At 69.9% G+C, this 55,897-nt stretch carries 55 protein-coding genes (2 of these 55 cut by a window edge); 27 read left to right on the top strand and 28 right to left on the bottom strand.

What is annotated here, in order from left to right; genetic code table 11:
• Nucleotides 1-531 carry the 3' portion of an MBL fold metallo-hydrolase gene (locus tag AB0F17_RS50140; protein ID WP_358039007.1) on the top strand. It extends 228 nt beyond the left edge of the window, so 531 of the gene's 759 nt are visible here — the last part of the coding sequence; its start codon lies beyond the left edge, outside the window; its stop codon occupies nucleotides 529-531.
• A gap of 8 nt (nucleotides 532-539) precedes the next feature.
• Here the strand turns inward: AB0F17_RS50140 and AB0F17_RS50135 are convergent, their stop codons facing one another.
• Nucleotides 540-1,283 (bottom strand): N-acetyltransferase, encoded by a 744-nt coding sequence (locus tag AB0F17_RS50135; RefSeq protein ID WP_358039004.1) that lies wholly within the window; start codon nucleotides 1,281-1,283, stop codon nucleotides 540-542.
• A gap of 36 nt (nucleotides 1,284-1,319) precedes the next feature.
• Nucleotides 1,320-1,793, bottom strand: coding sequence for an Lrp/AsnC family transcriptional regulator (locus AB0F17_RS50130; RefSeq protein WP_358039001.1), 474 nt, complete (start codon nucleotides 1,791-1,793; stop codon nucleotides 1,320-1,322).
• 63 nt (nucleotides 1,794-1,856) lie between these two features.
• On the opposite strand from AB0F17_RS50130, the gene AB0F17_RS50125 reads away from it, so the two are divergent.
• The 3 genes from AB0F17_RS50125 to guaA are packed head-to-tail and all read left to right on the top strand — an operon-like array spanning nucleotide 1,857 to nucleotide 6,376.
• The gene (locus tag AB0F17_RS50125) at nucleotides 1,857-3,224 is read left to right on the top strand and encodes a pyridoxal-dependent decarboxylase (RefSeq protein ID WP_358038998.1); all 1,368 of its coding nucleotides are present in this window, start codon (nucleotides 1,857-1,859) and stop codon (nucleotides 3,222-3,224) included.
• A 56-nt stretch (nucleotides 3,225-3,280) separates the two neighbouring features.
• The gene (locus tag AB0F17_RS50120) at nucleotides 3,281-4,774 is read left to right on the top strand and encodes a DUF885 family protein (RefSeq protein ID WP_358038996.1); all 1,494 of its coding nucleotides are present in this window, start codon (nucleotides 3,281-3,283) and stop codon (nucleotides 4,772-4,774) included.
• Between the two features lie 54 nt (nucleotides 4,775-4,828).
• A complete protein-coding gene (gene guaA / locus AB0F17_RS50115; RefSeq protein ID WP_358038993.1) occupies nucleotides 4,829-6,376 on the top strand; it encodes a glutamine-hydrolyzing GMP synthase in 1,548 nt (515 codons plus the stop codon).
• Nucleotides 6,377-6,502: 126 nt separating this feature from the next.
• On the opposite strand, the gene AB0F17_RS50110 is transcribed toward guaA, so the two are convergent.
• From AB0F17_RS50110 to AB0F17_RS50090, 5 genes are all read right to left on the bottom strand, one after another.
• Nucleotides 6,503-7,081 (bottom strand): hypothetical protein, encoded by a 579-nt coding sequence (locus AB0F17_RS50110; RefSeq protein ID WP_358038990.1) that lies wholly within the window; start codon nucleotides 7,079-7,081, stop codon nucleotides 6,503-6,505.
• A gap of 202 nt (nucleotides 7,082-7,283) precedes the next feature.
• Entirely contained in the window at nucleotides 7,284-8,150 is an 867-nt protein-coding gene (locus AB0F17_RS50105; protein ID WP_358038988.1) for a HAMP domain-containing sensor histidine kinase, read from the bottom strand.
• Nucleotides 8,151-8,406: 256 nt separating this feature from the next.
• Nucleotides 8,407-8,853 (bottom strand): GNAT family N-acetyltransferase, encoded by a 447-nt coding sequence (locus AB0F17_RS50100; RefSeq protein ID WP_358038985.1) that lies wholly within the window; start codon nucleotides 8,851-8,853, stop codon nucleotides 8,407-8,409.
• Nucleotides 8,850-9,572 (bottom strand): alpha/beta fold hydrolase, encoded by a 723-nt coding sequence (locus tag AB0F17_RS50095; protein WP_358038983.1) that lies wholly within the window; start codon nucleotides 9,570-9,572, stop codon nucleotides 8,850-8,852. Before AB0F17_RS50095 ends, AB0F17_RS50100 begins: the two co-directional genes overlap by 4 nt.
• A 169-nt stretch (nucleotides 9,573-9,741) precedes the next feature.
• Nucleotides 9,742-10,476, bottom strand: a complete 735-nt coding sequence (locus tag AB0F17_RS50090) for an IclR family transcriptional regulator (RefSeq protein WP_358038980.1) — start codon at nucleotides 10,474-10,476, stop codon at nucleotides 9,742-9,744.
• 130 nt (nucleotides 10,477-10,606) lie between these two features.
• On the opposite strand from AB0F17_RS50090, the gene AB0F17_RS50085 reads away from it, so the two are divergent.
• The 4 genes from AB0F17_RS50085 to AB0F17_RS50070 all read left to right on the top strand — a co-directional run bounded on the left by AB0F17_RS50085 (nucleotide 10,607) and on the right by AB0F17_RS50070 (nucleotide 14,793).
• Entirely contained in the window at nucleotides 10,607-11,755 is a 1,149-nt protein-coding gene (locus AB0F17_RS50085) for an FAD-dependent oxidoreductase (RefSeq protein ID WP_358038979.1), read from the top strand.
• Nucleotides 11,756-11,800: 45 nt separating this feature from the next.
• Nucleotides 11,801-13,159 (top strand): MFS transporter, encoded by a 1,359-nt coding sequence (locus tag AB0F17_RS50080; protein ID WP_358038976.1) that lies wholly within the window; start codon nucleotides 11,801-11,803, stop codon nucleotides 13,157-13,159.
• 85 nt (nucleotides 13,160-13,244) lie between these two features.
• Complete coding sequence (locus AB0F17_RS50075) at nucleotides 13,245-13,721, top strand: pyridoxamine 5'-phosphate oxidase family protein (protein ID WP_358038973.1); 477 nt, start codon at nucleotides 13,245-13,247, stop codon at nucleotides 13,719-13,721.
• A gap of 70 nt (nucleotides 13,722-13,791) precedes the next feature.
• Entirely contained in the window at nucleotides 13,792-14,793 is a 1,002-nt protein-coding gene (locus tag AB0F17_RS50070) for an NADPH:quinone reductase (RefSeq protein WP_358038970.1), read from the top strand.
• A gap of 218 nt (nucleotides 14,794-15,011) precedes the next feature.
• On the opposite strand, the gene AB0F17_RS50065 is transcribed toward AB0F17_RS50070, so the two are convergent.
• Nucleotides 15,012-15,197: a hypothetical protein gene (locus tag AB0F17_RS50065; RefSeq protein WP_358038967.1), complete on the bottom strand. Its 186-nt coding sequence runs from the start codon at nucleotides 15,195-15,197 to the stop codon at nucleotides 15,012-15,014.
• Nucleotides 15,198-15,237: 40 nt separating this feature from the next.
• Nucleotides 15,238-15,849: a TetR family transcriptional regulator gene (locus tag AB0F17_RS50060; protein WP_358038964.1), complete on the bottom strand. Its 612-nt coding sequence runs from the start codon at nucleotides 15,847-15,849 to the stop codon at nucleotides 15,238-15,240.
• A 209-nt stretch (nucleotides 15,850-16,058) separates the two neighbouring features.
• On the opposite strand from AB0F17_RS50060, the gene AB0F17_RS50055 reads away from it, so the two are divergent.
• Nucleotides 16,059-16,466, top strand: a complete 408-nt coding sequence (locus AB0F17_RS50055; RefSeq protein ID WP_358038961.1) for an ASCH domain-containing protein — start codon at nucleotides 16,059-16,061, stop codon at nucleotides 16,464-16,466.
• A 249-nt stretch (nucleotides 16,467-16,715) separates the two neighbouring features.
• Here the strand turns inward: AB0F17_RS50055 and AB0F17_RS50050 are convergent, their stop codons facing one another.
• Both AB0F17_RS50050 and AB0F17_RS50045 read right to left on the bottom strand, forming a co-directional pair.
• On the bottom strand, nucleotides 16,716-17,363 hold the full coding sequence (locus tag AB0F17_RS50050; protein WP_358038958.1) for a response regulator transcription factor: 648 nt from the start codon (nucleotides 17,361-17,363) through the stop codon (nucleotides 16,716-16,718).
• Entirely contained in the window at nucleotides 17,348-18,604 is a 1,257-nt protein-coding gene (locus AB0F17_RS50045; RefSeq protein ID WP_358038955.1) for a histidine kinase, read from the bottom strand. The genes AB0F17_RS50050 and AB0F17_RS50045 overlap by 16 nt, the downstream gene beginning before the upstream one ends.
• A gap of 167 nt (nucleotides 18,605-18,771) precedes the next feature.
• Here AB0F17_RS50045 and AB0F17_RS50040 point away from each other — a divergent pair, with 167 nt between their 5' ends.
• The gene (locus tag AB0F17_RS50040; RefSeq protein ID WP_358038952.1) at nucleotides 18,772-18,981 is read left to right on the top strand and encodes a hypothetical protein; all 210 of its coding nucleotides are present in this window, start codon (nucleotides 18,772-18,774) and stop codon (nucleotides 18,979-18,981) included.
• Between the two features lie 22 nt (nucleotides 18,982-19,003).
• On the top strand, nucleotides 19,004-19,444 hold the full coding sequence (locus AB0F17_RS50035) for a hypothetical protein (RefSeq protein WP_358038950.1): 441 nt from the start codon (nucleotides 19,004-19,006) through the stop codon (nucleotides 19,442-19,444).
• Between the two features lie 39 nt (nucleotides 19,445-19,483).
• On the opposite strand, the gene AB0F17_RS50030 is transcribed toward AB0F17_RS50035, so the two are convergent.
• Nucleotides 19,484-20,245 (bottom strand): hypothetical protein, encoded by a 762-nt coding sequence (locus AB0F17_RS50030; protein WP_358038947.1) that lies wholly within the window; start codon nucleotides 20,243-20,245, stop codon nucleotides 19,484-19,486.
• 153 nt (nucleotides 20,246-20,398) lie between these two features.
• The gene (locus AB0F17_RS50025) at nucleotides 20,399-21,712 is read right to left on the bottom strand and encodes a cytochrome P450 (RefSeq protein ID WP_358038944.1); all 1,314 of its coding nucleotides are present in this window, start codon (nucleotides 21,710-21,712) and stop codon (nucleotides 20,399-20,401) included.
• Nucleotides 21,713-22,588: 876 nt separating this feature from the next.
• Between AB0F17_RS50025 and AB0F17_RS50020 the strand changes: the two genes are divergently transcribed.
• Nucleotides 22,589-23,032, top strand: coding sequence for a hypothetical protein (locus tag AB0F17_RS50020; protein WP_358038941.1), 444 nt, complete (start codon nucleotides 22,589-22,591; stop codon nucleotides 23,030-23,032).
• Here the strand turns inward: AB0F17_RS50020 and AB0F17_RS50015 are convergent.
• Nucleotides 22,984-24,183 carry a tyrosine-type recombinase/integrase gene (locus AB0F17_RS50015; RefSeq protein ID WP_358038938.1) on the bottom strand — a complete coding sequence of 400 codons (1,200 nt, stop codon included), beginning with the start codon at nucleotides 24,181-24,183 and terminating at the stop codon, nucleotides 22,984-22,986. The genes AB0F17_RS50020 and AB0F17_RS50015 overlap by 49 nt on opposite strands.
• On the opposite strand from AB0F17_RS50015, the gene AB0F17_RS50010 reads away from it, so the two are divergent.
• Complete coding sequence (locus tag AB0F17_RS50010) at nucleotides 24,105-24,542, top strand: FCD domain-containing protein (RefSeq protein WP_358039130.1); 438 nt, start codon at nucleotides 24,105-24,107, stop codon at nucleotides 24,540-24,542. The two genes, AB0F17_RS50015 and AB0F17_RS50010, sit on opposite strands and share 79 nt — an antisense overlap.
• A gap of 148 nt (nucleotides 24,543-24,690) precedes the next feature.
• Complete coding sequence (locus tag AB0F17_RS50005) at nucleotides 24,691-26,235, top strand: amino acid permease (RefSeq protein ID WP_358038935.1); 1,545 nt, start codon at nucleotides 24,691-24,693, stop codon at nucleotides 26,233-26,235.
• Here the strand turns inward: AB0F17_RS50005 and AB0F17_RS50000 are convergent.
• Nucleotides 26,158-26,817 (bottom strand): helix-turn-helix domain-containing protein, encoded by a 660-nt coding sequence (locus AB0F17_RS50000; RefSeq protein ID WP_358038932.1) that lies wholly within the window; start codon nucleotides 26,815-26,817, stop codon nucleotides 26,158-26,160. The two genes, AB0F17_RS50005 and AB0F17_RS50000, sit on opposite strands and share 78 nt — an antisense overlap.
• 122 nt (nucleotides 26,818-26,939) lie before the next feature.
• Between AB0F17_RS50000 and AB0F17_RS49995 the strand changes: the two genes are divergently transcribed.
• The 8 genes from AB0F17_RS49995 to AB0F17_RS49960 all read left to right on the top strand — a co-directional run bounded on the left by AB0F17_RS49995 (nucleotide 26,940) and on the right by AB0F17_RS49960 (nucleotide 36,091).
• A complete protein-coding gene (locus AB0F17_RS49995) occupies nucleotides 26,940-27,734 on the top strand; it encodes an urea amidolyase associated protein UAAP1 (protein WP_358038929.1) in 795 nt (264 codons plus the stop codon).
• Nucleotides 27,734-28,324 (top strand): urea amidolyase associated protein UAAP2, encoded by a 591-nt coding sequence (locus AB0F17_RS49990; RefSeq protein WP_358038926.1) that lies wholly within the window; start codon nucleotides 27,734-27,736, stop codon nucleotides 28,322-28,324. The genes AB0F17_RS49995 and AB0F17_RS49990 overlap by 1 nt, the downstream gene beginning before the upstream one ends.
• 2 nt (nucleotides 28,325-28,326) lie before the next feature.
• Entirely contained in the window at nucleotides 28,327-31,785 is a 3,459-nt protein-coding gene (locus tag AB0F17_RS49985) for a 5-oxoprolinase/urea amidolyase family protein (protein ID WP_358039127.1), read from the top strand.
• Entirely contained in the window at nucleotides 31,782-33,509 is a 1,728-nt protein-coding gene (locus AB0F17_RS49980; protein WP_358038923.1) for an allophanate hydrolase, read from the top strand. The genes AB0F17_RS49985 and AB0F17_RS49980 overlap by 4 nt, the downstream gene beginning before the upstream one ends.
• A gap of 61 nt (nucleotides 33,510-33,570) precedes the next feature.
• Nucleotides 33,571-33,945 carry a calmodulin gene (locus tag AB0F17_RS49975; protein WP_358038920.1) on the top strand — a complete coding sequence of 125 codons (375 nt, stop codon included), beginning with the start codon at nucleotides 33,571-33,573 and terminating at the stop codon, nucleotides 33,943-33,945.
• A gap of 355 nt (nucleotides 33,946-34,300) precedes the next feature.
• On the top strand, nucleotides 34,301-34,549 hold the full coding sequence (locus AB0F17_RS49970) for a hypothetical protein (protein WP_358038917.1): 249 nt from the start codon (nucleotides 34,301-34,303) through the stop codon (nucleotides 34,547-34,549).
• A complete protein-coding gene (locus AB0F17_RS49965; protein WP_358038914.1) occupies nucleotides 34,546-35,643 on the top strand; it encodes an ABC transporter permease in 1,098 nt (365 codons plus the stop codon). Before AB0F17_RS49970 ends, AB0F17_RS49965 begins: the two co-directional genes overlap by 4 nt.
• A gap of 97 nt (nucleotides 35,644-35,740) precedes the next feature.
• On the top strand, nucleotides 35,741-36,091 hold the full coding sequence (locus AB0F17_RS49960) for a helix-turn-helix domain-containing protein (RefSeq protein WP_358038911.1): 351 nt from the start codon (nucleotides 35,741-35,743) through the stop codon (nucleotides 36,089-36,091).
• Here AB0F17_RS49960 and AB0F17_RS49955 read toward each other — a convergent pair.
• From AB0F17_RS49955 to AB0F17_RS49905, 11 genes are all read right to left on the bottom strand, one after another.
• Nucleotides 36,088-37,536 carry a hypothetical protein gene (locus tag AB0F17_RS49955; protein ID WP_358038908.1) on the bottom strand — a complete coding sequence of 483 codons (1,449 nt, stop codon included), beginning with the start codon at nucleotides 37,534-37,536 and terminating at the stop codon, nucleotides 36,088-36,090. The two genes, AB0F17_RS49960 and AB0F17_RS49955, sit on opposite strands and share 4 nt — an antisense overlap.
• A gap of 19 nt (nucleotides 37,537-37,555) precedes the next feature.
• Nucleotides 37,556-38,239, bottom strand: a complete 684-nt coding sequence (locus AB0F17_RS49950) for a polysaccharide deacetylase family protein (RefSeq protein WP_358038905.1) — start codon at nucleotides 38,237-38,239, stop codon at nucleotides 37,556-37,558.
• 10 nt (nucleotides 38,240-38,249) lie between these two features.
• Entirely contained in the window at nucleotides 38,250-38,912 is a 663-nt protein-coding gene (locus AB0F17_RS49945; protein ID WP_358038902.1) for a class I SAM-dependent methyltransferase, read from the bottom strand.
• A gap of 9 nt (nucleotides 38,913-38,921) precedes the next feature.
• Complete coding sequence (locus tag AB0F17_RS49940; protein WP_358038899.1) at nucleotides 38,922-39,617, bottom strand: class I SAM-dependent methyltransferase; 696 nt, start codon at nucleotides 39,615-39,617, stop codon at nucleotides 38,922-38,924.
• Between the two features lie 5 nt (nucleotides 39,618-39,622).
• On the bottom strand, nucleotides 39,623-40,825 hold the full coding sequence (locus AB0F17_RS49935) for a glycosyltransferase (protein WP_358038896.1): 1,203 nt from the start codon (nucleotides 40,823-40,825) through the stop codon (nucleotides 39,623-39,625).
• A gap of 74 nt (nucleotides 40,826-40,899) precedes the next feature.
• Nucleotides 40,900-43,176, bottom strand: a complete 2,277-nt coding sequence (locus AB0F17_RS49930; protein ID WP_358038894.1) for a hypothetical protein — start codon at nucleotides 43,174-43,176, stop codon at nucleotides 40,900-40,902.
• 55 nt (nucleotides 43,177-43,231) lie between these two features.
• Nucleotides 43,232-44,527 (bottom strand): acyl-CoA reductase, encoded by a 1,296-nt coding sequence (locus AB0F17_RS49925; RefSeq protein ID WP_358038891.1) that lies wholly within the window; start codon nucleotides 44,525-44,527, stop codon nucleotides 43,232-43,234.
• Entirely contained in the window at nucleotides 44,527-45,558 is a 1,032-nt protein-coding gene (locus tag AB0F17_RS49920; RefSeq protein WP_358038888.1) for an acyl-protein synthetase, read from the bottom strand. Before AB0F17_RS49920 ends, AB0F17_RS49925 begins: the two co-directional genes overlap by 1 nt.
• Nucleotides 45,555-47,081, bottom strand: a complete 1,527-nt coding sequence (locus AB0F17_RS49915; protein WP_358038885.1) for an AMP-binding protein — start codon at nucleotides 47,079-47,081, stop codon at nucleotides 45,555-45,557. Before AB0F17_RS49915 ends, AB0F17_RS49920 begins: the two co-directional genes overlap by 4 nt.
• Before the next feature lie 30 nt (nucleotides 47,082-47,111).
• Complete coding sequence (locus AB0F17_RS49910) at nucleotides 47,112-47,864, bottom strand: SDR family oxidoreductase (RefSeq protein ID WP_358038882.1); 753 nt, start codon at nucleotides 47,862-47,864, stop codon at nucleotides 47,112-47,114.
• Nucleotides 47,845-48,090 (bottom strand): acyl carrier protein, encoded by a 246-nt coding sequence (locus tag AB0F17_RS49905; RefSeq protein ID WP_214633290.1) that lies wholly within the window; start codon nucleotides 48,088-48,090, stop codon nucleotides 47,845-47,847. The genes AB0F17_RS49910 and AB0F17_RS49905 overlap by 20 nt, the downstream gene beginning before the upstream one ends.
• A 576-nt stretch (nucleotides 48,091-48,666) precedes the next feature.
• On the opposite strand from AB0F17_RS49905, the gene AB0F17_RS49900 reads away from it, so the two are divergent.
• The 3 genes from AB0F17_RS49900 to AB0F17_RS49890 are packed head-to-tail and all read left to right on the top strand — an operon-like array spanning nucleotide 48,667 to nucleotide 52,718.
• On the top strand, nucleotides 48,667-49,086 hold the full coding sequence (locus AB0F17_RS49900) for a hypothetical protein (protein ID WP_358038878.1): 420 nt from the start codon (nucleotides 48,667-48,669) through the stop codon (nucleotides 49,084-49,086).
• The gene (locus tag AB0F17_RS49895; RefSeq protein ID WP_358038875.1) at nucleotides 49,083-50,816 is read left to right on the top strand and encodes a hypothetical protein; all 1,734 of its coding nucleotides are present in this window, start codon (nucleotides 49,083-49,085) and stop codon (nucleotides 50,814-50,816) included. The genes AB0F17_RS49900 and AB0F17_RS49895 overlap by 4 nt, the downstream gene beginning before the upstream one ends.
• 15 nt (nucleotides 50,817-50,831) lie before the next feature.
• A complete protein-coding gene (locus tag AB0F17_RS49890) occupies nucleotides 50,832-52,718 on the top strand; it encodes a glycosyltransferase family 2 protein (protein ID WP_358038872.1) in 1,887 nt (628 codons plus the stop codon).
• A gap of 64 nt (nucleotides 52,719-52,782) precedes the next feature.
• Here AB0F17_RS49890 and AB0F17_RS49885 read toward each other — a convergent pair whose 3' ends face one another.
• Together AB0F17_RS49885 and pseB are read right to left on the bottom strand one after the other, a co-directional pair.
• Nucleotides 52,783-53,907: a DegT/DnrJ/EryC1/StrS family aminotransferase gene (locus tag AB0F17_RS49885; RefSeq protein WP_358038869.1), complete on the bottom strand. Its 1,125-nt coding sequence runs from the start codon at nucleotides 53,905-53,907 to the stop codon at nucleotides 52,783-52,785.
• Nucleotides 53,907-54,890 carry a UDP-N-acetylglucosamine 4,6-dehydratase (inverting) gene (gene pseB, locus AB0F17_RS49880; RefSeq protein ID WP_358038866.1) on the bottom strand — a complete coding sequence of 328 codons (984 nt, stop codon included), beginning with the start codon at nucleotides 54,888-54,890 and terminating at the stop codon, nucleotides 53,907-53,909. Before pseB ends, AB0F17_RS49885 begins: the two co-directional genes overlap by 1 nt.
• 89 nt (nucleotides 54,891-54,979) lie before the next feature.
• Here pseB and AB0F17_RS49875 point away from each other — a divergent pair, with 89 nt between their 5' ends.
• Together AB0F17_RS49875 and AB0F17_RS49870 are read left to right on the top strand one after the other, a co-directional pair.
• Nucleotides 54,980-55,708, top strand: coding sequence for a glycosyltransferase family protein (locus AB0F17_RS49875; protein ID WP_358038863.1), 729 nt, complete (start codon nucleotides 54,980-54,982; stop codon nucleotides 55,706-55,708).
• A protein-coding gene (locus tag AB0F17_RS49870; RefSeq protein WP_358038860.1) for a hypothetical protein crosses the window boundary here: on the top strand, nucleotides 55,705-55,897 show its beginning. The gene runs 854 nt beyond the window's last position; only the first 193 of its 1,047 coding nucleotides appear in the window; it begins with the start codon at nucleotides 55,705-55,707; its stop codon lies off the right edge, out of view. Before AB0F17_RS49875 ends, AB0F17_RS49870 begins: the two co-directional genes overlap by 4 nt.

Genomic DNA, 55,897 nt, shown 5'->3' with positions numbered 1-55,897 from the left:
CTGTCCTCGGCGCCGGTGGTGCTGTCGACGGGCTCGGCGGCCGAGCGGATCGGCGAGCCGGTCCGAGCGCTGCCGAACTGGACGCACACCGATCTCGTACGCCCCGGCGGCGGTGCGCTGCGGGTGACCGGCGTGCCCGCGCAGCACGGGCCCGACGGGAGCGAGCACCTGGTGGGCGAGGTGACCGGGTTCGTGCTGAGCGGCGAGGGGCTGCCGACCGTGTACGTGAGCGGGGACAACGCCTCGCTGGACGTGGTCAGGGACATCGCGGGGCGCGTCGGAGCGGTGGACGTGGCGGTGCTGTTCGCCGGAGGGGCGCGGACGCCGCTGGTGGGTGATGCTTACCTGACGCTGACCAGCGACGACGTGGCAGAGGCGGCCGAGATCCTGGGCGCCCGTCACGTGGTGCCGCTGCACTTCGAGCACTGGGGGCATTTCACGCAGGGCCGGGACACGCTGGTGAAGTCCCTCGCCGGGCTCGGCGACCGCGTGCACCTGCTGGAGCCGGGCGAAGGGGTGACGCTCTCTTAAGGAGTACGTCAGTTCAGTGGGTGGCTGACCCAGACGTTCGGCTCGACGTAGACGGCGTGGTCGTGGGCCACGTCGCAGTGCACAGGGTTGAGCGCGCCGGGGACCTCGACCGGACCGGGCCGGTCGAACGGCAGGCCGGTCCACTCGCGCCACTCGTCGAGCGTGCCCGGGATCACCATCGAGCGCGGCGCGACCTTGACGATCTTCGCGCCCGCCCGCACGTGCACACGCAGCCAGGCGTCGTGCGGCAGGCCGTCGTCCCGGGACCTGAAGGCGTACTCCGTCATGGGCGTGTGCGGTTCGAGGTGCTTCTGGTTCGGCCGGACCGGCGCCACCAGCTCGCCGAACCCCAGCCGCGCGGCCTGGTCCCGCATCGCGGCCAGCATCAGCGGTGACAGCCCCGAGCCCAGCAGGTCGCTCCTGACGGTGATCTCCAGCGCGGAGACGGCGTCCAGGGGGCGATCCCGCTTGACGGCCAGCCATCCCTGGCGGATCACCCCGTCCCAGCCGTCGTCGGGCAGCTCGGCGCCCCTGGTCGCGAAGGGGATCATGCACGCTCTGGCCACCATCCGGCCGGGCTCGGCGTCGTCATCGGCCACCAGCACGTATTCGGCGTAGTCCGTCGCGGCGACCGGGTAGAACAGGTCGGCGATCGGGTCGTTGAACATGAAGACGCGCCACGAGTGGTCCATCTCCCATAACGTGGGCGCGAACTCGGGACGCTCGGCGAGCGTGGTGATCCGGAGTGACATGCGGGTTATTGTCACATTTCCCGCGATCGGCTCTCATCACATTTCTGACGGTCGCTGGATGGGCTGGTGCTCGGTCTTGAAGATCAAGGTCGTGTGCAGGTGCACGATCTCCGTACGGATCAGGAACTTCTCCAGCGCCAGCCGGTGCAGGTGGTCGGCGTCGGCCACGGCCACGTGCACCAGGTAGTCCTCGGTGCCCGCGACGTGGAACAGCGTGATCGTCTCCGGCAGCCCCAGCACGAACGTGCGCAACGGGTCCACGATCCGGCTGGTGTGCGGCCGTATGCGCAGGGCGAGCAGCGCCTGGAGCGGGCGGCCGAGCCGGGCCGTGTCCACCGAGGCGCGGAACCCGGTGATCACCCCGCGACGGCGCAGCGACCGCACGCGTTCCAGCGCCGTGGAGGGCGCGACGCCGAGCCGCTCGGCCAGATCCTTGTTCGGCAGCCGGGCGTCCTTCTGCAACTCGGCCAGGATCGCCAGGTCGATCGAATCCAGTTCGGCGTTATGCACTATTACCGGCCTCCAATTCGGTAAGGCTAGTCGGGCGCCATCGCATTAACCAATATTTGCGGCATGTGGAACATCGAGGAGTTCGCCGAGGCCGCCGGGATCACGGTGGGCGAGCTGGCCGCCTACGTGGACCGGAGCCAGCGCGGCGACGAGCCCGTGATCAGCCGCCGCCCACCCCGTGAGCTGGCCGAACGGCTGCGGCTCGGCGAGCTGATCGCCAAGGGCGGGATGACGCCCACGACCTACCGCGACTTCCTGCGGACCTTCCTCGCGGAGGGGACCAGGCTGCACCATCCCGCCTATCTGGCCCACCAGAGCGCCTCGCCCGACTTCCCGGCCGCGCTGGCCGATTTCGTGCACGGCGCCACGAACAACCCCATGGCCATCTACGAGATGGGCGCGGCGGCGGCCACGGTGGAGTTCGAGGTGCTCAGGTGGATGCTGGCCAAGGTGGGCTTCCCGGAGGGTGGCGGTGTGCTCACCCATGGCGGCTCGCTGGCCAACCTCACGGCGCTGCTGGCGGCGCGGGCGCGGGCCGTACCCGAGGCCTGGGAGGAGGGTGTGCCCGGCGACCTGGTGATCCTCGCGCCCGAGTCGGCGCACTACTCGGTCTCGCGGGCGGCCTCGATCCTGGGACTGGGTCAGCGGGCCATGGTGCCGCTGGCGACGGACCGGCTGGGACGCATAGACGTCAGCAAATTGCCGGATGTCTCAGGACGTCGGGTGATGGCGCTGGTCGCGGCGGCCTGCGCCACGGGCACCGGCCTGTACGACGACCTGCGCGCCATCGGCGAATGGTGCCGCGAGCGGGACGTCTGGTTCCACGTGGACGGCGCCCACGGCGCCTCCGCCCTGCTCGCCGAGGAGCACGCGCACCTGCTCGACGGCATCGAGCTGGCCGACTCGGTCATCTGGGACGCGCACAAGATGCTGCGTACGTCCGCCCTGGCCGCCGCCGTGCTCGTACGCAGGGAGAACGACCTCGACGCGGCCTTCAAGCAGGAGGCCAGCTACCTGTTCTACGGCGAGCGCGGCTTCGACCTCATCGGCCGTACGGTCGAGTGCACGAAGTCCGAGCTCGGACTCAAGATCTTCCTGAACCTGGCCTGGCGCGGCGAGCGCGGCCTGGGCGAGTACGTCTCGCGCCAGTACGCCACCGCCCACCGCTTCTGGGAGCTGGCCCGGCGGCGGCCGGGGTTCGCGCTGCCGTACGAGCCGGAGAGCAACATCGTCTGCTTCCGGTACGGCGCCACGGATCAGGCGGATCTGCGCGAACGCCTCATGGCGGACGGCGCCTTCTACCTCACCTCGACGGAGCTCGACGGCGTCCGCCACCTGCGCGTCACGGTCATGGCCCCGGCCACGGACGACGCCACGCTCGAACGCCTCCTGGACGCGATCGAGGCCAGAACGCCGCCGCACACTGTCTGATGAGCCAGGTCTCACTGGACTCCTCAAGATCAAGGGTGTGCGCTAGCGTCGGCCACATGACGGAACTCGACCCCAGGCTCCGTGCCATCACGGATCTGAACGTGGCCGACGCCCGAGAGTCGGGCGGCAGGCATGAGTACGACGGCAGGATCCAGGACCTGTCGCCGGAAGGCGTACGGGCCGGGCTGGCGCGGCTCGGCGAAGGCGCCGCACCGGCCGACCCGTACGACTCGGCGCATCTCCGGATCTTCGAGGACGGCCTGCGCACCCAGTTCGGCGAGCTGGAGCTGCATCGGAGCAACCCGCTGCCCCACCTGTCGAACCTCGACCTGGCCTGCTACGACCGCGACTACGCGCCGGAGGCCGAGCGCGAGGCCGCCAAGGCCGCGCACCTGGCGCTCTGGCCGGAGGCGGTGACGCACGCGATCGCCGCGCTCGACCGGGTCAGCGCGCCTGTCGCGAGGTCGCTGGTCGCGGCCGTCCAGGGCCTGGCCGCCGATGTCACGGACGGGGCCGCGCTCGACGCGCACGGCCTGCTGGTCGCGCACGTCGAGCGGGCGGCGGCGGTCGGCGACCCCGACGCGGCGCTCGGCGGCGAGGCGCTGGCCCGGCTGATGGGCGCCACCGAGGGGCTCCCCGTCGACCTCGGCAGGCTGGCCGAGCGCGCCGACGCCGAGCGCGACCGGCTCATTGCCCTGCTCACCGAGTCCTGCGCCAAGCTGGGGCGGCGGGGCGAGCCGCCGATCGACGTCGTACGCGAGCTGGTCAAGCAGCACCCCGACGCCGACGGCGTCATCGAGGCGGCCAGGATCGGCACCGAGAAGGCCATCGCGTTCACCCGCGAGAAGGACCTGGTGCCCTACCACGACGGTGAGTGCCTGGTCGGCCTGGCGCCCCCGTCGCGCCGCTGGGGGATGGCGATGATGTCGTGGAACTCTCCCGGCGAGCCGGAGGGCCCCTCCTGGTACCACATCACCCCGCCCGACCCCTCCTGGCCCGCGCGGGACATCGAGGAGTGGCTGGAGGTCTTCAGCGACACCACACTGCCCGCGATCAACGTGCACGAGGTCGCCCCCGGGCACTTCTCGCACGGCCGCGCCCTGCGCCGCGCCGGGTCGGACGTCCGGCGGCTGCTGCATTCGATGGCGTTCGCCGAGGGCTGGGCGCACTACGCGGAGGAGCTCTGCGTCGAGGAGGGGTTCGAGGCCGAGGACCCGCGCGTCGAGATCGGCGTCTGGGTGGAGGCGCTGATCCGCGTCACCCGGCTGGCCTGCGCCATCGGCGTGCACACCGGCCAGATGACGGTCGAGGACGGTGCCCGGCGTTTCGCGTCCGACACGCACCTGGCCGGACCGGCCGCGCTGTCGGAGGCCAGACGGGCCACGTTCGACCCCACCTACGGCCGCTACACCTGGGGCAAGCTGCTCATCCTCGACCTGCGCGAGCAGGCGCGCAAGGAGTGGGGCACCGGATTCACGCTGCAGCGCTTCCACAAGGCCCTGTTCGACCTGGGCTCGCCGCCGTTGGGGCTGATCGGCAGCATCCTCTAGGTTCACCCCCCGATACACTTGGAGCACCGCATTCGCCTTTGGGGGGTCCTCTCGGTGTCTGAGTTCGACACAGTGCTCGTCGTCGACTTCGGCGCGCAGTACGCGCAGCTGATCGCCAGGCGGGTGCGTGAGTGCCACGTCTACTCCGAGATCGTCCCCTCGACGATGCCGGTCGAGGAGATGCTGGCCAAGAAGCCCAAGGCGATCATCCTGTCCGGCGGGCCCTCCTCGGTCTACGCCGAGGGCGCGCCCGCCGTGCCCCACGGGCTGTTCTCGACGGGCGTGCCGACGTTCGGCATCTGCTACGGCTTCCAGGCCATGGCCCAGGCGCTGGGTGGCGAGGTCGCCCAGACGGGCGTCGCCGAGTACGGCGGCACCGACCTCGACGTGCTCAGCGAGGGCGTGATCTTCGCCGGGCTGCCCACCGCGCAGAAGGTGTGGATGTCCCACGGCGACAGCGTGGCCGCCGCACCCGACGGCTTCACGGTGACCGCCTCGACCCATCAGACCCCCGTCGCCGCCTTCGAGGACGCCGGGCGCGGTCTTTACGGCGTGCAGTTCCACCCCGAGGTGCTCCACTCCGAGCACGGCCAGGCGGTGCTCAAGCACTTCCTCGACGCAGCGGGCTGCCGCCCCACCTGGACCATGCTCAACATCGTCGAAGACGCCGTCGAGGCGGTCCGCCAGCAGGTCGGCGACGGCCGCGCGATCTGCGCGCTGTCCGGCGGCGTCGACTCGGCGGTGGCCGCCGCGATGGTCCAGCGGGCCATCGGCGACCGGCTGACCTGCGTGTTCGTCGACCACGGCCTGCTGCGCAAGGGCGAGGCCGAGCAGGTCGAACGCGACTTCGTGCGCGCCACGGGCGTCAAGCTCCGCGTCGTCGACGCCGCCGACCGCTTCCTCAAGGCGCTCGACGGCGTCAGCGACCCGGAGGACAAGCGCAAGATCATCGGCCGCGAGTTCATCCGGGTCTTCGAGGACGAGCAGCGCGCGATCATGGCCGACGGTCCGGTCGACTTCCTGGTCCAGGGCACGCTCTACCCCGACGTGGTCGAGTCCGGCGGCGGCACGGGCACCGCCAACATCAAGTCGCACCACAATGTCGGCGGCCTGCCCGAGGATCTGCAGTTCAAGCTCGTGGAGCCGTTGCGGACGCTGTTCAAGGACGAGGTGCGCCGGGCGGGCGAGGAGCTGGGGCTGCCGGCGGCGATGGTGTGGCGTCAGCCGTTCCCGGGTCCTGGGCTGGGGATCCGCATTGTCGGCGAGGTCACGCGTGAGCGGCTGGACCTGCTGCGGGAGGCGGACGCGATCGCGCGCGAGGAGCTGTCTCGGGCTGGGCTCGATCGGGAGATCTGGCAGTGCCCGGTGGTGCTGCTGGCCGATGTGCGGTCGGTGGGGGTGCAGGGCGACGGGCGGACTTATGGGCATCCGGTGGTTTTGCGGCCGGTGACGTCTGAGGACGCGATGACGGCTGACTGGGCGCGGGTGCCTTATGACGTGCTGTCACGGATCTCGACCCGGATCACGAACGAGGTGCGTGACGTGAACCGGGTGGTGGTGGACATCACGAGCAAGCCCCCGGGCACCATCGAGTGGGAGTAACCGGGGCCTGGGTTGGCGAGCTTGCGGTGAAGCCATCGCTTGTAACTACAAGCAATTTTTAGTTTGGCGTCTTGGCGCTGCGCAAAACTAAGAATTTCTGTTAGGACCTAGACTGGCGCTGTGGAGTCACGTGAAGACACGCCTCGTGTGCGGCTCTGGCGACGGGCAGCGCACCAGCGTGGCTACTTCACTGCGGGCCAGGCCCTTGAGGACGGTTACTCCCACCAGTCGCAGCACTATCAGGTCCGCCAAGGTCACTGGACGCGCATCGATCGCGGCGTCTATCGCTTCCGGGAGTTCGTCGATCTCCCTCAAGGCGAACATGATCACCTCGTCCGGTGGGCGCTGTGGAGCCGGGGACAAGCGGTCGTGTCCCACACCACCGCGCTCGCTGTTCATGATCTGGGCGTCGCCAATCCTGCCCGGATCCATCTGACGGTCCCGCCCGATTTCCGTCGGCGAAATTCCTCGGTGGTCCTCCACCGAGGGGAGCTGACGAGTGATGAGGCGGAAGAGCATGAAGGATTTCGGGTGACCAGACCCGTACGCGCCATCGCGGAGTCCGCTGCGGACGGCGTGGGTCAGGATGTGATCGACTCTGCGGTCGCCGAGCTGCTCGATCGTGGTGCCGCTACCGTCGGTACAACTTCTGAGGGCCGCACAGCAAGTCGGCTCGAGGGCCGAACTCGCGGTGGAGCGAGCCATTCGCGCGGAGCTCACATGAGCCGATATGCGACCGAGTGCCACCGTACGCCGGGAAACTCCGCGTGCAATGCGGTGATGTCCGTCTCATCATCGGTGAGGTCATACGCGCCATACCCCTTTGCCCCGCCAGGGCCGGACAGCGTCGCGCAGGAGAATGGGCGGCCTCGTGATCCGAACACCGGACAGGCCCTCTAGGCTGTCGCTACCCGACTACGGGCAGTCGGAGCACGAAGCGGGCGCCGCCGATGGGTGAGTCCTCGACGCGGAGGGTCCCATGGTGGGCCAAGGCGATGTCGCGGGCGATCGCCAGGCCGAGACCGCTGCCGCCACGGTCGCGGCTGCGCGCGGCGTCCAGTCGAACGAACCGTTCGAAGATCCGTTCACGGTCGGTCTCCGCGATGCCCGTTCCGTCGTCGGCGACGGCCAGTTCGACGCCATCGCCATCGCTGCGTACCTGGATGTGCACCGATTGCTGGGCGTGCCTGAGAGCGTTGTCGAGCAGATTGGCCAGCAGGCGGTTGACGTGGCTGCGGACGGCACTGACCGTCACCCCGTGTTGGAGTTCCAGGCGGATCTCGACGCCGTACGACCGCCGGGAGATCTCGGCCCGGACCAGCTCGGCCAGGTCCAGCGCCTCCCGCTCAGTGGGCGCGGTCGCCTCCACCTGGGCCAGTAGCAGCAGGTCGGCAACGATCGCCTCGATCCTGTCGACGCCCCGCAGGGCGTGCTTCAGCAGGTCAGAGAGGTCGGTCTGCTGAGGATGCAGCATGGCCTCCTCCAGCTCCACCCGCAGTCCGGCGAGCGGGGTGCGCATCTCATGGGAAGCGTCCGCAGCGAACTGCCGTGTCCGCTCAAGGGCGCAGTCCGCGTATTCCTTGGCCCGTTCCGCGCTTTCCCAAGAGCCGGCGACCGTCCGCACGAAGTGGCCTGGCGTCTTGGCCGTGTTCGCCCCGGAGGCGTTCACCGGTCGGGGAAGAACCCAGCAGGTCATGTGATCGGAGTAATGGAATCCCTCGAGCGTGAGCAGCAGCCGCAGGAACGTGACTGCCTGACGTGCGTGCTCGTCCATCTCGTCGTTCCTCCTTCAGATTCTGGGGCGTGATCTCTGTCGGTTGGCTGCCGATCACCGCAATGATCTGGAGATATCGCTTCAGGGCTCTTGGGCTGATGTCAATGGCCAAGTGCGCGTGACTCTGACCCACTCTCCACGTGGACAGGCGCTGTCCGCGTCGGCACGATGCCCTACCTTCCGGGGTCGGCTGTCACTGTGAGTTGCCATCACACGTCTGCAAAGTGCCCAACCATCTTGATTCGACGAACTACCGCTAGTCGCCGGCTCGCACCTCGTGGCCGAAGTGGAAAGCGACGATGGACATTCCCCGGGCGTGGTAGAAGCGGTGCGCCCCGTGGTTGGTGATGCCGGAGTCGAGCTCGATCCGCGCGCAGCCGGCCTTGCGAGCGCGGACCTCCAGTTCGGCCAGCAACCGGCTGCCGACACCGCTGGAGCGCAGATCCGGATGCGTGATCAGGTCATCGACGAAGAGCAGCCGGCCCCGGCTGGTCGCCAGCACCCGGTGCGCGGCCACGCCGACGCACCGGCCGGCCGGGTCGTAGGCGGCGGTGAACATCAGGCCCTGACGGTGGGCCTCCTCGGCGAACTCCGCGTAGGCCTCGCGGGTGAGCGCGGGACGCAACGCGCGGATCAGAGGTGCGACGTCGGCCTCCATCGCGGGGTGCCCCGGCGCGACGTCGGCCATGAACAGTTCGGTCATGCCTTGAGCAGCGCCTCGGCCAGCTCGGTGGGGCGGGTGAAGTTGGCCTCGTGACTGCCGGGTGTCTCGATGACGGGCACCTCGCCGAGGCGCTGGGGGAACCGGGGAGTCCAGCCCCATTCGCCGGGCGGCAACGAGACGTCCTCGCGGGAGATCACGTAACTGGCGGGCACTCCGAGGGCCGCCGGATCGACCGGCGCGACGGGTTCGGTCAGGTAGCGCATCGGCTGGGGCACCAGCAGGCTGTGTACGAGCCGCTGCATGTTCTCCTCGGCGTCCTGCATGAACCCGGTGGAGAAGACATCGAAGGGGAGGGTCACGCTGTTGTTCCCCGACGCCGCGGCCAACTGGGTGAACAGCTCCACGTAGGCCGGCGGGACTTCGTCCAGCAGCGGCGCGCCCTCGGCGGGGACGAACGCGCTCCAGTAGACGAGCTTGCGCAGCCGTGAGGCCAGGCGAGGAGCCGCGCCGGTGATCGGGTAGCCGCCCCAGCTGTGCCCGACCATCGTCACGTCGTGCAGGTCGTGGCGCTCGACCAGGTCGACGATGAAGTCGGCCACGTCGGCGAGGCTGTACTGCTCGGGGTCGGCCCCGTCGGCGATGCCCGGGAGGCTGGGGGTGAGGACGCGGTGTCCGGCCGCGCGCAGGTGCTGGGCGACCGGCCGCCAGGTCCAGCCGCCGTGCCAGGCACCGACGATGAGGACGAATGTCTCCGCCATGACTTCTCCTTGGGGTGGTGCGATCCGGCTCGCCAGAGGCTGAGGTGCTGATCATCCGAGGTGGGGATGTGGGAGCCGGGTGGAGCACGCCGGTTGTGTGGAATGTGTCACACCGTAGGAGAAAAATTCTGGTTCGTGAACAGAATTCCGCACTGAAGAACAATGCTGGTCAGAGGGGCGGCAGGTTCCGGCCGGCCCGCTCGGTGGCGTCCCGCAGTTCGGCGGCCAGCGGTTCCACGCGTTCTTTGCCGAACCGCACCGTGGGTATGGAGATGGTCAGTGCGGCCACGGCGTGGCCGGTCCGGTCGGTCACGCATCGACCCATGGCCGCGACCCCGGTCTCGGTGTCCTCCAGGTTCAGGGCGTAGCCCTGCCGTTTGGTCAATTCGAGCTCCCGGCACAGGCGGGGGAAGTCCTCGTCGTTTCCGTACATCTCGGCCAGTTCGTCCCTGTCCAGTTCGGCGAGGAGGGCCTTGCCTCCGGACGTCTTGCGGGCGGGCAGTACGGTTCCCTGCCGGTCGCCCACGTGGAGCACCTGGGTCGACTCGACGGAGGCCAGGAAACGCGTCTGCGTCCCGATCCGGACGAGAAGGTTCACGGTCTCGTCCACGCGTGAGCACAGCATCTCCATGTGCGGCAGCATCGCGTGGCGCAGCACCTGGAGCGTCCGATTGGCGATGGGGGCGGCGGCCAGCCCGGGGCCGGGCAGGTAACCGCGCTGATCGTCTCGGGTGGCGAAGTCGCGATAGACGAGCATGGACAGCAGGCGGTGGGCGGAGGAACGGGCGATGCCGAGTTCGTCGGCGGCCTCGCTCACTCTCAGGCGGCCATGGTCGCGGAGCAGTTGCAGCAGCCGGAGCGCGTTGTCCACCGACTCCAGCAGGTACGCAGGTTTGTTCCTCACAACAGAATTGTATTCACATAGCAGAATTTCTTCCATACGGTTCGCATCATCTTCAGGACCGAACGGTGAGAGCACCGATGACGGCAGTGCTCACTGGCCGGGCCTCAGGCCCCGACCTAGGGAGATGGCTGTGAACAGAGAAGTGATCATCGTCGGTGGCGGGATCGGCGGGCTGTCGACGGCCTTCGCGCTGACGCGAGCCGGACACGACGTACAACTGCTGGAGCAGGCGCCGGAATTCGGCGAAGTGGGCGCCGGCCTGCAACTCGCGCCGAACGCCACGCGCATCCTCGCCGAATGGGGACTGCTGGAGGAAGTCGTCGCGGCTGGAGTGCGACCCCGCCGGCTGGTGCTTCGCGATGCCGTCACCGGCGAGGAGCTGACTCATCTGGATCTCGGCGAGGAGTTCCGGCAGCGGTACGGCGCGCCCTACGTCGTCGTGCACCGCAGCGACCTGCACCGGATCCTGCTTGAGGGTTGCCGCCGGATCGGTGTGGCGATGGAGACCGGCCGGCGAGTCACCGGTGTGGTGTCAACCGCCCACGACGCCGTCACCAGCTGCGCTGACGGTGCGGTCTACAGGAGCGCCGCGGTGCTCGGGATCGACGGTCTCAACTCCACTCTCCGCGACCAGATCGTCGGTGATCAGCCGATCCCCTCCGGGTACGTCGCCTATCGCGGCACCCTGCCGGCCGACGACCTGACCGTCGAGCTCGACCTGGACGATGTCGTCGCCTGGATCGGCCCCGGGTGCCACTTGGTCCAGTACGCACTGCGGCGCGGGGAGATGGTGAACCAGGTGGCGGTCTTCCGCAGCCCCGCCTTCCAGCGGGGCGAAGCGGCGTGGGGCGGCCCCGATGAGGTCGACGACGCGTTCTCGCACTGCTGCGAACACGTGCGCAAGTCGCTGACCTCCCTGTGGCGGGACACGCACTGGCCGATGTACGACCGGGCACCGGCGACCCGGTGGACCGACGGGCGGCTGGGCCTGCTCGGCGACGCGGCGCATCCCATGCTCCAGTACCTCGCCCAGGGCGCATGCCAGGCGATCGAGGACGCCCACACCGTCACCGCGCTGGCCGAGCAGGGTGACTGGCCCGCGGCGCTGATCGCCACGCAGGACGCCCGTGCCGTCCGCACGGGGCAGGTCCAGAGCGCCGCACGCGTATGGGGCGAGATCTGGCATGTCGACGGCATCGCCCGTCTGCTGCGCAACGAGCTGCTGACCGGCCGGGATCCCCGGGACTACCGGCACATCGACTGGCTCTACGGCTCCTGATGCCGTCCACCAGTCGCTCCCCCCAAAAAAGAAGGAAAGAATTCGATGCGCGATATCACCGCGAAACACGACGGCAAGACGTCACGCCAGGGGCGCAGGGCCTTGTTCGGGGCGTGGGCCGGGCTGTGGGTGGACATGTTCGATGTCTACCTGCCCATCATCGTCCTGGCACCGGCAGCGGCGTACTTCGAGCCAGCGGGTGCCTCGGACTCGACACGACAGATCATCACTGCCCTGATCTTCTCCGCCACGCTGCTGGGCCGCCCGCTCGGTGCCGTGATCTTCGGTCACATCAGTGACAGGACCGGGCGCCGCCGTGCGTCGTTGATCGCGTTGACCGGCTTCGGTGTCGTCACGCTCGCGATCGCATGTCTCCCCGGCCATCAGACCGTCGGCCTGGCGGGCATCCTCGCTCTGATATTCCTCCGCTTCATCGACGGGATCTTCCTTGGCGGGCAGTACACCGCTGCGACACCACTGGCGTTGGAGCAAAGCCCCGGCTCGAAGCGCGGCCTGTTCGGCGCGATGATCATGACTGGCTTTCCGCTGGCCTATTGCACGATCGCGTTGTTCACATTCGGTCTGCTGAAGATCGTGCCGGCGAACGGCTTGGACTCGCCGTACGTGCTGTGGGGATGGCGGATCCCTTTCATCGTCGGCGGGCTGCTCGCTCTTGGCCTCGTCGTCTGGATGTCGCGCAACGTCCATGAGTCGGACGTCTGGCGGGAAGCTCCGAAGTCGTCCACCCCGCCGGTGCTGGAGTTGTTCCGCAAAGGGAACCTACGCGGATTCCTTCAGGTGTTCACCCTCATGAGCGGACTCTGGCTCGCCTTCAACATGATCGGTGCCGTGCTGCCGGGTGAGTTGAAGAGGTCAGCCGGACTGAGTGACGTGCGGGTGACGATGCTGCTGGTCGTGGCCTATGCGCTGCTCGCCGTCGCCTACATCGGCGCCGGATTGTTGAGCCAGCGCATCGGTCGCCGCCCCTTCTTCATCATCACGGGACTGCTGACCGCGACAGCCGCGCCGGCGCTGTACACGCTCATCGTCTCGAGAACCGCGAGCAGCTACGCCATGATCACGCTGGTCACCGTGGCGCTCGTCATCGTCGTCGTTTCCACCTTTGGAGTGGTCACGACCTACATCATCGAGCGCTTCCACGTCAGCGTCCGGTCCAGCGGCTACGGGCTGGGCTACACGGCGGCTGTGATCGTCCCCGCATTTTACGTCTTCTACCAGACCGCGCTGGCAGATCTCATGCCGATGAAGTACACCCCGGTGGTCCTCCTCATGGTCGGCGGAATACTCATCGTTTGCGGTGCCGCACTCGGCCCGGAGACCCGCGGCGCAGACCTCACATCTACCGGAGGTTCGGTGAATCGGCCCGCAACGACCGCTGAATGACGGCACAAACGAGAATTGGCCCAGGGACCGTTCCCGAAAAACAACTGACCTTGTACTGACGAAACCTGAGCCCGAAGGAGCACCCGTGGGCATCATCACCGAAGACATGCGAGAGATCATCGAAAGCTCGAAACTCTCGTTCGTCGCGACCGTCTGCGCGGACGGATCGCCAAACCTGTCCCCGAAAGGCTCGGTCCGGGTCTACGACGACGAGCACCTCATCTTCATGGACATCGCCTCACCCACCACCATCGAGAACCTCCGCCGGGATCCGCGGATCGAGATCAATTCGATCGACTTCATCCGACGCCGCGGCTACCGGTTCAAGGGCACCGCGACGTTGGTCTCCCCAGGGCACCCGGCATACGAGTGGCTGCGCGCCTGGCTGCTCGATCTGCACGGTCCCGCCTACCCCGCCCATGAGGCCGTTCTCATCCTCGTGGAGCGGGCCCTGCCCGTGCTGTCGCCGGCCTACACCTTCGGGGACGCCGACGAAGCCGGCCTCGCCAAGACCTGGGCGGCCACCTACGGGGTCTCGGCCGAGCCCTCGGACCGCGGGTGACCCAGCGTCACCAGGTGGTGATCTCAGATGCGGGCGGCCCCCGTCGCCCGTCTCGGACAAAGGAGTTGGGATGGATAGCACACCAGCGGTCATGACGGCCGCCTACATCACCGGCCACGGCCCCGCGGACGGCATCCGAGTCGGTGACCTGCCGGTTCCGGTGCCCGGCCCGACGGACGTGCTCGTGCGCACCGAAGCGCTGGCAGCGAATCACGTCGACACGTTCGTCCGCTCCGGCGCCTATCGCACCCACACCCCCTTCCCGTTCATCATCGGCCGTGACCTGGTCGGGACCGTGGCCGCCGTCGGTGCCGGAGTATCGGGATTCCAGCCCGGAGATCCCGTGTGGTGCAACAGCCTTGGCCACGGCGGCCGTCAGGGTTCGTTCGCCCAGTATGCGATCGTTCCCGTCGAGCGCCTGTACCGGCTGCCGAAGGGTGTCGCTCCGGACACGGCCGTGAGCGTCCTGCACACCGCGGCGACGGCCCATATCGGGCTGTTTCGCGAAGGGCGGATCCGCGTCGGCGACACCGTCTTCGTCAACGGCGCGGCAGGCGGGGTCGGCAGCGCCGTCATCCAGCTCGCCGTGGCCGCGGGCGCGAGAGTCGTCGCCACCGCGTCCGAACGCGACACCGATTGGTGCCTCGCTCTCGGCGCGCACACTGTCGTCGACTACCGTGACCCGCACGTGACGAAGCGCATCCAGGACGCCACCCCGGATGGCGTGGACATCTTCTGGGACAACTCAGGTGAGAACCACATCGAGGCCACGCTGCCTCTGCTGGCCCAAGGGGGGCGCATCATCGTCATGGCCGGGCTCCGCTCGCGACCGATCCTGCCGGCGGGCGAGCTCTACCTCCGGGACATCAGCATTCGAGGATTCGTCATCAGCAACGCGTCGATCAGCGACCTGCAGTCCGCCGCGACGACGATCAACGGTCTGCTGGCGCGGGACGGGCTCCGGACCCGCATCGGTGCGACGCTGTCTCTGTCCGAGGCCGCCGAGGCGCACCGCCTCCAAGAGAGCCGCGGGCCCGACCGTGTCAGGGGACGCATCGTCGTCCTGCCATGATGCCCTCCCGCGTCGGTGATTCCCGATGGCCCGGTGGGCCAGGTCGATCGGTACCCCACGCACTTCGTCTGCGGCCGCGACGACGCACTCACCCGTGTCAAGCGCGTCGCCCGCTATGCCTCGTTCGAGGGCGATGCCAGACATCCAAGGCCCCGCCAACGTCAACAGGCACTTACTGCAGTGTTGAGATCAGCGGGGCGCTTGGACAATGACCGGGTTCAGGCCCAGGTGGGCTTCTGTGCCAGGGCCCACTCCCAGTCGACGGTCTTCGCCCAGTCTCGATAGGAGTGCCACCGTACGCCAGGAAACTCCGCGTGCAATGTGGTGATGTCCGTGTGCACCGGATTGTCCTCGAAGCTCTGGAACATGTCGGCGATCTCGTCACCCGCCCACTGGCGTACCAACGGGATGGGGATGTTCTCGTACGGCAGGGGGTGCCGCTCCTTACAAGTGCGGCCGTACGTCCATCAACGAGAACACCTGCCTGCTCACCCGTTCCCGGTACTCGGCTGACAGCGGGTCCACCCCATAGATCGCCTCGATCACCTGTGGCAGCGCCACCGGCGCGAAGGCCAGGAGGAAGGAGAGCAACGCCAAGAACTCTGGCTCGAGCTCGTCGCCGACCTCCCCCGCCGCCTGGCGGGCCCGCATCTGCTCGACGGCCGACGCCGAGACCTTGTGCCATTCCTCCGCCAGGGCCTGCGCGTCGCCGGGATAGTCGCCGAGCGCCTGCCAGACGACCAGACGAGCTCTGCGCGGATCTTGCAGTGTGGCGTTCAGCGCCGCGCGGAAGCTCTCCTGGAACGGCTCGGTCGCAGCGGTCGGTACGGGTTTATCGTGCCGCTCCCGCCAGCTCCGGCGGAGCTCCTCCAGGAGACCTTCCTTGCCGCCGAAGTAGTACGAGATCAGCTGCACGTTGACCCCGGCGCGCTTGGCGATGGCGGCGGTGCGAGCGCCGGAGTAGCCCTTGGAGGAGAATTCGTCGAGGGCCGCATCGAGGATGCGCTCCTTGGTGTGCGCCGCATTGCGCTTGCTGCCAACCTCACCTGCCGCCATGCGGACAAACTATCAATCATCCGATTGATTAACAACTCTGGGCTGGTTCAGATAGGTGAGGACGCGGCGGTTGTTGTTGCCGTCATCGGTGATGCCGAGCTTGCCGAACAGGGAGGTGGTGTACTTGCTGATGGCGCTCTCACTGAGGAAGAGCGACGCGTCTCGCCCAGCTCCCCGTGCCGACCGCCTGACCAGTAGGTGATGACGTGATGAACGAGCGTGTCGATTCCGTGGAGATCATCAGCCCGAACAACGTGCTGGCGGACACGATGCGAGTCCGCGAGATGAACCTTTACCGCCGCTACTTCGACCTGGTCGCCACCGGCCGCAAAACAATCGAGGTCCGCGTCCAGTACCCCAACCTCCGCACCCTGACGGCTGGCGACCACATCCGCTTTGTCTGCGGCCGCGACGACGCCCTCACCCGCGTCAAACGCGTCGCCCGCTACGCCTCGTTCGAGGAGATGCTCGACACCGAAGGCCCCGCCAAGGTCAACCCCGACAGCCCCCGCGACCAGCAACTCACCAACATCCGCCGCATCTATGGCCCTGAGAAAGAAGCTCTCGGGGTCCTGGCCATCGAGATCGAACTCCTCGACCCACCCGCGAACCCCTGACACCTGAGACCTGCAGCCATCTACATCCACATGGCCGACTTGGATCATTCGGTTGACACACGCATAGTCGGTTGTCGGGAGTGTCCAGAGCTCGGCCAAGGAGGCAACCTGCGGTGATCGAGCAGGAGATCGTAGAGGATCTTGACGCTGCGCTCAGCGAGTTCGCTGAGGCTCTGCAGGAGGCGCGAGCTAAGACCGTGCCGCGCTACTTGGCGAAGGGGGACACGTTCGGTTGCGAGAAGCCCTCCGTCAGGGATTGTTCAGGTAGGTGAGGACGGCGAGGACGCGGCGGTTGTTGTTGTCGTCATCGGTGATGCCGAGCTTGCCGAACAGGGAGGTGGTGTACTTGCTGATGGCGCTCTCACTGAGGAAGAGCCGCTGGCCGATGGCCTGGTTGGACAATCCTTCGGCCATGAGGCCGAGCACGGCGTGTTCGCGTTCGGTGAGCTGTCCGAGTCGTCGGTTCGAGGAGCCGCTGGACAGCAGTTTGGCGATGACGGCCGGGTCCATGGCGGTCCCGCCACCGGCGACGCGTTCCAGCGCATCGATGAACTGGTCGGCGTCGAACACGCTGTCCTTGAGGAAATAGCCGATGCCGCCGGAGCCGTCGGCCAGGAGTTCGCGGGCGTACAGCTGCTCGACGTGCTGAGAGAGGATCAAGATCGGCAGCCCGGGAACCTCGTTGCGGGCAGCGAGAGCAGCCCGCAGGCCCTCGTCCGACTGGGTCGGCGGCATGCGAACGTCGACGATGGACACGTCCGGCCGCCATGTCAGCAGCGCGTCGAGCGTCTCGGGCCCGGTGGTCGCGGTCGCCACCACCTGGTGTCCGTACGCCTGGAGGAGGCGGACCATCCCGTCGCGCAGGAGGTAGAGGTCTTCGGCTACAACGATGCGCATGGCAGCATCATCCTCGCGTGGGTCGGGCCGCCTGCCGGGCTGGTGATCTCCAAGGTGCCGTCGAAGACCGCGAGGCGGCGGTGTAGCCCGGCGAGCCCACCGCCGGCTCGCACGTCGGCCCCGCCCCGGCCGTTGTCTTCGACCTGAACGACGATGCCGGTGTCGTCCCGGGCGATGGTGATGCGTGCCCGGGTCGCGTGGGCGTGCTTGACCGCGTTGGTCAGCAGTTCGGCGACTCCGAAGTACAGGGCGGACTCGATCGGCGGGTCCATACGTAGCTGAACGTCGGCGCTGACCGCCGTTTCGAGCGGGCTGTCCAGGGCGAGAGCGCGGACGGCATCGATGAGCCCTCGCTCGTTCAGCACCGGCGGGTTGATTCCCTTGACCAGTTCGCGGAGCTCGGTCAGTGACGTGGTGGCGCCGGCCCGCGCTTCCCGCATCAGCGCCTTGGCCTGGTCGGGGTCGGTTTCCATCAGCTTCTCCGCGGTCGCCAGAGAGAGCCCGAGCGCGACCAGGCGGGCCTGCGCTCCGTCGTGCAGGTCCCGCTCGATCCGGCGGATCTCGGCGGCCTGCGCGATCGTGGTGTCCGCGCGCTGGGCCGTCAGCTCATCCACCCGGTCGGCCAGCGTCATCGCGGGCGACGGGCGCAGGAAGCGGACGGCTACCGGCTCGACGGCCCGCCAGGCGTACGGGGCGCCGGCGACGGCCACGACCGCGCCGAGCACGCCGGCAACGCGCATGGCGGGCGACGGCTGGAAGAGCCCGAAGATCGCTGCCGCGGCTCCGGCCGGCGGGACGGCGGCGACCACGCCCGCGGTGACCGGTGCGATCGCGGTGAATCGCAGGTCACGCCGGAGGGCGGGATCGCGCCACCGGGTTCGCCATCGCTGATCGAGGCGGGCGTCGCGGCTGGTGCGCTCGTAGGAGTAGCCGTTCCACCAGTACCCGGTTGACATCTGTGTCACCGGCCCGGCCTGCCGATATACGGCGGGAATGACGGTGCCTGTCCACTTCGCGACGAGGGAGCGGACCATCCGGCACACCGGGCGGGACAGGGCCAGCGTGCCGATACACGCCCACACGAACGGCGCTGTCCACGACCACGGGCCTCCGCCCCACCAGATCCACAGCGCCACGGCAGCGGCCCACACCGCCGGGACCAGCATGCTGACGACCATCACGACGCACGCGCGCACGAACCCCACGCAGGCACTCGCCACCCATGACACCAGCTGTCGCATGACTCTTCCTTCTCACTTCGGTGTTTTCACTGTGCACCGCACAGAGCCGTGTCCCCGCCAGATCGGCTGCGAAGTGGGTCTAGCCCCACCCACCCGTACGTCCAGGCGCATACCGCGCCACCCATGCGCTCCCTAACGTCGACACCACCCCAGAGGAAGAAGCCGACATGGAAACCCACCCAGCGGAGCCGCCGGGGTCGGCCTGGCGGTCGTACGTGATCCACGCGTTCGTGGTGACGGCGGCAGGTTATGCCCTCAGTGTGCTGGACCTATCGACGTCGGCGAAGTTCGCGATGGCGGCTGTCGTGGTGCTCCCGGCCTGTTTCGCGCTCGCCAGCCCGATCCGCCGGCTTCCCGGCGTCCGCCGCGTGCTCTGAAATCCCCTTGGAAGGAAGAACCATGAAAACCCCCAATCGCACCACGGCCGAGGCCGGCCACATCAACCACCCGCACACCCAACGAGCCTTCGGCAAGGTGAAGAAATTCGTCGCGGCCTACGGCGCGCTCAGCGTCGCGGTCCTCATCGTGGTCGTCATCCTCTCGGTCACGGGCCGCGAGGTGACTTCGTTCATGTGGGGGCGAACCGGTGGGATGTTCGCGAGTGCCGTGGTGACCTACTGGCTGACCGTTCTCGCCTCGCGGGGAGCGCGATGGGCCTACGTACGCGTGCGCATCATCTCCGTCATCGTGCCGATCGCGATCATCGCCATCGACGGCATCCCCGGTGCCCTCCCGCCGTGGTTCGTGGCGATGCAGATCGCAGGTGCCCTCACGCTCGTACCGGCCGCGTTCATCGTCAATCGATCTGAACTGCGCGCCGCCTTCCCCAAGGCGCGCTGACCACCTCAGGAGCCAGCCTTCAGCGGCCGGGCAAGCAGTTCACCCGTAATAGCGGTACAGGGCGAGCCAGAGAACCGCCACGTGGTCTTCGGAGGCGAAGGCGATCACCTCGTCGCGGGACAGGTAGTCCTCAGACCAACGATCCCAACCGGCATGCGCACCGGCAAAATAGCGACTTCGTTCCGGCGGGAACGCGGTGAGGAGCCGGTCGGCCAGCTCTGCTCGGCCGGCTTGTGTCTCGGCAAGCTGGATTCGCTCCTGCTCGGTCTGCGGGAACTCGCTGTAGTCGCCGTCGTTCATCGTCCAGCGCATCCGACCGATCAGCCAGGCCTGCAGGAGGTCAGGGGTACCGGTCACTTCCTGCCAAGGTTCTCGACGATGCGGGGCATCGTCGTCTGGACCATCGTCCCCGAACCCAGCGTTGGGCAAGGCAAGATTCCCGTTGGAAATGAGGGTTATCCGCTCGCCGGTGGACCCCAAGGCCCGCACACCCGAACCGTAGGGTCCGGGCCCGGCCGGCAGGGGCCCGGCTTCTTCGTCGTCGTCTTCCCAATGTTCGCGCTCTTCCAGCGGTGTGAACGCCTCGGGCAGCCGCTTTTCAAGAAGGGTGTCGAGCAGCCGGAAAATCTCGTCCGGTGCCGTAATAAGGCCGCCATGGAGGGATCGGTAGGTCACTGACGCTGTGCTGTCCGCCACGGCCTCCAGAGCCTCCGCCCGCAGGTCGTCCACGCCGCAAACCCTGACGATGCGCCTCTCCTGATACAGGTGCGCAACCTTGAAGCCGGCCAGATCCACCGCCAACGATCCCATCACTCTCGCTTACTTATTTAAAGGTGCTAGGGGGCGCGAAATACCGCCGGGCATGGATCCTAGTACTTCGGGACTGTACGGTTTACACCACCACACACACCTGGACACATCCACAAATTTTGGAGGCTGCCGTACTAGGTCGGCCTACTTATCGATCGGCGTGAGGATCAAGCGGGCGTTGTCCCTCGATGGACGGGTCATCGCGTATCGGGCCGCCTGACCGCTATGGCCGTCCGGGCGGCGAAAGGCGGCAAACCGCTGCGCCAACATAGCCAGGATGAGAAGCCCGGTCATGGTGGCCATGTCCTCACCGATACATTTCCGCTTTCCCTCGCCGAACGGCAGATAAGCGGCCCGTTGCTCGTGGTCGAGCCTGTCGGCGAATCGGCCGGAGTCGAAGCCCGCCGGGCCCGGCCATCGGGCTGGATCGCGGTGCGTCGCATAGGGGGCGATGATGATCTGGTCGCCCACGGCGAGCCGGTGCCTACCAAGTTGAGTCTCTGCCTTGACGTTGCGGAAGAACATGGGGAACGCGGGATGCAGGCGCAGCGACTCCTGCAGCAGAGCCTGCACGGTGACGAGCCGCGGAAGGTCCTCCAGCGTAGGGGTGCGGTCCGCGCAGACATTGGCCACCTCGGTCCGTAGCCGGTCCAACTGATCCCCTCGCTCGGCCATAAGGACGCACGCCCACGACAGCACCGTTGCCGTGGAGTCGAATCCCGCCATCAACAGCGTGAAGACCTGGTCTCGTACCTGCCGGTCGCTTAGACGGTGACCGGTCTGCGGATCGGTGGCGGTCATCAGCTGCCCAAGCAGGTCCCCGGCCTCGGTGCCCTGATCCCGGCGCGAGGAGATGATTGACCTAACTCTGCCATCCAGCGCCGCGATGGCCTTTCGATAGCCGCTCGCCCCGGGTGCCCAGCGCGGGAGGAAGATTCGCCCCGCCATGCCGTCGAAGACCGGCAGGGCGAGCTGCGTGAGCTCGGCCGTATCGACTGCGTTCCCCAGCGCATGCCGCATCAACACCTCGACACTCAGCAGCTTCAGCTCGCTGAAGAGCTCTATCGGACCGCGCAGATCCCATGCGTCCATTCGGCGTCGCCAAGCATCAGCCGTCAACTCCATTACGGTGCGCAGTTCGGCTCGGCGAAAGGCGGGATTCATGATCTGGCGCAGCAGGCGCCAGGTCGCCTCATCGTTCACCGTGAACAGGCCATCCTCGCCCAGGGCATCGGCGATGATCCGATAGATGGGCCCGCCCTTGTCGAACTGTGTCGCGTCGGTGACCAGGATTCGATGCAGGCACTCGGGATCGCTCACTACCCAAAACTTCCGGCGCCCCGGGATCGGCAGCCGGGCAACTCCTTCGTGTGTGAGCGCCAGCCGGGTACACAGCACGACCGGGTCTCGGCGTAGCAGCGCCGCGACCACCTCGGGCAGGGACGGCTTCGTGGGCATACGCTGCCTCCTGGTACTCCAGGGGAGGGCCCCAGAGACACTTTGTGATCTTGCTGTTGAGGCCACATGAGTACGGCCACCCCGTGATCATCAGTTAGTTCGAGCGCCTGCTCGTACTCGAGACCGGCAAACCGCTGGGCTTCTTGACTTGCACCGTCGTTGGCTGAGAGCTGCGGCTTCATCATCTCAGAGCGGGGCGGTGGTGAAGGACGACGACGGGGATGGGGGCTGGAGGCGACACAACCCGGTGGCTGCGGTCACACCGGTTCGCCGTGAGCGCAGTCCTCATCACGATCATCTCCGTCGGCGCCGTCGGGGCAGTCGCGATCAGTCGGCTGCCCGGGGTACAGCAGTCGGTGACGCCTTCGCCGAGCGCGACGGACCCGCGCTGTGCTCAGACCGGGCATCGCAGAGGATCGCCGCCTGAACAAGATATGGAAGGACGGCGTCTACCTCGAGACGGCCAGGCTCGCAGTTCGGCAGGCCGGGCAGGTCACCTTGAGCATCTGATACTCGCTCACCTGGAGTTTCACCGGCGGGGTGTCGAACACCTACACCCTCGCTGTGACCTGTCCCCGCACGCCGGCCAGCGCCCACCCAGTCGCAATCAGCGCATGCCCAGCGGGGCCACGAGGGTGGCCTCATCCGGTACGGCTCGCCATGCCAGAGCGTGACCTTCATACCTGGCTTGCCCGCTCTGTGGCCGGGGCGAGGGCTTCCTGGTGGCGCGCCTACCCCAAAACGAGCCTGAACAGATGGCGTCGGCGATAGTGGCGACGCGTTTGGCGCCCCAGCAGAGATAGTTAGCGGTAGTTCGTTGAATCAAGGCGATGTGGAAGCGTATGTGCGGGGGCTTCCAGGTGAAGCAACCAGGCAATGACGAAGCCCGAGGCGGCGGAGTTAGCCAACGTCCACCTCGCCCCATCCAGCCCGCTCAAGCGGCGCATGGAAGCGGAGGCGTGCAGCCTCCTCGCGCAGCACGGACGGCCCGCGATCCTGTGTGGAGACTTGAACGCCTTCTCCATAACCGACACGCCCCCACTTCCCGGCAGTACGCCGCCGTTGAAGGAGCGGAAGAAGCAGGACAAGCGCCCGGCGATCGAGTTGGAGGAGGCGGGCCTGCGGGACATGGGTGCCTTCCTCGGGAACACGGAGCCGACTGTGGGGCATCGCAGCGGGTTGGCGTACCGCTGTGATCGTTTTCACACCAACCTGCCCGATGACGCGCTCAAGGGCCTCCACATTGTTCGGGAAGATCAGCCGAACTCAAATCATCGGCCAGTAGTGGCTGAGCTGGAGATTTGTGACTCCCCGGGCTGACTACCCTCCTCGACGCGACGCACGGACACCGACAGCTCGACCTCGATGATCTCCCACGGCGCCCCCAGCTCCACCAACTCCGGCAGTACGGGCCGCCGCTGCATGTCGAGCGACGGCATGAAGAACGTCGGTTCGGCGAAGTAGCGGTACGCCGCCGTGGGCAGCGTCACCGGCACGCACCCTTCCTCGACCACCTTGCCGAGCAGATGCTCCCGCATGCGCCGCTCGATCTCCTCACGGAAGCGGGTGTCCTCCCACATCTGGCGGTGAAGGTTCGGCTCCGTGTGGGTGATGACGATGTCGTGGGCGGCGAGTACCGCCGCGACCATCTCGCTGACCAGGGGCGGGTTCACCATCACGTCGAGCCGCTGGTAAAGGACCTTGGTGGCGGCTCGATAGGCGACGTCGCTCATGCGGGGGCGGACGACCGCGAGCGGGCCGTGCAGGTTCGTCCGGCCGGGGCCGAACATCGGTTCCAGCGCGGCCGCCGGCAACGCGGCCGCGCGACGGGCCCGCTCCGGGTCATACCGCGCCGTAGTGGCCGGAGAAGCATGCCCCAGCAGGGCTTGCGCGGTGGCCAGGTCTACCCCGGCGCCGAGCAACGCGCCGGTGAACGTGCGCCGGAGTCGTGCGCGTCGGGCGCCTTGGCGAGCCCGGCCTGCTCGGCGCGATTGGCGATCACGTCCCCGACCGTCTGGCCGCTCATGTGCGCTGCGGTGCCCGCCCGGATCGCTGCCGCGCACGGTCAGCCATGCCTCGATCCTGGCGATCGCGCTGGACTTGAGGTAGACGAGCCGTTCCTTGTTCCGCTTGTCGTGCCGGACGTGCAGGGACCGGTCGGCCGGGTCGTAGTCGGCGAGCGACGCCCCGCCCAGCTCGGAGCGGCGAGCGCCGGTCGAGTACAGGGCTGCCAGCAGGGCCTCGTCCCGCAGCGCCGTGCGACGTAGCCGCTCACGGCGCGCCTCGCCCTCGACCTCATCCGGGTCGGGGTCAAGGTCGGCGTCACAGGCGGCGAACAGCGCGCCGACGCGCTCGACGGGCAGGTGCTTCCCCTTGGGGAGGCGCGTCCCCCCTGCTCGACCGGGCCGCCCTTGACGACCTGTACGACGTCCGCCTGCTCCTCGAACCGTCCGCCGCCGCGCGTGCCGCACAGTACGCCACAGCCGCCGAGGTGACCGCCATGCGAGCGTTGCTGGAGCAGATGATGCCACCGCTGCTCGGCGACACCTACGAGGCGTATCGCGGCTTCGCGGAACTGGACGCCCTGTTTCACAACGCGATCGCCGAGGCCAGCCGCAGCCCGCTCATCGCCGACACACTGCGCAGGTTCCGCGCGCACACCCATGGCTACCGCCTCTATTTCCGCCACGGGATCGCCAGTCACGCCGCCGACGAGCACCGCGCGGTGCTCGACGCCATCTGCCGCAACGATCCCGAGGCGGCGGCGAGCGCCATGACCGCCCACCTCGAGGCGTCGCGGTCACACCTGACGAGCGCCTACAAAGCTTGACCCCGCGTGCGACACGCGCCGCTGACCAGCCGCGCACCTGCTGATGTGAGCGCAGCGTTACCGCTGGGGAACTGCCGGGACACGTGGAGGCAACAGACCGAGACTAATTATCTGTCAATCGACAGAAATTGCCCCCTCGGGAGTGCCCATGGCGTCTTCACCTTCCGCCGACGAGAGCGTCCTCGAAAAGTTCGGCTACCGGCAGGAACTGCACCGCAGCATGGGCCGCTACGCCTCGTTCGCGGCCGGTTTCTCCTTCATCTCGGTCCTCACCACGGTCTTCCAGTTCTTCGGCCTCGGCTTCTCCTTCGGCGGCCCGGCGTTCTTCTGGACCTGGCCGCTGGTGCTGGCCGGCCAGCTCATGGTCGCGCTCTGCTTCGCGGAACTGGCCGCGCGCTACCCGATCTCGGGGGCCATCTACCAGTGGTCCAGCCGCATGGGTAGTCCCACGTTCGGCTGGTTCGCCGGCTGGATCATGGTGCTCGGCCAGGTCGTGGTGATCGCCGCCGCGGCGCTGGCCCTGCAGGTCGTGCTCCCGGCCATCTGGCCGGGCTTCCAGCTGATCGGCACCGACCCCTCGCCGGTGTCGGCGGACGGCGCGGCCAACGCCGCGCTGTTCGGCCTGCTCCTGCTCGCCGTCACCACCGCGGTCAACCTGCTCGACAACAAGATCATGGCCCGGGTCAACGTCGTCGGGGTCACCGCCGAGATCATCGGCGCCGTCCTCATCGTCGTCCTGCTGCTCACCCATGCCGACCGCTCGCCCACCATCACCTTCGAGACGGGCCTGCCCGGCGGCGCCTTCGCCGCGCTGCTGGTGGCCGCCTTCGCCGCGTCCTATGTGTTCATCGGCTTCGACAGCGCGGGCGAGCTGAGCGAGGAGACCCGTAAGGCGTCCACCGTCGCGCCGCGCACGATCATCACCGCGCTCGGCGCGGCCGGGCTGCTCGCCTGCCTGATCGTCTTCGCCGCGCTGCTGGCCGCGCCGAGCCTCACCGACGGCCACCTGGCCACCGAGGGCCTGTCCTACGTGCTGACCAGTACCCTCGGCGACGGCGTGGGCAAACTGCTGCTGGCCGACGTCGTCGTGGCGATCTGCGTGGCGACGCTGGCGATCCAGACCTCCGCGACCCGCATGCTCTTCTCTATGGCCCGCGACGGCGTGGTGCCCTTCGCCGCGCGGCTGGGGCGGGTCTCGCCCCGCAGCGGCATGCCGACCGGCCCCGCCCTGGTCACCGGCGTCCTGGCGGCCCTCGTCACGGCGATCAACTTCGTCTCGCCCGACGCCTTCCTCGCGATCGGCACCACCTGCATCGTGGCCCTGTACATCGCCTACGCGATGGTGACCGGGCCGCTGCTGTGGCAGCGGCTGCGCGGGTCGTGGCGGGGCGGCGCCCCGGAGGGGGTGGACGAGAACGGCAAGCCGCTGTTCTCCCTGGGCCGCTGGGGCCTGCCGGTCAACGTGCTGGCCGTGGTCTACGGCGTCGGCATGGCGGTCAACCTGGCCTGGCCGCGGGCCGAGGTGTATGCCCCTGCCAGCGGTGAGTGGTATTTCCAGTGGTTCACGACGCTGTTCCTGGTCGTGGCGGTAGGGGCGGGCCTGCTGTATCGGCGCTCAGCCACCGCCAAGCAGCGCGCGGCCCAGCTCCCGCAGGTGGGCGAGGTCGCCCTCACCGACGCCGCCAACACGTAACGCGGCGTCGGCCACCGCCTCCGCCATCGCCTCGACCGCGAGGGCGGAGGCGTTCCTGCGGATCAGGATGACGCTCTCCACCACGGAGTAGACCAGGTCCGCGCGCATGTCACGCTCGTTCTGCGGCAGCTCGGCGGTGATCGGCGCGAGCAGTCCGGCGTAGGCCTGCTTGAGCGCGGTCCGCAACTCCTGGAAGTCGAGGAACCGGTCGGCTTCGGGCAGCAGGTACAGGGCGCCCAGATTGTGCTCGCCGGAGCAGAGCAGCGCCGCGTCGCGGTGCGCCAGCGCCCACAGCCGCGCCCCCGCGGGCGCGTCGGAGGCGGCGAGCAGGCGCGCGGCCTCCAGCGACGGCCGCACCGTGCTCTCCAGCAACTCGGCGAGCAGCTCTTCCTTGCCCTTGAAGTAGTGGTAGAGAGTCGCCTGCCGGACCCCGGCGCGCTCGGCCACCTCCCGGGTGGTGGTGGCGCTGTAGCCGTTGGACGTGAACAGCTCCGCCGCCGCCGCCAGGAGCTCCTCGCGCGAGGACAGGCCGGTCTCGGGCCGCGCGACGGCCCGTGGACGTCCTACCCCTCGTCTGGTCACGTACCGATCCTTCCACAGGCCGCGGACCCCTCCGTTTCACAGAAATGAAACAGCCGCGATTCGCGGGCGAAACGTCACGATCTTAATTTCTGTCAAGCGACAGAAAATAAAGGAGGAGCCCGATGGCGACAGCCACCACGTACGGCGCGCGTGAGCACGCCCGTGCCCAGGAGGGCACGGTGGTCCCGGCCATGCCACGCGTACCGGCCCCAGCAGGCCTGACCTGGTCGGAGACGGTCGCGGGCGGCAACTACACGCACCGCGCCCTGGCCCGTGGCACGGAGCTGACGCTGACCGACGCGACCGGCGACGCATGCGCCCACCTGCTGCTCTACGTGACCGACCGGCCCTGGGAACGGCTAAACATCGCCGACACCATCAAGGTCCTGTGGAACGCCTACCCCGGCGCGGGGCACCTGCTGCTGTCCGACCAGGGCCGGGTGCTGGCCTCGGTGCTGGAGTCGACCGCGCCCGCCGACACCCTGTGCGGCGTCTCCACGCTGCGTCGCAACACCGAACGCTACGGCGACGGCGCCCCGCAGAGCAGCTCGCCCGCCGGGCGGGAGCTGTTCAAGCTGGCCGCGGCCAAGCACGGGCTGAGCCCGCGCGACCTGCCGCCCTCCATCTCCTTCTTCCAGGGCGTCCGCGTCGATCCCGAGTCGGGACGCCTGGAGTTCACCGGCTCGGCGGGCCCCGGCGCGAGCATCACGCTCCGCCTGGAGATGCCGGTGACCGTCCTCGTCGCCAACGCCGCCCACCCGATCGACCCTCGTCCCGGCTACCACTGTGGCCCGCTGGAGGTCGCCGCTTCGCCCGGCAGGCCGACCGCGCCCGGTGACCCGCTCTGGGCAGCCACTCCTGAAGGCCGCCGCGCTTTCGAGAACACCGCCGACCACCTCACCGCCAGGGGCATGTGATGACCGACGTGACCGTTCCCGCCCGGGCTCCCTGGTCCTCGGTGGTCCGGGCCGGCCGGCACCTCACCATCACCGACCTCGGCGGCAATCAGGCCGTCGACTGCCTGATCTACGACGCCCACGACACCGCCGTGCGCTACAGCGCCCAGGACACCGTCCACGCCCAGGGCGGCGTCTTCCTGACCACCGGCACCGTGCTGCTGTCCAACGAGCACACACCGTTGCTGACCGTCGTCGAGGACACCTGCGGCCGGCACGACACGCTCGGCGGCGCCTGCTCCAAGGAGTCCAACACCCTCCGCTACGGCCAGCACACCTGGTCCCAGCACGCCTGTGTGGAGAACTTCCTGGCCGAGGGCCTGCGGCACGGCCTGGGCAAACGCGACCTGGTCAGCAACATCAACTGGTTCATGAACGTCCCGGTGGAGGCCGACGGCGTCCTCGGCATCGTGGACGGCATCTCCGCCCCCGGCCTGCGGGTGACGCTGCGCGCCGAGACCGACGTCCTGGTGCTCATCTCCAACTGCCCGCAGGTCAACAACCCGTGCAACGGCTTCGACCCGACCCCGGTGAGGATCACGATCCAGTGAGCATGACCCTTCTGGTCGCCAACCGGGGCGAGATCGCCGTCAGGATCATCCGCACCGCCCGCCGGATGGGCCTGCGGACCGTCGCGGTCTACTCCGACCCCGACCGCGGCGCCGCGCACGTCCGGCTGGCCGACCATGCCGTACGGCTCGGCCCCGCGCCAGCCAAGGACAGCTACCTCGACGCCGACCGGGTGCTGGAGGCCGCGATCGCCTCCGGCGCCGACGCGCTCCACCCCGGCTACGGCTTCCTGTCGGAGGACGCCGCCTTCGCGCGCCGGGTCGAGGCGGCCGGCATGGCGTTCGTCGGCCCCACCCCGGAGCAGCTGGAGCTGTTCGGCGCCAAGCACACCGCCCGCGCCGCGGCCCACGCGGCGGGCGTCCCGCTGCTGCCCGGCACCGAACTCCTCGCCGACCTGGCGGACGCGCGCAGCGCCGCCGAGCGGATCGGCTACCCGGTGATGCTCAAAGCCACCGGAGGCGGCGGCGGGATCGGGATGCGGGCCTGCCGCGACGCGGCCGAGCTGGCCGAGGCGTGGGAGAGCGTGCAGCACGTGGCCGCGGCCAACTTCGCCACTGCCGGAGTGTTCCTGGAGCGGCTCGTCGAAGGTGCCCGCCACGTCGAGGTGCAGGTGTTCGGCGACGGCCGGGGGCGCGTCGTGGCCCTCGGCGACCGGGACTGCTCGCTGCAGCGCCGCAACCAGAAGGTGCTGGAGGAGGCGCCCGCCCCCGGCCTGCCCGACTCGGTACGCGACCTGCTGGCCGACAGCGCGGTTCGACTGTGCGAGTCCATCGGCTACCGATCGGCCGGGACGGTCGAGTTCATCTACGACCCCGTGCGGCGCCTGCCGTACTTCCTGGAGGTCAACACCCGCCTGCAGGTCGAGCACCCGGTGACCGAGGCACGCTACGGCGTCGACCTGGTCGAATGGATGCTGCGGCTGGCGCAGGGGGACGGCTCGCCGCTGGAGGCGGGAGTGCCGCGGCCGCGCGGCCACGCGGTCGAGGCGCGCGTCTACGCGGAGAATCCGAGCAAGGACCACCGGCCGAGCGCCGGGCTGCTCACCCGGGTGGACTTCCCCGCCGACGTCCGCGTGGACACCTGGATCGAGACCGGGACCGTGGTCACCACCTCCTACGACCCCATGCTGGCCAAGGTGATCGCGTACGGGCCCGACCGCGAGACGGCGCTGGCCAGGCTGGGCACGGCCCTCGCGGGCACCCGGATCGACGGCGTCGAGACCAACCTCGCCCTGCTGCGGGCGGTCGTCGAGGACCCCGCCGTACTGGCGGCCACGCACCACACCGCCACCCTCGCCGGGATCGGCGACGACTCGCGGCGCATCGAGGTCATCCGGCCCGGCGTGCTGACCACGGTCCAGGACTGGCCGGGCCGCACCGGCTACTGGCAGGTGGGCGTGCCGCCGTCGGGCCCGATGGACGACCGCTCCTTCCGCCTGGGCAACCAGGCGCTCGGCAACGAGCCGGGCGCACCGGGGCTGGAGTGCACTCTGCAGGGTCCGGCGCTGCGCTTCACCCACGCCACCACGCTCTGCGTGACCGGCGCGCCCGCTCCCGTCACCCTCGACGGCACGCCCATCCCGATGTGGGAGACGGTGACCGTCGCGGCGGGCGCCACGCTCGACATCGGCGCCCCGCCGACCGGCATGCGCACCTACCTGCTGGTCGCCGGAGGCCTGGACGTGCCCGCCTACCTGGGCAGCGCCGCCACCTTCACGCTCGGCAACTTCGGCGGTCACGGCGGGCGGGCGCTGCGCGCGGGCGACGTGCTGCGCGGCGGTACGGTCCGCCGGGGGCTCACCGGAACCACCGGAGCCTGGCAGCCGGGCACCTGGGAGATCGGCGTCGTGGAGGGGCCGCACGCCGCGCCCGAGTTCTTCACCGACGACGACATCGCCGACCTCTACGCCACCACATGGAAGGTGCACCACAACTCGGCACGTACCGGCGTCCGGCTCATCGGCCCCAAACCGCGCTGGGCCCGGCCCGACGGCGGCGAGGCGGGACTGCACCCGTCGAACATCCACGACACCCCCTACTCCGTCGGGGCGATCGACTTCACCGGCGACATGCCGGTCATCCTCGGACCCGACGGGCCCTCGCTGGGCGGCTTCGTCTGCCCCGCCACCGTCGTGACGGGCGAGCGATGGAAACTCGGCCAGCTGCGGCCGGGTGACACGCTGCGCTTCGTCCGCCTGCCCTCAGCGGTCGGCCGGCCCGGCGACGGAGGAGTGCTGGCCCGCCGGGGTGACGTCAGCTACCGGCGGAGCGGCGACGACAACCTCCTCGTCGAGTTCGGCCCCATGGAGCTCGACCTGGCCCTGCGCATGCGGGTGCACGCCCTCGCCGAGGCGGTGGCGGCGACCCGGCTGACCGGCATCGTGGACATCACCCCCGGCATCCGCTCGCTCCAGGTCCACCTCGATCCGACCGTACTGGCGCAGGAGCGGCTGCTGGACGTACTGATGGAGCTCGAAGCCGGGCTGCCACCCGTCGAGGAGATGGTGGTCCCCTCGCGTACGGTGCACCTGCCGCTGTCGTGGGACGACCCGGCGACACGCGAGGCGATCGAACGCTACATGGCGGGTGTACGGGACAACGCTCCCTGGTGCCCGTGGAACATCGAGTTCATCCGCCGGATCAACGGGCTCGACAGTGTGCAGGACGTCTACGACACCGTCTTCGACGCCGAATACCTCGTGCTCGGACTCGGCGACGTCTACTTGGGCGCGCCGGTGGCCACCCCGCTCGACCCTCGGCACCGGCTGGTCACCACCAAGTACAACCCGGCCAGGACCTGGACCGCGGAGAACTCCGTCGGCATCGGCGGCGCCTACCTGTGCGTCTACGGCATGGAGGGGCCCGGCGGCTACCAGTTCGTCGGCCGCACGGTCCAGGTCTGGTCGACCTACGGGCAGGGCACGCCCTGGCTGCTGCGCTTCTTCGACCGCATCCGCTGGTACCCGGTCGGCGCGCAGGAACTGCTCGACCTGCGGGCGGACATGGCGGCCGGGCGGCTGGAGCTGAAGATCGAGGACGGCTCGTTCTCGCTGGCCGACTATCGCCACTTCCTGGACGCCCACTCGCCGTCCATCGCCGCCTTCCGGGAACAGCAGGCCGCGGCCTTCGCCACCGAGCGTGCCGCCTGGGAGGCCGCCGGCGAGTTCGCCCGGGACTCCGAGCCCGCCGACGCACCACCCGCCTCGGCGGAGGTTCTCGCGGGCGGGGTGGTGGCCGAGTTCGCGGCCGGTGTCTGGCAGGTGGCCGTCACGGTCGGCGAACGGGTCGAGGCGGGAGACAAGCTGGTCGTGCTGGAGGCGATGAAGATGGAGTCGGTGGTGGTGGCCCCGGTGACCGGGGTGGTGGAGCGGGTCCTGGTCAAACCCGGCGACCAGGTCGATGCCGGGACCGCGCTGGTCGTGATGAGAGGAGAGCGGGCGTGACCACGCAGGATGGATGCGGCGCGGCGGCCGCGGTCGACAGGGTACAGCAGGCCTATGCCCGCATCGCCGAGGTGGACCGGCCCGAGGTATGGATCGCTCTGCGCCCGCAGGAGGAGACCGAGGCGGAGGCCGCCGCGATCGATCCTGCCCTGCCGCTGGCCGGGACGCTCTTCGCGGTCAAGGGCAACATCGACGTCGCGGGCCTGCCCACCACGGCGGGCTGTCCCTCCTACGCCTACCCGCCCGAGCGGGACGCCGAGGTGGTGGCCCGGCTGCGCGCGGCGGGCTCGGTACTGCTCGGCACGACCAACCTCGACCAGTTCGCCACCGGGCTGGTCGGGACGCGCAGCCCTTATGGGGCGGTCCGCAATGCCCTTGACCCCTCCTATGTCTCGGGCGGATCCAGCTCCGGGAGCGCGGTCGCGGTCGCGCTCGGGATCGTGGACTTCGCGCTCGGCACCGACACCGCGGGGTCCGGGCGGGTCCCGGCGGCCTTCAACGGGATCGTGGGACTGAAGCCGACCTACGGCCTCATCCCCACCGAGGGCGTCGTGCCCGCCTGCGAAAGCCTCGACTGCGTCACCGTCTTCGCCCGCTCCCTGCCCGAGGCCCGCCGCGCCTTCGCCGTCATGGCCGCCGCGCCGGTGACGGCGTCGCCCGGCCGACCGGCGGCGGGGTCGGCTGGAGAGGCGGCCGTGGGGTCGGTCTTGGGGTCGGCCGTGGGGTCGGCCGGTGAGGTGGCCGGGCCGCCCAGACGGCCGGGGCCCTGGCGGGTGGCCGTGCCGGCGGTGGACGCGCTCGGCGAGCTCGACCCCGGCTGGGCGACGGCCTTCGAGCGCGCCGCCCGCTCGTTCCGCGACGTGGAACTGCTCCCGATCGATCCCGCTCCCTTCCTGCGGGCCGCCGACCTGCTCTACCAGGGCGCCTTCGTCGCCGAGCGCTACCACGCGGTCGGCGAGTTCGTCGCCAAGGGCGGTCCCGACCTGGACCCCACCGTCGCGGGGATCATCATGTCCGCCGCCGCGCTCCCCGCGCACCGCCTGTTCGCCGACCGGGAAACCCTCGCGGGCCTGCGAGCCCAGGCCATGGCGAATCTCGGGGAAGCGGACGCCCTCCTGCTGCCCACGGCCCCCGGCCATCCGACGCTCGCCGAGGTGGCGGCCGAGCCTTTGGCCGCCAACTCCCGACTCGGCCGCTTCACCAACTCCACCAACCTGTTCGGCATGTCCGCCCTGGCCGTACCGGCCGGCACGGTCGGCGGGCGACCGTTCGGCGTGATGCTGCTGGGCCGTGCACACGCCGACGACCACCTGGCGGCGGTCGCCGAAACGCTCAGCCTGCCGCTGCGCCTGGCCGTCGTGGGCGCTCACCTCAGCGGCCAGCCGCTCAATCACCAGCTGACCGAACGCGGCGCCAGCCTCGTCGTCACCACCACCACCACCGCCTCGGCCTACCGCCTGTACGCCCTGCCGACCACCCCGCCCAAGCCGGGCCTGGTCCGTACGGCCGAGGGCGGAGCGCCGATCGAGGTCGAGGTGTGGGAACTACCACCCGACGGCCTGGGCGACCTGCTCGCCGGGATTCCCCGGCCGCTCGCGCTCGGCCAGGTCGAACTGGCCGACGGCAGCACGGTGACCGGCTTTGTGTGCACGCCGGAGGGCCTGGCCGGTGCGACCGACATCACGGCGCACGGCGGCTGGCGAGCCTATCTGGCAGCGGGGTGAGCGGTACGACGTCGGCGTAACCCGGTTGGTGACCCGCGGCTGATTCCGCCACGCTTGGCGGATGGCGTACGGGAAGAAGGGCGGGGCCAGGCTGCCGGTGGTGGAGCTGAGCGACCGCCGTGCCCTGGAACGCTGGCGGCCGGCCGACGAGGAGACGACGGCACGGGCGCCTACGGTGTCGGATCGTGAATGCAATGACCGTCACCACCCCCACGTCGTCGGGAGAATCCTGAAGAGGCCCGCCCCGTACAACCCCCGCTGGAGCTGCCACTACAACCCCGACACGGTCGACTTCTTCGACGTGTCCATCGAAGTATGCGACGCCACCTTCCCCTACGTTGAAGAGCATCTGGACGAGGCGGGCGGCGCGTTCCTGCCCGGACTCGTGTTCTGCCCGTGGACGTCGCGGCTGGTCCGAGAACTGCCCGCACCCTGACCACGCCCACCACCACCCGTCAACCAGGCCGATGCCTGCCGCGGCCAGGACCCGGCGGCCACCGAGCAGCCCATAGCCATCGAGCCAGATGTCGTCGTCGGAGAGTCCGATGAGCTTCTTGTTCGGGTCATCGAAGTCGGCCCCGCCCACCACGACGGGCACGTCGTGGTGGGCGGGGCGCATTCACCTGCGGAAACGGAGCACGCGCGGTCGCTTATCACGAGCATGGTAAAAAAAGGTCACGTGTCGATCGACCGATGAATTATCCACGGCCAGCCCACCGCCCGGTAACGCTTCGCCGACCGCCTCCGCGGGCTCGTCGGCGTCCTGGACGTCTGGCTCCTCGCCGCCGCTGGTGAGCCCGTGCCCGCACACCCCCGCGTGCCCGACAGGTGCGCTTGACCGCGGCACCGGGCACGAGGTGCTGGCGCTGCTGCGGGAGGCGGTCGACGAGTTCGGGCAGACCGTGGTGATGGTCATGCATGACGCCGAGGCCGCGACCCGGGCGGACACGGTGCTGTTCCTGACTGATGGGCAGATCGTGGACGTCCTGGAGCGGCCGTCGGCCGACCAGATCAACATGCGCCTGGGCGGGCGTCGATGACGCTCATGCTCGCCTGGAACAACGTGCGGACCAATGTGACGGGCTTCGCCGCCTCGTTCGTGGCCGTGGTCATGGCGGTGATGTTCGTGAGCGGCAGCGGCCTGCTGGTCGTCGCCGCGGGCGCGGACGACGAGCTGAATGGGATCATGGGGCTGCTGGTCTTGTCCGCACTGATGTCGGGATTTACGTCGATCTTCGTGGTTTCGGGGACCCTGAGCCTGCACGTGCTGCGGCAGCGCAGGACCTGGGGCCTGCTGCGGTCGGTCGGCATGACGCCGCGGCAGGTGCGCCGGCTGGTCGGGGCGGAGGCGCTGGTGATGGCCGTGCTGGCGAGCGCGGCGCAGCAGCGCCTCATGCCGTGGCCTCGGGCGGTTGCCGGGGTGGTGGCGCTGGCCGGCGGAGTGGTGTTGTTGTGGCTGGTGCCGCAGGTGAAGCCCTCGGCCGCGGTTCCGACCGGGATGGGGGCGACGATGGCGCTCTGCGTGGGGGCATCGGCGCTGGGCCCGCTGCTGCTTCGGGGGATGGGCTGGATGCTCGGGGGTCCGGTGGCGTTGCTCGACCCGGGTACGGGGATGCTGGCGAGGTCGTCATTGATCACGCAGCCGCGCCGGGCGATGGCGGTGGCGTCTCCGGTGATGCTGACGGTGGCGCTCGCGTGCACCTTCCTGTTCGCCGTGGCGACCTCTGACGCGGCGGCAGGCGTGACGCGGATCGGACCGTCGGCGTGGGTCGCTCCCGCGCTGGTGGGGTCGGCGGTGGCATACACCATGATCTCGGTGCTGAACGCGACGGCCATGTCGATGGCGGAGCGGGCGGAGGAGTTCCGGCTGCTGCGATCGGCGGGCGCGCAGCCGGGGCAGCTCGCCCGGGCGGTGTGCTGGGAATCGCTGATCGTGACGTGCGCAGGGGCGCTGCTCGGGACGGGAATTGCCGCCGCCTCACTGACCGCCATGGGCAAGGCGGTGACGGGCGAGCTGTGGTTCGCCTATTCGCTGCCGCAGTACCTGGGACTCGTGGCGGTCTGCGCCGTGAGCGGCCTGATCGCCGGGCTGCTGTCGACGAGGAAGGCACGGAACGGACCGCTGGTCTCCTGACACAGACTCGTCCACTTCATCCGCGCTAAAGCAGGATGAAAAGCCCCATAGAGGGTGTCTTGTCACAGTGGTCATGATGTGTGACCATCAAGGTCCTATGGAGGACGTTGTACCACCGCGCGAGATCCTCGACCGCATCGCCGGTAAGTGGGCGATCCAGATTCTGGTGGCGGCGTCTGACGGGCCGATCAGGTTCACCGAGTTGGAGCGGCTCGTCGAGGGCAGCCGTCGGATGCTCACCCTGACGCTGCGCAGCCTGGAACGTGACGGTCTGCTCCAGCGCACGGTCTACGCCACGGTCCCGCCCAAGGTCGAGTACATGGCCACGCCCATGGCGCTGGAGCTCCACGAGGCGCTGCTGACGCTCACCGACTGGTCGGTCAGGCATGGCGAGTCCGTGGCGAAGTCCCGCGAGAGCTACGACGCCCGCCACGCGGCCGCGAGTTAGACGGCTGCCTCCTCGCGTTCGGCCGGCGCCGGTCGCCGCGGGGGCAGGCCGCGGACGAGTCGTACGACGGAGGCGACGAGCAGCGGCACCAGCAGGACGCTGATGAGGATCGGCGAGGCCATGTAGCGGAAGTCCTGGGCGGAGATGTTGGCCAGGATGGCGAGCTGCTGCCCGGCCACCGGGGCCGCCACGGCGATGACATAGCGGTTGCGCAGTGCCAGCGCGCCCACGGCCACGGCCAGGTAGGACAGGTAGCACCAGAACGCCCCCCGCCACAGCACCCAGTCGTACTGGGGTTCCTCGGCGGTGGCCAGCCACGAGCTCGCCACCTGGTAGAGGCCCTGCGACATCGGCCTGAGTGAGTAGACCCACCGGCCCTGGAAGTCGGGCACCTTGCCGGGCCCCACGTAGGTGTCGGCGTTCGGGCGCAGGGAGAACCGGTAGGTCCGCCCGCCGGGAGCCGTGTCGTCCCCGGACACCTTCCAGGCGATCGCGCCCCGGCACAGCCTGGTGTCGACCACCATCGCCGGCCGTTCGACGAGCAGGCGTTTCCAGAGGTCGAGCAGTTCGGTGGCGTGCGTGTCGGCCTGCGGCCAGTTGAAGTCACGCCGCCAGATCAACGGGTTGATCGTGTAGCAGGTGCCGCCCTCGGTCCACCTGGTCAGCGGCGCGACGGCTGACATGAGCGTCTTGTCCTGCTCGGTGAACAGCTCGGGATGGTCCCGGTAGGCGACGGCGATGTCGCCGAAGGCCGTGTGGTAGACGTACGTCTTCGACGGGGCCGCGATGCCGAGCTGAGGGAACACCAGGTTGCTGAGCAGCAGCGGGATGGCCGCCGCCACCGTGCCGACCAGGGCCAGCCGTACCCGCATGACCGAGACGATCACCAGCAGCACGACGATGGCGACGCCCACCACGAGGAAGCCGTTCGCCCGGAACAGCCCCAGCGTGGTCATCAGCAGGCCCAGCCCGAGCAGCCTGCGGTTGGTGACGGTACGGTCGGCGGCCATCGCCGCGCAGGCGGCCGCGATCGCGACCGCGCAGATCGTGAACGGCACGTCCTTCCAGAGCGTGACCGTGAACGCCCCGGCCGTGGGCACCAGCGGCAGGAGCACCGCCACTACCGTGGTCGTCTTGCGTGGCGCGCCGAGCGCCTTGAGCGCTTCCGTCAGGTATGTGAGCGCGGCCGCCATGGCGGTGGTCTGCAGGAACGTGACCGCGCCGAGGTCGCCGGTGGTCCTGAAGCTGAGCCACAGCAGCGAGTCGTAGAGGACCGAGTGGTCGCCCACCCACGGGCCGACGATGGTGTGACTCAGATAGAGGACCGAATCGCGGCTGAACAGGCCGGGGTAGAAGGCCGCCCACCAGCAGGCGAGAACGGCCTGAAGAGCGACGAACGTCCCAAGTGGCACCCATCGCCGGCGCTTGGCGATTTCGATCTGCATGGCTCCCGATCCAGGCGGTTTAGGGGTAGCTCACCCCGGCCTCCATCCCCTTGCCGCGCAGCAGCGTCGGCACCGTGACGAGGTGGTAGCCGTGTTTTTTGAGCTCCTTGATGATCGCCGGCATGGCTTGCACGGTCTGCGGCACCACGTCGTGCATGAGGAGCACGCCGTCGCGCTTGGCCAGCCTGAACACGGCCGCCTTGATCTTCTCTACATTACGCAGCTTCCAGTCGAGCGTCGTACCCGTCCACAACACCTGCGACATGTCCTGCGAGCCCGCCAGGCCCAGTACCCGGTCGTCGGTGGCTCCGTACGGTGGCCGGAACATCGTCGGCAGCTTGCCCGTCTGCCGCTGGATGAGCTCCTGAGTGGTGTGGATCTCGTCGAGGATCTCGTTGTCGAGCAGCGTGGGCAGCGACGGGTGTGAATAGGTGTGGTTGCCGATGGCGTGGCCCTCGGCGGCTTCCCGCCTGACGATGCTCGGATATTTCTCCACCTGCTTGCCCACCAGGAAGAAGGTGGCTTTGACACGTTCCTTCTTGAGCAGGTCGAGCAGCTTCGGCGTGTAGACGCTCGGGCCGTCGTCGAAGGTCAGGGCCAGACATTTGACCTGGCTGCAATTGACCTCCGCCGATGCCTGAACGTCGGTCGCGGGGAGAGCGGTCATCGCCAATGACGCCGCCAGTAAGCCGTGAATCACCACGAGCGCTAGCCTATGGCCAAAGACGGCGGCGGAAGACTCTTAGATCGTTCCCATATATGACGCGGTGCGCCGTACGGGACACCTCCAGGGCGAGCCGGTTCTCCGCGGCCCAGTTCTCGATCGTGGTGATCGGCACCGGTTGGATCCACTCGCGGGCGATGAGCAGATCGTGGATCCGGCAGGCGGCGTTGCGCCACAGGGGCCTCGCGCTCATGTCCTTGTAGACGAACAGGCCGCCGGGCCGTACCGCCGCGCATGCCCGGTCGAACACGACCCGCTGCGCCGCGATCGGCAGGTGGTGGATGACGTCCTGCATGTGGACCACGTCGTAGGAACGGTCCGGCCACGGCGAGCGGGCGTCGCGATGCTCGAAGCGGAGCGTCGAGCCGCTGTCGCGGAGCCGGACGGCCATCCGCCCGGCCAGGCCGATCGCGACCGGGCACGGGTCGAAGCCGTGACCCTGGACGCGCTTCCCGCGCGCCGCCATGAGGCCGAGCGTCAGTCCCGAGCCGCACCCGATGTCGAGCACGCTGGCCCCCTCCGGCACGAACCCGAGCGTCACCTCGAACGGGCAGACCAGCACCCGCAGTCGCTGCTTGAGCCGCAGGGCCCGGGGCGCGTCCGCGTACAGCCGCCACGCGTCGTCGAGCAGCACGCTCCGGTCGAGCGGCACGCGGGTCTCCTAACTCTCGCGGCGGGCGCACAGGAACAGCGTCACGCCCCTGAGCGAACGGACCGGGAGACGCCTCTCCAGCATGACGATCGCGGCCAGTCCCGCGTTGATCAGCGGGGGCACCCGCTCCAGGTCACTGCCCATGGACGAGCGCCGGTGCCGGGCGACCAGCGGGCGAAGGAGCACGTTCCAGCTCCACAGCCGCTCGACCCGCAGGCCCGCCTTCTCGACCACGCCGGTCAGCGAATCGCGGCAGTAGCGGCGCACGTGGCCGACGGCCTCGTCGTGGGCGGACCACAGGGACATGTCGCAGGGGACCGCGATCAGCGCCCGCCCGCCCGGCCGCAGCACCCTCGCGATCTGCTCGGTGGCCAGATAGTCCTCCTCGATGTGCTCCAGCACATCGAGGGCGGTCACCAGATCCACGCTCCCGGACTCCATCGGCAGGTCACGCGCGTCAGCCTGTACGGCCCGGAGCCCCCGATCCCTGGCCACCTCCACCGCGAACCCGGAGCAGTCGGCCGCGGTCGCGTCCCACCCCTCCTCGACCAGCACCTGGGTGTTGCCACCACCGCCCGCGCCGATGTCGAGCGCCCGGCCCGGCCGCAGGCGGCGCAACTCGGCCCGGAGGACGGCCCGGCGCTCCCGGTACCACCAGTGGCCGTCTTCGAGCGCGGTCATGCGGCGGATCTCTTGTGTTCGCATCTCTTTCATTTCTTCGGGAAGACCCACCGATCCAGCGCGACGAAGCGCAGCAGGGTGAGCAGGCAGTACGTGCCGGCGACGGTGGCCACCTCGGACAGGCGATCGCCCGGCGGCAGGCCGTGCGGCGCCATGGCGGTGATGGCGTAGGTGGTCAAGAAGACCAGCGCGGCCTGGGTGCGCGGGGTCCTGCGGTGACCGCCGAGCACGTTGGCCGTCCAGCGGCGGGCCTCGGCGTTCGCGAAGCCGGTGAGCGCCAGCGCGGCGAGGTTGGCCGCGGCGGGCGACCAGAGTTCGCGCAACGAGAGATAGAGCAGCGCGTAGAGGACCGCCGAGGCCACGCCGAGCACGGCGAACGACGCGAACCTGGCCGGCGGGCGGGCGACGACCGCGTCCGGGTGCGTGGGTGTGAGTTCGGTCTCCTTCGCCACCTTGAGCGCGGCCTTGCCGGTGGACATCGACCGCGCCACCCTGGCCAGCCCCCGGAGGTCCTCGACCGCCGTCCTGATGATGCGGACGCGCGAGTCCAGGTCTTCGACCCAGTCCACGGGCACCTCGTGGACGCGCAGGCCGTTGTGCTCGGCCAGCAGGAGCAGCTCGGTGTCGAAGAACCAGCCGTCATCCTCGACGCGGTCCATGAGCGGCCTGATCACGTCCGTTCTGGCGGCCTTGAAGCCGCACTGCGCGTCGCTGAATCCGGCGCCGAACCCGTACCGGAGCAGGGCGTTGTAGCCGCGCGAGACCAGCTCCCGCCGTAGCGACCGGCGGGTGCGGGCGCCGCGCGCGAGCCGGGTGCCGATCGCGACCTCGGAATGGCCGCTGGCCAGCGAGGCCACCATCGGGAACAGCGCGCCGAGCCCGGTCGACAGGTCGACGTCCATGTACGCGACGATGTCGGCCGGGCTGTCGCGCCAGGCGGCCTTCAACGCCGCACCTCGGCCCCTGGTCTCCAGCCTGCGGGCGTACACCTGCGGGAACTCTCGGGACAGGCCCCTGGCGACCCGCCAGGTGCCGTCGATGCTGCCGTTGTCGACGATCGTGATGCGCCACGGCAGCGGGAAGGAATCGCCGAGGAAGGCGTTGAGCGTCCTGATACAGCCGGGCAGGGCCCGCTGCTCGTTGAGCACTGGAATGACGATGTCCACAGTCGCCAGGGTGACCGGTCCGTCGAGAACGGCCTGGCCCAGCTCCATGGCGGAAAGCGTGTCCATACGGGAATGGTGCTGGGGCCGTCCATTGATGCGCGGCCTGTTTCTCCGCACCATTCTTCGGCTAGGGCAGACTTTTACCAGAGCTGATAGACGGAACACCGCCCGCTGCGGAAACGCAGTTTCGCGAACCCGTCAAGGGCCGTGCCATTCTCCGTGAACGCCCATTTGACGCCATATTCATGTACGAGCCGCGCGATGTTCTCCGCCGACGGCTGCCGGAACACCTCGTCGTTCGCCGCCAGCCGTGCCTGGTCCGCGAACGGCACGGCCAGGAACGAGGTGCCGAACGGCTTGCTCCGCGACAGCGTGCTCTGGGCGTACGCCCAGCTCTCCACCAGCACCCGGCGCTCGCTGTAGGCGGACACCCAGAAGTGGCGGCTGTCGCACCTCTTCCCGGTGATGGGCCGGCAGTGCCCGTCGGTCGCCACGACGTCGCCCGGCGCCGAGTGGTCACGCAGCCATCGCGCGGCCTCCATCCCGCCCGGCGGCAGCACACGCGTGGGCGGGACCCCGCCGCTCGCCGGTCCGATGCCGCTCGACGGCCCGATCCCCTTGGTCACGGTGGCCGGCAGCGCATACCCGGTGAGCAGCGCGACCACCGCGAGCGCCACGGGTCCGCGCCGCAGCGCGACCGCGGCCGCCACCACCGCCGCCACCACCCCCAGCACGAGGTACGGCAGTGCGAGAGGGAACAGCCCCTGGACCGGCACGTCCGGCCCGAGCAGCACCTGGCCCCCCACAACCAGCCCGGCCCCCAGCGCCGCCCACCACTTGGCGGCGGCGAATCCCCGCTCCCGGCCAAGGGCCGCCATCCCGGCCACGGACGCGATCGACAGGTACGGCCGAGCCCCCTCCAGGAAGTAGTACTGGCTGAGCGCCGGATGGCCCAGCAGCGCGACGCCCGCGACACCCGCCGCCCCGATCCCGAGCAACAGCAGCACCCCCGGATCCAGCCGCACCGCCCGCCTGGCGACCACCCCCAGCAGCCCCGCCCACACGCACGCCAGGCAGGCCAGGTGAATCACCGTCAGCCCGGCAATGGGCCACACAGGCGCCTCGGCGAGCTGCTCACCACCGAGGTACGTCACCGCCCCCCACACCCGCCGCATGCTCGCGAACGGCTCGAGCACCAACCCCTGCCGCTGGCCTCCGAAGACGACGAACTGCGCGAACGCCAGAGTCGGCACCGTGATCACGATTCCCACGAAAGCGGGCCGAGACCACCGCCTGACGACCAGGACGAGCACCAGCCCAGTCAGCAACAGCGGCAGGAACGTCGCCTTCGCCCCGGTCAGCGCGCCCAGCAGCACCGCGACCAGCACCCACCCGCCGACCCCGGCCCGCTCCCCGCGCAGACGGCCGACGAGCAGCAGCACCACAGGGACACAGAGCAACGCGCCGAACGTCTGCGTCGGACTGGTCCACACCGTGAACAGCGACCGCGACGTGAACAGATTGCCCGCTCCCCAGTAGAGCTCCGGGCAGACGGCGAAGTACGTCACCACGACCGCCGCCACACCCGCCCACCACCGCCCGGTCACCCGCCTGGCGAGCACCGCCACCAGCACGACCATCGCCGCCATCATCGGCAGCATCGACAGCCGGTACAGCAGTGTCTGCGGCTCGATCCCGGTGACCCAGCTGGTGGCGGCCATCTCGGCGTAGACGTACCAGTGGTAGGTCAGCGGCTCGCCCAGGACGGTCGGCAGCGTCGGAGGCATGTGGTGCTTGAGCTCGCCGAGCAGGGCGAGGTGGTAGTGCATGTCGACGTAGGGCGCCGCGTTGCCCGGCCAGGTCAGGCCGTGGCCGAGGTAGAACGACCGGGCACTCCAGACGACGAGATAGCAGATGACCGCCGCGACGGCCCACGCACACCACAGGGGCATCCGCTCACGAGCCGCCATCGCCCAGGGTGTCCGCTCGCTCTCTGAAGGCTTGCGCTCGCGAGCCGACGCACCCGGCCGCCAGTGTCGTCGCAGCCGTGGTACGGCTGTGAACAGGGCGATCACCGTCACCGGCCAGGCGAGTACCAGTTGCGGCACCCCCGCCGCGCGCGCCGGGATGTAGGTCAGCACCTCGACCGCGTAGCCCAGCGCCAAGCCCGCCGCCAGCTCCTCCGCGAGCGACCCTCCGGCCCGTCCCAGCGCCCGCCACAGCAGCGTCCCGGGAACCAGCACTCCCACACCGACATAAGCCCCGAAAGCCGCCAGATCCCGAACGGAGACCCCGCTCCAGACCAGCGCCAGCACGGCCACCAGGCCCACCAGCGCCACCGGCACCCAGCCGGACCACCGCCGCCGCCGCCCCGACACCGGCGACGTGACCACGCTCGTAACCGCCGTGATCGTCATCCCACCCCGTCCCCCTGGCCGCCGTGCCCGACCAGGCGGCGGCGGTCCGTGCTCGTCATGCGATAACCGTCACCAGGCGGGTGAACTCCGTGGTCAGCTCCACCCCATCCCAAACCCGGTGAAAGCTGAGCGCGCTCCCGATCGGCACCATCCGATCGACCCCCCGCCCGCTCAGCGCCCCCGCCAGCAACTCCAGCTCGGCCGGGACGAACCCGAAGTGCGTCATCGTCTGATCCCGACGCTCCACCAGCCGGGCCAACTCCCCGAGCCCCTCGATCCGGGCATGCGCGAACGTCCCCGTGCCCAGCCACCGCCGCGGCGCCGCCTCTGGGCCGGCCAGCGTGACACTGGCCAGCGCGTTGCCGTGGAAGTCGATGGCACTGGCCTGGCCGTCGGCGGCCAGCCCGTACGTGGCCACGCGCTTCTCGATGGCCATCGCGGCGTCCACGGACCACCCACGCTGAGCCACCGCCCGCGCCAGGCAGACGGTGAAGCCGTCGCGCGCCGCGTCGCAGTCGGCGGGCGAGCCGACCCAGTAGACGGTGCGCGGGGACGAGCACGCCGCCTGGTCGAACCAGTAGGCGTCGTTGGCGAACCCGTCGGCGACCGCGCCCCGGGTGGCGACCGACGCCGACAGCCAGGCCGACGCCCGCAGCACCGCGAACGAGGTCCGATCGGGAAAGGTCAGGTCACGCGCGTGCGGGGCGAGCGGATGGCGGCGGATCTCGTCGACCGTGGCGTCGCCGCCCCAGATGACCCGCAGATCGCAGGCCGCCGACAGGGCCGCGGTGACGGCGTCGGAACGGTCGTACGTGACGATGCGCTGGGTGGCGGCCACCACCGGATCGGCGTCGGCCAGCGACTCCTGAAGCGTCCGCGTGATCGTCGCGGCCACGGCGCCCGCGCGGGGCGACAGGCGGACCACGTTGCGGTTCCCCATCAGCGCCGACAGCGCCCAGGAGTAGACGAAGACGGTGTCGACGTTCGCGGGCGGGACGTGGAACACGAGGCCACGCGGCGCCCGCAGGTGATCGCCTCGCGGCCCGTCCAGAATCCGCGCGAGCTCGCTGGGTCGCAGGAAGAAGCCGAGCGACGCCAGCTCCGGGTGGCGCCGTGCCGGCTCGGGACTCAGCAGCCGCCTCCCGAACCCGACGAGAAACCCGCGAATCCGCTCATCACCCACCGCGAGCGGCTCACCCTCGCACACCTGCCCGACCAGCGTCCCAACGGACACATCCGGCCCCTCGGGAAACCGAACCGCGACCCGCGCGGCCTCGGCGGCCAGGCCAGGTCGCTCGACCGGCGCAGCACCGGGCGTGGCGTCGAGGGGCTCGGCCGGTCGCTCGTCCATCACGCCGCCGTCCGTGCCGCCGTGTCGCTGCAGCCGCGTGCCTCTGCTTTCGGCAGCCGCCCGAGCACCGAGAACCGCTTGCCCGGCCACACCCCGTCGTCGACCCCGTGCACCACGCCGAGGTCCTCCGTCAGAAGGACGTGTCCCGGATAGGACGTGGGCAGCGTGCTGACCACCTCGATCAGCCCCGGCACGCCGACAGGCGCCTCCTGCCACGTCTCCGGGTCACGGATCACGACATCGGCGAAATCGGGGCAGTAAAGCCCGCCCCCATCCGGCCCCTCCAGGAACACGGTGCCGATCTGCTCGACCATCCCGTAGAAGTCGTGGATCCGCCGCAGCGCGCACTCCTCGCCCAGCCGCCCGCGGAACGTGGCGTTGTCGACGGCCTGCTCGGCCAGCCGCTTCCAGCCCCCGGAGTGGATCAGCACCCCCTGCGACAGATCAAGCCCCAGCTCACGCAGGTGCGACCACACCATGAACGTGAACCCGAAGATCAGATAGGGCGCACCACCATGCCGCGCGAGGAAGCCCCTGGCCGCCTCGGCATCCAGCCCGCCATCCTCGTCGAGGACGAACGTGTGATCCCTGCCGAAGTTCATCATGCCGAGCACGCCCGCGCCGCGAGCGCTCAGCGTGGGATCGCGTACCACCGACCGGCTGTCGACGATCAGCATCGGCAGCCGCCGCCCGCCCAGCACCGCCCGGAGCGTCGCCGCCAGCATGCGCGGCTGCGCGGCCGCCGCCTCGCGGTCGAGGTAGACGCGGCTGGGCCGCTGCCCGGTCGTCCCGCTGGAGGTGAGCACCCTGAACACCGCACTCTCCGGCACACTGCGCAACTCGTGCGTCTTGAACAGCCGCACCGGCAACCACGGCAGATCCGCCACCCGCGCGTACGGCCCCACCGCCCCGATCGCGTCGAGAATCCTCCGGTACGGCAGGCACGCCCGCCGATGCCGTGCGGTCAGCGCGACCAGCTCAGGCAGCAGCACCGCCTCCTTCGCGCCCTGGGCCAAGGTGAAGACACTCATGTACGGGCCTCCAGCGCGGTGTAGTCGATCTTTCCCGTGCCAAGCAGTGGCAGCCGGTCGACGCCGCGTACGTCGAACCCGCTCCAGTGGAGCCGCAGCTCGGACCCCAGCCGCCGGGCGAGCGTGGTGCAGCCGTCGTTGTCGAGGCCCTCGGCCCAGACGGTGATGCGGTCGTCGCCGCTCGTGGCCGCGATGGGGCCGCGGTCGCGGAGCAGGTGTTCGATGTCGTCGAGGTTCACGCGCACGCCGAAGACCTTGGCGATGCGCTTCATCCGGCCGGTGATGTAGAGGAAGCCCTCGTCGTCGAGGTGGCCGAGGTCGCCCGTGGGCAGCACGCCGCCCAGGTCGTCGCCTCTGGCCAGGTCGTCGGCTGTTTCGGCGTAGCCCATCATCACGTTGGGGCCGTGGTAGACGACCTGGCCGTCGTCAATGGTCAGGCGGCCGCCGGGGACCGCCAGACCGGCGGAGCCCGGTTTGGTGTCCAGATGGTCGTGGGGGAGCACGGCGATGCGGGCGGTCGCCTCCGTCTGGCCGTACATGACGAAGAATCGCCGGGCCTTGGCGGCGAACTCGGTGATCAGCTCGGGGCGCAGCCGCCCGCCCGCCTGGGTGAGGGTGGTGAGCGCGGGGTGTTCGGCCGGGTCGAAGCGGAGTTTGCGCAGCATCTCGTACTGGTAGGGGACCGCGGCGAGTGAGGTGCACCGGTGCTCGTCGAGCATGGTCCAGAAGGAGCGTTCGAGCAGGCCCGCGTCGGTCAGCACCACGGTGGCGCCCGCGGCGAGGTGGCTGTTGAGCACCGACAGGCCGTAGCTGTAGTAGAGCGGGAGGCTGGTCGGCGCGGTCTCGCCGGGGCCGATGGCCAGGGCGGCGGCGATGGCTCGGGCGTTGGCCAGCACGGCGGACCGTGACAGTCGGACGAGCTTGGGGTTGCCGGTGGAACCCGAGGTGGCGAGCAGGACGGCCAGGTCCGGGTGGTGCTCGGGGGTGCCGCCCCGGGCGCGCCGCAGACCGTCGGCGGCCCGCGTGAACCCGAGCAGGGCGGCGGGCTTGAACCTGGTGGCCAGCTCGGCCAGCGTGCCGGGCGGCAGGTCGGGGTCCAGCAGCGCGATGGGCCGGCCCGCCCGCAACGCCGCGAGGTAACGCAGCACGGACTGCGGATCGATGCGCATGCCGCAGAACACCGGGCCGGGTGGCAGGGCGGCCAGGGCCTGCATGGTGCTCCCGATCCGGGCGGTCAGGTCGTCGCCGGTGAGCACGCCCGGCTCCCCGGCGACGACTATCCGCGCGTCCGGGTGCGGAAAGCACAGCACCTCTTGCCGCACAGAGCCCCCAGCCCCGTCGTCAGCGGCGTCCGCGAGGTGAGGCGCGCCGGGGCGTGGCGAATCGGACAGCGGCCGCCCGTCGCCCACGGTGTGAGGCGCGCCGGGGTGCGGGGAAGGGGTTGTGGAAGCTCGCCCGTCGCCCACGGTCCCGCCGTTGGTGTGCGGTGGGGAACCGTCGGCGGGGTGTAGAGAAGCGTTCATGAAAGACCGCCCGTCCATCGTGTCGGAGGCTTACAGCACCAGTCCGCCGTCCACCCCGATGACCTGGCCGGTGATGAAGCAGGCGTCGGCGGAGAGCAGGAAGGCGGCCGCGGCGGCCACGTCGCCGGCGGTGCCCAGGCGGCCGAGCGGAGTCGCGGCGATGGTTTCGGCGCGGGCCCGGTCGTCGAGCGTGGAGAGCATGTCGGTCTGGATGTAACCGGGTGCCACCGCGTTGACCCGGATGCCCTGGGGCCCCAGCTCCTTGGCGGCGGCCAGGGTGAGGCCGAGCACGGCGGCCTTGGTGGCGGAGTAGACGGCCTGGCCGGGCGCTCCCTTGCGGCCCATGACCGAGGAGACCAGGACCACGGCCGGGTCGGTGCCCCTGCGCAGCAGCTTGACCGCGGCCTGCAGGGTGTGGGTGGCGCCCAGCGCGTTGACGTGGAAGAGGCGACTCACCACATCGCTGTGCATCATGCCGAGCAGGCCGGCCGCGTGCCCGCCCGCGTTGATCACCAGGGCGTCGAGCCGCCCGTGGCGCCGGTGGACCTCCCGCATCATGGCGGACACCGCGGCGGGGTCGGCCACGTCGCCGTGGACCGTGTCGGTGTGGCCGCCGGTCTCGGCGGCCACACCGGCCGCCGCCTTGGCGGCCCGCTCCCGGTCGCGCCCATGGACGACGACCTCGTGGCCGGTCCGGGCCAGCCGGACGGCGACGGCCCGGCCGATGCCCAGCGTGGAGCCGGTGACGAGCGCGACGCGGCGGTCAGGTGACGGCGTCGGCACCGTGCTTCTCCAGCAGCTCGGCGGCCTTGGCGAATGAGCTCATGTCGATCATCTCGTCCGTGTCGATCATGATGGCGAACTCGTCCTCCATCGCGGCGACGAGGGCCATGTGGGCCAGCGAGTCCCACTGCGGGATCGCGCGGTAGTGGAGCCCGTCGACGTCCGTGTCGGCCGGCAGGCTCAGCGAGGCGCGGAAGACGCCGCGCAGGCGGTCGAGCTGGCTCATGTCTGCTCACTTTCTGTCGCCGAACAACGACTCAGTGTAGCCATGATCGTCCGTCAACAGAAACCAAGCCCCCGTCGTGAGTAATGGAACCGTATAACGGCGAGTGCCCGCTGTGCCGGGCTGGGAATGTCGCATGGCGCGTCAACCGCTACGGGGGGAATGATGGACGAATCCAATCACTGGTACGGGCACTCCCGCATACTCGGCCGATACTGTGAAGTGGCGGAAGACACTCCCCGGCGAATACAGGGTTTCTTGCAGCACGGCTGGAACTACCTCCACGGATTCCCGCCCAACGACCACTGGTGCAGCCCCGGCTACCCCCGTTTCGTCTGGTCCGACGTGCTCAGACGGCGTGGCTGGTCGATGGGCCGCCGAGGTCACTATGTCATCGGCGCGCCGTGGATCTACCTGCTTGATATGGAGCCACGAACGGCCGTCGTTCCCGAAAGGGAGGGTACGATCTGGTACCCCTTCCACGGCTGGGAAAAGCATTCGGTCATGGGGGACCATGCCCGACTCGCCGCCGAAATCGCCGAAGTGGAGACAGGGCCTGTGACAATCTGTCTTTACTGGTTGGAATTCGCTAATCCGGACATCCGGCGTGCTTATCGGTCGGCGGGTTTCCGGGTCATCTGCCATGGCGAGCGTGGTTCGCGGTGGGACGGTAAGGGGCGGGACTTCCTGCCCGGCCAGCTCGCCGCGCTGCGGCGGCATCGTCGGGTGGCCTCCAACCGGCTCGGCAGCGCGCTGTTCTACGGCGCCTCCGTGGGCTGCGAGGTCGCCGTCTACGGGGACCCGATGCAGTTCGAGGACGAGCGGCCCGAGTACGGCGGCACCGCCCGCCGGATGCGGCTCTGGCCCGAGTTGCACGGCGAACAGGTCGATCCCGAGGCGGCCAGGGAGGCGACGCGGCAGGAGCTGGGATTCGAGTATCAGGCGACACCGGAGGAGCTACGGCGAATGTTCGGCTGGAAGCGGGCGCGATGCGCATGAACGAGGCACCCGAGAACATTCGGCTGATCGGCGGCGAGATGCTGCTGTGGTCAGACTCATCCCATACGTCCGGCGTCACGGACTGGCGAGGCGTGGCCCTCGAACTGGTCAGGCGCCTGCTCCCCGTCGAAACCGACAAGGCGGCCTGGGCCGAAGAGGGGACCAGGTGCCACGAATGGGCCAGAGCCGAGGAGCGATCCAGACGCGACGAGTGGGCCAGGGTGCTGCTGGTCGGGCCGCATCCGCGCGGCCTGGTGGACGAGGTGGTGGCACGGTCCTCGTCGGTGGCCGTGCTGCTGCGCTCCTATCCCGACGCGTGCGCCCTCGCCGAGCGCCATCCCGGGATGGCGGTGCACTGCGGACGCCTGTCGGCGTTGCCCACGGAGGAGACGTACGACCTGGTCCTGGCGCTCGACGGGCTGCGGCGTACGCACTCGGCCGAGGAGGTCGCGCCGCCCTGGCGTGAGTCGCTGGGCCTGCTCGCCGCGCGCGTCGCGCCGGGCGGGCGGTTCGTCCTGAGTGTCAGCAATGACCTGGGGATTGACCGGTTCGTCGAGGCCAGGCCCGCCGACAGGGCGGGAGCCGACGATCACTGGGAGCCGCACGGCTTCGACCAGGGCTATCCCGACGGGTCCGGCGCCCTCGACGATGAGCTGGCGGCGGCCGGACTGGTCCCCGAGAGGTGTTACGCCGCCTACCCGGGACGTGCGGCGCCGCGCGCGCTGCTGGCCCGCGAACTGCTCGGGCGCGACCTGCCCGACGCGCTCACGGTTCCGCTGAGCGCCCGTGGCGGCGACAGGATGCTGGTAGCCGACCCGCTGCGGCTGACCCGCCTGGTGTTCAGGCACGGCCTCGGCGAGCAACTCGCCCCGGTTTGGGTGACGACCGCGACCAGACCTCCGATTGCGTCCACCGCCCCGGCCGCGTCCAGCGCCGCGGCTGCGTGCAGCGCTCCGGCCGCGTCCGTTGCGGTGAGTCTGCCGCTCGGACTCGTCGAGGAGGGGCACGCCGTACACGAGGTCACTCGGAGCACCACCCGCCAGTTGCCCGACGGCGTGGAGCGGGCCATCCCCGGTGGCCGGGTCGTGGAGGAGGTCCTGGTCGAGGCGTGCGCCCGTGAGGACGTGCGGGCCGTCCGCGACCTGCTCGCCGAGCTCGGCGGCTGGGTCGAGACGGGCGGCGACGCCGCGGCCGACAACCTGGTCTGGGACGGCGAGAGGTTCGCCGCCATCCACCCCGTGCCGGTGCAGCCCGACCGGCCCGCCGACCGCGTGGTGCTGTGCCGGGTGTTGTGGCGGTTCGCGGTCCGCCTGCTGGCCGCCGGTCACCACCATCCGTGGCCGTGGCCGCGGCAGGCCGAGCAACTGGCGCTGACGCTCTGCGGCATGGCGGGCCGGCCGTGTGACCAGGCCGATCTCGACCTGGCCCGCAAGCTCGACGCCGAGCTGGGGCAGCCGGCCGAGCTGAGCGAGGCCGCCCCGACGTACCGTGACCTGCTCGGCGCGCGGGACCGGCTGACGGACCAGCTGACCGCCGCGCTGGCCAGGGTGTCCCGTCTGGAGACCAAGCTCACCTACCGCGAACGCGAGCTGCTGCGGGCCAGGGGCCGGCTGAGAAAGAGCCAGCGGAAGTCAGCCGCCTACCGCAGGACGCTCGGCTACCGGCTCTCACGCCGCCTGGCTCGCCCGCGCAAGGTCGCCCGCAGGGTCCTGCGCCTCCTGTCCGGCTGACGAAGAGGAGTTCCTGTGCCGGTTCTTTCGGTGATCGTCCCGTTCTACAACGTCGAGAAGTACATCGGTTCCTGCCTGGATTCGCTGGCCGCGCAGAAGCTCCAGGACCTTGAGATGATCTGCGTGGACGACGGCAGCACCGACACCGGCGCCGCCGTGGTCGAGGCCCGGATGGCGACCGACGAGCGGATCAGCCTCGTCCGGCAGGCCAACCAGGGGGTCGGGCGGGCCCGCAACATCGGCGTACGACGGGCGACGGGCCGCTACCTCGCCTTCGTCGACGGCGACGACATGGTGCCGCCCCGCGCGTTCCAGCGGCTGGTCTCCTCCCTGGAGGCCACCGGCTCCGATCTGGCCTGCGGCAACGTCATGCGGCTCTACCGCAACCTGCTCGTACCCTCGTGGGCGCACAAGCGGGCGTTCGCCGAGCCGCTCAAGCGCACCCACATCACCCGCCACCCGCTGCTGATCCGCGACCGCATGCTGTGGAACAAGGTCTACCGGCGCGACTTCTGGGAGACCCTCGGCCTGACCTTCCCCGAGCGCATGTACGAGGACCAGCCGGTCGCCATGGCCGCGCACGTCGGCGCCTCGTCGGTGGACGTGATCAAGGGCATCGTCTATCACTGGCGGCAGCGCGACGAGGAGGGCTCCTCGATCACCCAGCGCTGCCTGGAGCCGGCCAACCTGCGTGACCGCCTGCTGTCGGTGCTGGAGACGGCCGCACTGCTGGACAACCGCGCGCCCGCGCTCAGACCGCACTTCGACCGCGACACGCTCGACATCGACATGACCGTGGCGGTGGCGGCCATGGCCGGGATGGGCGCCGCGGCGGCCCCCGACCTGGTCGACCTGATCGTCCGCTATCTCGACGGCGTCGCGCCGGAGGCCTGGCAGAGCATCCCGTTCGCGCAGCGGCTCCAGGCGCACCTGCTCCACGGGCGCCGCCTGGACGAGCTGGCGCGCGTCTTCGAGCAGGACCGCGAGGGCCTCCTGCAGCCGCGCATCAGCCCCGCGGGACTGCTGCGCAAGCGCTGGCACGGCCGGCACCCGGCCATGCCACGGCAGCTGTCGGAGGTGTCGGCCGAGCTCGGCCTGTCGGCCCGCCTGCTGGAGCTGGAGTGGCACGACGGCCGGCTCAGAGGTACGGGCCGCGTGAGCGTGGACCGGTTCGACGCGTCGGACCTGCGCAAGGCGAGCGTGCAGGCGTGGCTGGAGGAGCGCAGGACCGGCGACGTCATCCCGCTGTCCGACCAGCGCGTCTCGTCGACCTGGGCGAACGTCGAGCAGGAAGGCGGCGGTGCGGTGCCCGAGCACGGCTTCTCCTTCGAGTTCGCGTTCGACCCGGCGGCTCTGACGGGCCCGCGGCTCGCCCGCCGGGGGCACTGGAACCTGAAGGCGCGGCTGCGCGCTCACCGGCTGACGCTGGAGGCGAAGGTCGCGGGACCGCGCTGGCTGCCGCCACTGGTGCCCGCGCCGAGGCGCCTGGCGGGGGTGTGGATGGTGCCGGTACGCGGCGGTGGCGGGGCCTGGGGGCTGCGGCTGCGCCAGGCCCAGGCGCTGATCGGCGAGTGCCGGGTCGACGGCGACGACCTGGTCTTCTCCGGCCGGCTCGCCGACCCGGGCGACGGCGACCCGGTGCTGCGACTGGTGCGCAGAAGTGACGGCGAGGAGATGTACTTCCCCGTCACGCTGGCCGGGCACGACTTCCGGGCCAGGGTGCCGCTGGTGGACATCGACGAGGTCGTCGGCCACGAGTCGCGCTGGGACTTCGTCATCGACCAGGGCCGGATGATCCGGCCGCTGGTGCGTACCCAGGCACGGCCGATCGTGACCGTCGCCGAGCGGCGCTTCCTGGTCGACCGGGGCGACGACGGCAACCTCATGCTCGCCGAACGCTGAGCCGACAAGCCGGCGAGCCGATGAGGAGGCAAGCCGGCGAGCCGGCGAGGAGGCGAGCCGCGGATCACTCCAGGATGGCGCGCAGCCGGTCGACGACCTCGTCCTGCTGGTGGTCGGTGAGGTCGGGGAAGAGCGGCAGAGAGAGCTGCTCGGCGTAATAGGCCTCGGCCTCGGGGCAGATCCCGCGCCGGTAGCCGAGGTCCGCGAAGACCGGATGCCAGTAGGCCGGGAGGTAGTTGACCTGCACCCCGATCCCCTCGGCCCGCATGCGGTCGTACACCTCCCGCCGGCGCCCGTCGCGGATCCTGACCGGATAGAGGTGCCAGCTCGGGGAGGTGTAGGGGCGCCGGGCGGGAAGCGTCAGCCCCGGCAGGTCGCCGAGCAGCGTGTTGTAGCGGGCGACCAGGTCGGCTCGCCGCGCGCGGAAGTGTTCGAGCCGCCGCAACTGGCTGATGCCGAGCGCGCAGAGCACGTCGGGCAGCCGGTAGTTGAGGCCGAAGTCGTGGACCTCCTGGTGCCAGCCGCCGTGGCCGGGGTCGCGCTGCTCGGCCGGGTCGCGGACCAGTCCGTGGTTGCGGAACCGGGCGGCGCGGGCGTAGCGGTCGCGGTCGTGTACGGCGACGGCGCCGCCCTCGGCGGTGGTCACGGTCTTGGTCGGGAAGAACGAGAACGTGGTGAGGTCGGCCGGCTCCCCGACCGGCCGGTCCTTGTAGAACGAGCCGATGGAGTGGGCGGCGTCGCCGATCAGCAGGGCGCCGGTCCGGTCGGCGATCACGCGCAGCTCGTCGTAGTCGGCGGGATGGCCCGCGTAGTCGACCGCGGTGATCGCCTTGGTGCCGTCGCCCGCCAGCGACTCGACCGACGCGGGATCGAGGTTGCCCGTGTCGGGCTGCACGTCGGCGAAGACCACCCGGGCACCGCGCATGGCGGCGGTGGCGGCCGTCGCCACGAACGTCAGCGGTGAGGTGATCACCTCGTCACCCGGCCCGACCCCGGCCGCCACGTACGCGACGTGCAGGGCCGCCGTGCCCGAGGTGACCGCCAGGCACGGCACGCCGCCCGTCCAGCGGGACAGCTCGGCCTCGAACGAGCCGACCGTGGGCCCGGTCGTCAGCCACTCGCCGCGCAGCACCTCGGTGACGGCCTCGACATCGGCGTCGGCGATCGACTGCCGTCCGTAGGGCAGCATCAGACGCCGACCGCGGCCATGGCCCGCAGGTCGTCGACCGACAGCCAGAGGTCGTTGGTGTCGGAGCGGTAGGCGAAGCCCTCCGGCAGCAGCTCGCCGCCCTGTGGGGGCACGTAGCCCCAGGTGGCGATCGTCGGCTGCACGATGTAGCGGTCACTCAGGCGCAGGGTCCTGCGGCCGTCGTCGGGGCCGATCATCTCCTCGTGCAGCTTCTCGCCGGGCCGGACGCCGATCTCGTAGACCGGGCACTGCGGCGCCAGCGCCTGGGCCAGGTCGGGCAGGCGCATGCTGGGGATGCGCGGCACGTACAGCTCGCCGCCCTGCATCAGGTCGAAGGAGTCGACCACGAACCGGACGGCCTGGTCGAGCGTGATCCAGAAGCGGGTCATCCGCTTGTCGGTGATCGGCACGCTGCCGCCCTCCTCGGCCAGCCGCAGGAAGAACGGCACCACCGAACCCCTGCTGCCCACCACGTTGCCGTAGCGCACCACGGCGAAGCGGGTCACGTGGCTGGCGGCGTAGTGGTTGGCCGAGACGAACAGCTTGTCGGCGACCAGCTTCGTCGCGCCGTACAGGTTGATCGGGCTGGACGCCTTGTCGGTGGAGAGCGCGACGACCTTGCGCACGCCGCAGTCGATGGCGGCCTCCACCACGTTCTGGGAGCCGGAGACGTTGGTCACGACGTACTCGAACGGGTTGTACTCGGCCGTGTCGACCTGCTTCAGCGCCGCCGCGTGCACCACGTAGTCGATGCGGTGCATGGCCCTGGTCAGGCGGTCCCGGTCGCGCACGTCGCCGATGAACCAGCGCAGCCGCGGGTCGTCGCCGAACAGGTGACGCGCCTCGTACTGCTTGAGCTCGTCGCGCGAGAAGATCACCAGGCGGCGCACGCCGAGGTGGTCCAGCGCGTGGCGGACGAAAGCCTTGCCGAAGGACCCCGTGCCTCCGGTGATCAGAATCGACGATCCACTGAGAATGCTCACGCGGCCCCCCGCCGTAGACATCCGAGCTGCCCGGTAGCATAGCGCGATCGTTACATCACACACGGTCACATAGGGGAATGGGGCTTCGGGTGAGGATTGTCGGAATCGTTCAGGCGCGCATGGGCTCGACGCGTCTGCCGGGCAAGGTCCTGCGCGAGCTCGGCGGCCGCTCCGTGCTGGGCTGGGTGGTCCGTGCGGTACGCGAGGCGGCCGCGGTCGACGACCTGGTGGTGGCGACCACCACGGAGGCGGCCGACGACCTGGTGGTGGCGGAGTGCCGCAGGCTCGGCGTGTTCTGGCACCGGGGGCCGGTCGACGACGTGCTCACCCGGTTCACGCAGGTGCTGCGGGGTCACCCGGGCGACGCCGTCATGCGGTTCACGGCTGACTGCCCGCTGCTCGATCCGGTGGTGATCCGCGAGGCCGCGCTGGTCTTCCGCGCGGTGCCCGGCCTCGACTACCTGAGCACGAGCCTGGCGCGCACGCTGCCGCGCGGGCTCGACGTGGAGATCGCGGGGCTGGCCGCGCTGAAACGGGCCGATCGGGAGGCGACCGCGCATCACCGTACGCACGTCACGTCCTACATCTACTCGCATCCGGGCGAGTCGCGGCTGCTCGGCCTCGCCTACGCGCCGACGGCGGCCGACCTGCGGGTTACGCTCGACACGGAGGACGACTGGCGGCTCATCTCGCGCGTCGTCGCGGAGCTGGGCGACGGGTGCGTGCCGGTCCGGTCGCTGGTCGGCTGGCTGCGGGAGCGGCCCGAGGTGTGCGAGCTCAACGCGCACGTGGCGCAGAAGGAGTTGCAGGAGGCGTGACGCACCGGGTGGGGTTCCGTTGCGACGCGGGCGTGGCGAGCGGGGTCGGTCATCTGATGCGCTGCGTGGCGCTGGCCGAGGAGCTGTGCGGGCGGGGGGCCGAGGTGCTGTTCCTGGGGGAGGTGGCGGGGTCCGAGTGGGCGGGGTCGCAGTTGCGGCAGCGCGGGTTCCCGCTGTGCGCCGCGCCTG

Source organism: Nonomuraea sp. NPDC026600, assembly GCF_040638335.1.
GTDB lineage: Bacteria > Actinomycetota > Actinomycetes > Streptosporangiales > Streptosporangiaceae > Nonomuraea.
The sequence above is the reverse complement of the archived record's forward strand: the minus strand, read 5'-3'. Positions and strand labels throughout refer to the sequence as shown.

Bases quoted from the DNA above. Each gene is read 5' to 3' on its own strand.
- AB0F17_RS50055 (WP_358038961.1), top strand. From the start codon at position 16,059: ATGAACGAGCGTGTCGATTCCGTGGAGATCATCAGCCCGAACAACGTG.
- AB0F17_RS50070 (WP_358038970.1), top strand. From the start codon at position 13,792: ATGGATAGCACACCAGCGGTCATGACGGCCGCCTACATCACCGGCCAC.
- AB0F17_RS49965 (WP_358038914.1), top strand. From the start codon at position 34,546: ATGACGCTCATGCTCGCCTGGAACAACGTGCGGACCAATGTGACGGGC.
- AB0F17_RS49925 (WP_358038891.1), bottom strand. From the start codon at position 44,527: ATGGACGAGCGACCGGCCGAGCCCCTCGACGCCACGCCCGGTGCTGCG.
- AB0F17_RS49940 (WP_358038899.1), bottom strand. From the start codon at position 39,617: ATGCGAACACAAGAGATCCGCCGCATGACCGCGCTCGAAGACGGCCAC.
- AB0F17_RS49995 (WP_358038929.1), top strand. From the start codon at position 26,940: ATGGCGACAGCCACCACGTACGGCGCGCGTGAGCACGCCCGTGCCCAG.
- AB0F17_RS49955 (WP_358038908.1), bottom strand. From the start codon at position 37,536: ATGCAGATCGAAATCGCCAAGCGCCGGCGATGGGTGCCACTTGGGACG.
- AB0F17_RS50105 (WP_358038988.1), bottom strand. From the start codon at position 8,150: ATGGACGAGCACGCACGTCAGGCAGTCACGTTCCTGCGGCTGCTGCTC.
- AB0F17_RS49990 (WP_358038926.1), top strand. From the start codon at position 27,734: ATGACCGACGTGACCGTTCCCGCCCGGGCTCCCTGGTCCTCGGTGGTC.
- AB0F17_RS49935 (WP_358038896.1), bottom strand. From the start codon at position 40,825: ATGGACACGCTTTCCGCCATGGAGCTGGGCCAGGCCGTTCTCGACGGA.
- AB0F17_RS49905 (WP_214633290.1), bottom strand. From the start codon at position 48,090: ATGAGCCAGCTCGACCGCCTGCGCGGCGTCTTCCGCGCCTCGCTGAGC.
- AB0F17_RS49885 (WP_358038869.1), bottom strand. From the start codon at position 53,907: ATGCTGCCCTACGGACGGCAGTCGATCGCCGACGCCGATGTCGAGGCC.
- AB0F17_RS50025 (WP_358038944.1), bottom strand. From the start codon at position 21,712: ATGCCCACGAAGCCGTCCCTGCCCGAGGTGGTCGCGGCGCTGCTACGC.
- AB0F17_RS49915 (WP_358038885.1), bottom strand. From the start codon at position 47,081: ATGAACGCTTCTCTACACCCCGCCGACGGTTCCCCACCGCACACCAAC.
- AB0F17_RS50080 (WP_358038976.1), top strand. From the start codon at position 11,801: ATGCGCGATATCACCGCGAAACACGACGGCAAGACGTCACGCCAGGGG.
- AB0F17_RS49975 (WP_358038920.1), top strand. From the start codon at position 33,571: ATGGCGTACGGGAAGAAGGGCGGGGCCAGGCTGCCGGTGGTGGAGCTG.
- AB0F17_RS50005 (WP_358038935.1), top strand. From the start codon at position 24,691: ATGGCGTCTTCACCTTCCGCCGACGAGAGCGTCCTCGAAAAGTTCGGC.
- AB0F17_RS50040 (WP_358038952.1), top strand. From the start codon at position 18,772: ATGGAAACCCACCCAGCGGAGCCGCCGGGGTCGGCCTGGCGGTCGTAC.
- AB0F17_RS50035 (WP_358038950.1), top strand. From the start codon at position 19,004: ATGAAAACCCCCAATCGCACCACGGCCGAGGCCGGCCACATCAACCAC.
- AB0F17_RS50050 (WP_358038958.1), bottom strand. From the start codon at position 17,363: ATGCGCATCGTTGTAGCCGAAGACCTCTACCTCCTGCGCGACGGGATG.
- AB0F17_RS50125 (WP_358038998.1), top strand. From the start codon at position 1,857: ATGTGGAACATCGAGGAGTTCGCCGAGGCCGCCGGGATCACGGTGGGC.
- AB0F17_RS49895 (WP_358038875.1), top strand. From the start codon at position 49,083: ATGAACGAGGCACCCGAGAACATTCGGCTGATCGGCGGCGAGATGCTG.
- AB0F17_RS50100 (WP_358038985.1), bottom strand. From the start codon at position 8,853: ATGACCGAACTGTTCATGGCCGACGTCGCGCCGGGGCACCCCGCGATG.
- AB0F17_RS49985 (WP_358039127.1), top strand. From the start codon at position 28,327: ATGACCCTTCTGGTCGCCAACCGGGGCGAGATCGCCGTCAGGATCATC.
- AB0F17_RS50110 (WP_358038990.1), bottom strand. From the start codon at position 7,081: ATGGCTCGCTCCACCGCGAGTTCGGCCCTCGAGCCGACTTGCTGTGCG.
- AB0F17_RS50020 (WP_358038941.1), top strand. From the start codon at position 22,589: ATGACGAAGCCCGAGGCGGCGGAGTTAGCCAACGTCCACCTCGCCCCA.
- AB0F17_RS49920 (WP_358038888.1), bottom strand. From the start codon at position 45,558: ATGAGTGTCTTCACCTTGGCCCAGGGCGCGAAGGAGGCGGTGCTGCTG.
- AB0F17_RS50060 (WP_358038964.1), bottom strand. From the start codon at position 15,849: ATGGCGGCAGGTGAGGTTGGCAGCAAGCGCAATGCGGCGCACACCAAG.
- AB0F17_RS49930 (WP_358038894.1), bottom strand. From the start codon at position 43,176: ATGACGATCACGGCGGTTACGAGCGTGGTCACGTCGCCGGTGTCGGGG.
- AB0F17_RS50095 (WP_358038983.1), bottom strand. From the start codon at position 9,572: ATGGCGGAGACATTCGTCCTCATCGTCGGTGCCTGGCACGGCGGCTGG.
- AB0F17_RS50045 (WP_358038955.1), bottom strand. From the start codon at position 18,604: ATGCGACAGCTGGTGTCATGGGTGGCGAGTGCCTGCGTGGGGTTCGTG.
- AB0F17_RS50120 (WP_358038996.1), top strand. From the start codon at position 3,281: ATGACGGAACTCGACCCCAGGCTCCGTGCCATCACGGATCTGAACGTG.
- AB0F17_RS50135 (WP_358039004.1), bottom strand. From the start codon at position 1,283: ATGTCACTCCGGATCACCACGCTCGCCGAGCGTCCCGAGTTCGCGCCC.
- AB0F17_RS49960 (WP_358038911.1), top strand. From the start codon at position 35,741: ATGGAGGACGTTGTACCACCGCGCGAGATCCTCGACCGCATCGCCGGT.